Annotated in this window: 44 protein-coding genes, 1 tRNA gene and 3 pseudogenes (2 of these 48 cut by a window edge); 17 read left to right on the top strand and 31 right to left on the bottom strand. The window is 70.2% G+C overall.

The annotated features are described in order from the left end of the window. From ACFYXM_RS20740 to clpS, 3 genes are all read right to left on the bottom strand, one after another. Positions 1-151, bottom strand: partial view of an amino acid permease gene (locus ACFYXM_RS20740; RefSeq protein WP_389291205.1) — the beginning only. 1,289 nt of this gene lie to the left of the window's left edge; 151 of the gene's 1,440 nt are visible here — the first part of the coding sequence; it begins with the start codon at positions 149-151; its stop codon lies beyond the left edge, outside the window. 500 nt (positions 152-651) lie between these two features. Then, the gene (locus ACFYXM_RS20735; RefSeq protein ID WP_389291203.1) at positions 652-1,236 is read right to left on the bottom strand and encodes a DUF2017 domain-containing protein; all 585 of its coding nucleotides are present in this window, start codon (positions 1,234-1,236) and stop codon (positions 652-654) included. 195 nt (positions 1,237-1,431) lie between these two features. Then, positions 1,432-1,746 carry an ATP-dependent Clp protease adapter ClpS gene (gene clpS / locus ACFYXM_RS20730; protein WP_389291201.1) on the bottom strand — a complete coding sequence of 105 codons (315 nt, stop codon included), beginning with the start codon at positions 1,744-1,746 and terminating at the stop codon, positions 1,432-1,434. Between the two features lie 79 nt (positions 1,747-1,825). Between clpS and ACFYXM_RS20725 the strand changes: the two genes are divergently transcribed. Together ACFYXM_RS20725 and ACFYXM_RS20720 are read left to right on the top strand one after the other, a co-directional pair. Further along, positions 1,826-3,154, top strand: a complete 1,329-nt coding sequence (locus tag ACFYXM_RS20725) for a nicotinate phosphoribosyltransferase (RefSeq protein ID WP_389291199.1) — start codon at positions 1,826-1,828, stop codon at positions 3,152-3,154. A gap of 312 nt (positions 3,155-3,466) precedes the next feature. Then, positions 3,467-4,066, top strand: a complete 600-nt coding sequence (locus tag ACFYXM_RS20720; RefSeq protein WP_389291197.1) for a nicotinamidase — start codon at positions 3,467-3,469, stop codon at positions 4,064-4,066. A 255-nt stretch (positions 4,067-4,321) separates the two neighbouring features. Here ACFYXM_RS20720 and ACFYXM_RS20715 read toward each other — a convergent pair. Both ACFYXM_RS20715 and ACFYXM_RS20710 read right to left on the bottom strand, forming a co-directional pair. Beyond that, positions 4,322-4,642: pseudogene (locus tag ACFYXM_RS20715) on the bottom strand (hypothetical protein); the annotation flags it as partial. 125 nt (positions 4,643-4,767) lie between these two features. Then, positions 4,768-7,167 carry an immune inhibitor A domain-containing protein gene (locus tag ACFYXM_RS20710; protein ID WP_389291195.1) on the bottom strand — a complete coding sequence of 800 codons (2,400 nt, stop codon included), beginning with the start codon at positions 7,165-7,167 and terminating at the stop codon, positions 4,768-4,770. 371 nt (positions 7,168-7,538) lie between these two features. Here ACFYXM_RS20710 and ACFYXM_RS20705 point away from each other — a divergent pair, with 371 nt between their 5' ends. Continuing rightward, positions 7,539-7,925, top strand: a complete 387-nt coding sequence (locus ACFYXM_RS20705) for a hypothetical protein (protein WP_389291193.1) — start codon at positions 7,539-7,541, stop codon at positions 7,923-7,925. Between the two features lie 6 nt (positions 7,926-7,931). On the opposite strand, the gene ACFYXM_RS20700 is transcribed toward ACFYXM_RS20705, so the two are convergent. Next, positions 7,932-8,690, bottom strand: coding sequence for an RDD family protein (locus ACFYXM_RS20700; protein ID WP_389291192.1), 759 nt, complete (start codon positions 8,688-8,690; stop codon positions 7,932-7,934). A 167-nt stretch (positions 8,691-8,857) separates the two neighbouring features. Further along, a complete protein-coding gene (locus ACFYXM_RS20695) occupies positions 8,858-10,738 on the bottom strand; it encodes an RDD family protein (protein WP_389291190.1) in 1,881 nt (626 codons plus the stop codon). 211 nt (positions 10,739-10,949) lie between these two features. On the opposite strand from ACFYXM_RS20695, the gene ACFYXM_RS20690 reads away from it, so the two are divergent. Then, positions 10,950-11,426, top strand: a complete 477-nt coding sequence (locus ACFYXM_RS20690) for an SsgA family sporulation/cell division regulator (protein WP_389291188.1) — start codon at positions 10,950-10,952, stop codon at positions 11,424-11,426. A 116-nt stretch (positions 11,427-11,542) separates the two neighbouring features. On the opposite strand, the gene ACFYXM_RS20685 is transcribed toward ACFYXM_RS20690, so the two are convergent. Both ACFYXM_RS20685 and hppD read right to left on the bottom strand, forming a co-directional pair. Beyond that, positions 11,543-12,910, bottom strand: coding sequence for an FAD-binding oxidoreductase (locus ACFYXM_RS20685; RefSeq protein ID WP_389291187.1), 1,368 nt, complete (start codon positions 12,908-12,910; stop codon positions 11,543-11,545). A 695-nt stretch (positions 12,911-13,605) separates the two neighbouring features. Continuing rightward, positions 13,606-14,751, bottom strand: coding sequence for a 4-hydroxyphenylpyruvate dioxygenase (hppD, locus tag ACFYXM_RS20680; RefSeq protein ID WP_389291185.1), 1,146 nt, complete (start codon positions 14,749-14,751; stop codon positions 13,606-13,608). A gap of 134 nt (positions 14,752-14,885) precedes the next feature. Between hppD and ACFYXM_RS20675 the strand changes: the two genes are divergently transcribed. The 8 genes from ACFYXM_RS20675 to ACFYXM_RS20640 all read left to right on the top strand — a co-directional run bounded on the left by ACFYXM_RS20675 (position 14,886) and on the right by ACFYXM_RS20640 (position 21,851). Further along, complete coding sequence (locus ACFYXM_RS20675; protein ID WP_073783402.1) at positions 14,886-15,359, top strand: Lrp/AsnC family transcriptional regulator; 474 nt, start codon at positions 14,886-14,888, stop codon at positions 15,357-15,359. Between the two features lie 28 nt (positions 15,360-15,387). Then, a complete protein-coding gene (locus ACFYXM_RS20670; RefSeq protein ID WP_389291183.1) occupies positions 15,388-16,035 on the top strand; it encodes an ABC transporter permease in 648 nt (215 codons plus the stop codon). Between the two features lie 163 nt (positions 16,036-16,198). Further along, complete coding sequence (locus ACFYXM_RS20665; protein ID WP_389291273.1) at positions 16,199-17,398, top strand: ABC transporter ATP-binding protein; 1,200 nt, start codon at positions 16,199-16,201, stop codon at positions 17,396-17,398. Further along, on the top strand, positions 17,395-18,369 hold the full coding sequence (locus tag ACFYXM_RS20660) for an ABC transporter permease (RefSeq protein ID WP_389291181.1): 975 nt from the start codon (positions 17,395-17,397) through the stop codon (positions 18,367-18,369). Before ACFYXM_RS20665 ends, ACFYXM_RS20660 begins: the two co-directional genes overlap by 4 nt. An 88-nt stretch (positions 18,370-18,457) precedes the next feature. Then, on the top strand, positions 18,458-19,435 hold the full coding sequence (locus ACFYXM_RS20655) for a glycine betaine ABC transporter substrate-binding protein (RefSeq protein ID WP_389291271.1): 978 nt from the start codon (positions 18,458-18,460) through the stop codon (positions 19,433-19,435). Positions 19,436-19,581: 146 nt separating this feature from the next. Continuing rightward, on the top strand, positions 19,582-20,190 hold the full coding sequence (locus tag ACFYXM_RS20650; RefSeq protein WP_389291179.1) for a helix-turn-helix domain-containing protein: 609 nt from the start codon (positions 19,582-19,584) through the stop codon (positions 20,188-20,190). Positions 20,191-20,346: 156 nt separating this feature from the next. Next, positions 20,347-20,553, top strand: coding sequence for a hypothetical protein (locus ACFYXM_RS20645; RefSeq protein ID WP_389291177.1), 207 nt, complete (start codon positions 20,347-20,349; stop codon positions 20,551-20,553). Continuing rightward, positions 20,550-21,851: an MFS transporter gene (locus ACFYXM_RS20640; RefSeq protein ID WP_389291176.1), complete on the top strand. Its 1,302-nt coding sequence runs from the start codon at positions 20,550-20,552 to the stop codon at positions 21,849-21,851. The genes ACFYXM_RS20645 and ACFYXM_RS20640 overlap by 4 nt, the downstream gene beginning before the upstream one ends. 101 nt (positions 21,852-21,952) lie before the next feature. Here ACFYXM_RS20640 and ACFYXM_RS20635 read toward each other — a convergent pair whose 3' ends face one another. From ACFYXM_RS20635 to ACFYXM_RS20620, 4 genes are all read right to left on the bottom strand, one after another. Continuing rightward, on the bottom strand, positions 21,953-22,750 hold the full coding sequence (locus tag ACFYXM_RS20635) for a S16 family serine protease (protein WP_389291174.1): 798 nt from the start codon (positions 22,748-22,750) through the stop codon (positions 21,953-21,955). Between the two features lie 91 nt (positions 22,751-22,841). Further along, the gene (locus ACFYXM_RS20630; protein WP_073783412.1) at positions 22,842-23,483 is read right to left on the bottom strand and encodes an IclR family transcriptional regulator; all 642 of its coding nucleotides are present in this window, start codon (positions 23,481-23,483) and stop codon (positions 22,842-22,844) included. Positions 23,484-23,821: 338 nt separating this feature from the next. Further along, complete coding sequence (locus ACFYXM_RS20625) at positions 23,822-25,792, bottom strand: hypothetical protein (RefSeq protein ID WP_389291172.1); 1,971 nt, start codon at positions 25,790-25,792, stop codon at positions 23,822-23,824. A gap of 304 nt (positions 25,793-26,096) precedes the next feature. Then, complete coding sequence (locus tag ACFYXM_RS20620; RefSeq protein WP_389291170.1) at positions 26,097-27,764, bottom strand: hypothetical protein; 1,668 nt, start codon at positions 27,762-27,764, stop codon at positions 26,097-26,099. A 361-nt stretch (positions 27,765-28,125) separates the two neighbouring features. Between ACFYXM_RS20620 and ACFYXM_RS20615 the strand changes: the two genes are divergently transcribed. Beyond that, on the top strand, positions 28,126-28,695 hold the full coding sequence (locus tag ACFYXM_RS20615; RefSeq protein WP_389291168.1) for a hypothetical protein: 570 nt from the start codon (positions 28,126-28,128) through the stop codon (positions 28,693-28,695). A 350-nt stretch (positions 28,696-29,045) separates the two neighbouring features. Here ACFYXM_RS20615 and ACFYXM_RS20610 read toward each other — a convergent pair whose 3' ends face one another. From ACFYXM_RS20610 to ACFYXM_RS20595, 4 genes are all read right to left on the bottom strand, one after another. Then, positions 29,046-30,827 carry a DEAD/DEAH box helicase gene (locus ACFYXM_RS20610; RefSeq protein ID WP_389291166.1) on the bottom strand — a complete coding sequence of 594 codons (1,782 nt, stop codon included), beginning with the start codon at positions 30,825-30,827 and terminating at the stop codon, positions 29,046-29,048. Positions 30,828-30,977: 150 nt separating this feature from the next. Continuing rightward, positions 30,978-31,367, bottom strand: coding sequence for a type II toxin-antitoxin system death-on-curing family toxin (locus tag ACFYXM_RS20605; RefSeq protein WP_389291164.1), 390 nt, complete (start codon positions 31,365-31,367; stop codon positions 30,978-30,980). Then, positions 31,364-31,564 (bottom strand): ribbon-helix-helix protein, CopG family, encoded by a 201-nt coding sequence (locus ACFYXM_RS20600; RefSeq protein ID WP_389291163.1) that lies wholly within the window; start codon positions 31,562-31,564, stop codon positions 31,364-31,366. The genes ACFYXM_RS20605 and ACFYXM_RS20600 overlap by 4 nt, the downstream gene beginning before the upstream one ends. 40 nt (positions 31,565-31,604) lie before the next feature. Continuing rightward, positions 31,605-33,092 (bottom strand): MFS transporter, encoded by a 1,488-nt coding sequence (locus ACFYXM_RS20595; RefSeq protein WP_389291162.1) that lies wholly within the window; start codon positions 33,090-33,092, stop codon positions 31,605-31,607. A gap of 206 nt (positions 33,093-33,298) precedes the next feature. Between ACFYXM_RS20595 and ACFYXM_RS20590 the strand changes: the two genes are divergently transcribed. Beyond that, a tRNA-Cys gene (locus tag ACFYXM_RS20590) sits at positions 33,299-33,370 on the top strand. A gap of 94 nt (positions 33,371-33,464) precedes the next feature. Here ACFYXM_RS20590 and ACFYXM_RS20585 read toward each other — a convergent pair. The 8 genes and pseudogenes from ACFYXM_RS20585 to ACFYXM_RS20550 form a co-directional block, all read right to left on the bottom strand. Continuing rightward, positions 33,465-33,980 carry a DUF1269 domain-containing protein gene (locus ACFYXM_RS20585; RefSeq protein ID WP_389291160.1) on the bottom strand — a complete coding sequence of 172 codons (516 nt, stop codon included), beginning with the start codon at positions 33,978-33,980 and terminating at the stop codon, positions 33,465-33,467. 96 nt (positions 33,981-34,076) lie between these two features. Then, positions 34,077-34,223: pseudogene (locus ACFYXM_RS20580) on the bottom strand (adenylyl-sulfate kinase); the annotation flags it as partial. Between the two features lie 471 nt (positions 34,224-34,694). Further along, a complete protein-coding gene (locus ACFYXM_RS20575; protein WP_389291158.1) occupies positions 34,695-35,282 on the bottom strand; it encodes a hypothetical protein in 588 nt (195 codons plus the stop codon). Between the two features lie 11 nt (positions 35,283-35,293). Beyond that, on the bottom strand, positions 35,294-37,384 hold the full coding sequence (locus ACFYXM_RS20570) for a hypothetical protein (RefSeq protein ID WP_389291156.1): 2,091 nt from the start codon (positions 37,382-37,384) through the stop codon (positions 35,294-35,296). A gap of 16 nt (positions 37,385-37,400) precedes the next feature. After that, positions 37,401-37,823, bottom strand: coding sequence for a hypothetical protein (locus ACFYXM_RS20565; RefSeq protein WP_389291154.1), 423 nt, complete (start codon positions 37,821-37,823; stop codon positions 37,401-37,403). 143 nt (positions 37,824-37,966) lie between these two features. Continuing rightward, complete coding sequence (locus ACFYXM_RS20560) at positions 37,967-38,554, bottom strand: AAA family ATPase (RefSeq protein ID WP_389291152.1); 588 nt, start codon at positions 38,552-38,554, stop codon at positions 37,967-37,969. Positions 38,555-38,604: 50 nt separating this feature from the next. Beyond that, a complete protein-coding gene (mycP, locus tag ACFYXM_RS20555; protein WP_389291150.1) occupies positions 38,605-39,999 on the bottom strand; it encodes a type VII secretion-associated serine protease mycosin in 1,395 nt (464 codons plus the stop codon). A gap of 1,569 nt (positions 40,000-41,568) precedes the next feature. Continuing rightward, positions 41,569-42,087, bottom strand: coding sequence for a hypothetical protein (locus tag ACFYXM_RS20550; protein WP_389291148.1), 519 nt, complete (start codon positions 42,085-42,087; stop codon positions 41,569-41,571). Between the two features lie 590 nt (positions 42,088-42,677). Between ACFYXM_RS20550 and ACFYXM_RS20545 the strand changes: the two genes are divergently transcribed. From ACFYXM_RS20545 to ACFYXM_RS20535, 3 genes and pseudogenes are all read left to right on the top strand, one after another. Further along, a complete protein-coding gene (locus ACFYXM_RS20545) occupies positions 42,678-43,586 on the top strand; it encodes a serine/threonine protein kinase (protein WP_389291147.1) in 909 nt (302 codons plus the stop codon). Continuing rightward, positions 43,583-45,802: a PQQ-binding-like beta-propeller repeat protein gene (locus tag ACFYXM_RS20540; RefSeq protein ID WP_389291146.1), complete on the top strand. Its 2,220-nt coding sequence runs from the start codon at positions 43,583-43,585 to the stop codon at positions 45,800-45,802. Before ACFYXM_RS20545 ends, ACFYXM_RS20540 begins: the two co-directional genes overlap by 4 nt. A gap of 79 nt (positions 45,803-45,881) precedes the next feature. After that, a pseudogene (locus ACFYXM_RS20535) lies at positions 45,882-46,868 on the top strand (serine/threonine-protein kinase); the annotation flags it as partial. 4 nt (positions 46,869-46,872) lie between these two features. Here ACFYXM_RS20535 and ACFYXM_RS20530 read toward each other — a convergent pair. The 6 genes from ACFYXM_RS20530 to ACFYXM_RS20505 form a co-directional block, all read right to left on the bottom strand. Beyond that, entirely contained in the window at positions 46,873-48,123 is a 1,251-nt protein-coding gene (locus ACFYXM_RS20530) for a S8 family serine peptidase (RefSeq protein ID WP_389291144.1), read from the bottom strand. Between the two features lie 281 nt (positions 48,124-48,404). Next, entirely contained in the window at positions 48,405-49,808 is a 1,404-nt protein-coding gene (gene mycP, locus ACFYXM_RS20525; RefSeq protein WP_389291142.1) for a type VII secretion-associated serine protease mycosin, read from the bottom strand. A gap of 1,553 nt (positions 49,809-51,361) precedes the next feature. After that, positions 51,362-51,856, bottom strand: a complete 495-nt coding sequence (locus ACFYXM_RS20520) for a hypothetical protein (protein ID WP_389291140.1) — start codon at positions 51,854-51,856, stop codon at positions 51,362-51,364. 172 nt (positions 51,857-52,028) lie between these two features. Beyond that, a complete protein-coding gene (locus ACFYXM_RS20515) occupies positions 52,029-54,362 on the bottom strand; it encodes a xanthine dehydrogenase family protein molybdopterin-binding subunit (RefSeq protein ID WP_389291138.1) in 2,334 nt (777 codons plus the stop codon). Next, on the bottom strand, positions 54,359-57,112 hold the full coding sequence (locus ACFYXM_RS20510; protein ID WP_389291136.1) for a 2Fe-2S iron-sulfur cluster-binding protein: 2,754 nt from the start codon (positions 57,110-57,112) through the stop codon (positions 54,359-54,361). Before ACFYXM_RS20510 ends, ACFYXM_RS20515 begins: the two co-directional genes overlap by 4 nt. After that, a protein-coding gene (locus ACFYXM_RS20505) for an FAD binding domain-containing protein (RefSeq protein ID WP_389291134.1) crosses the window boundary here: on the bottom strand, positions 57,109-57,671 show its 3' portion. 334 nt of this gene lie beyond the right edge of the window; 563 of the gene's 897 nt are visible here — the last part of the coding sequence; the start codon falls outside the window, past its right edge — the gene reads right to left on this strand; the stop codon is at positions 57,109-57,111. Before ACFYXM_RS20505 ends, ACFYXM_RS20510 begins: the two co-directional genes overlap by 4 nt.

Here is a 57,671-nt window from a genome sequence, read left to right as displayed (position 1 = left end):
AGAGCCCGGTGCCGATGGCCCCGCCGATGGCGATCATCTGGATCTGGCGCGCTCCGAGCGTCCGCCGGTATCCCTCGCCCGTCGGGCCCGCGTCCGTGACCGCCGCGCCCGGTCGGCCGCCCTGCCCTTCGTCCACCCGCGCCGATGTCATGTACCGCGCCTTTCTCCCCACCGGTCCATGCCGGACGCACAACGTCTTCCGGAACAGCGTGGCGCCGTGCGGACGGTCGTGAACGCCCGTCACGGGCGGGCGGACGGTGGTCCGGGCGGCTGTCCGGCTTGCGCCACGGGGAGAAACGGGCGGTCACGCCCGGTGTCGCGGAGGCGGCCGTTCAGGTGACGAGAGGCGCGGCGAGCGGTTGACGAGGCCGCGCGGGGCCGACCGCCGGGAGCACACGGCGGTCGGCCGACGGGCACGGGAGGGAGGGCGTGTCGGGCGCCCATTCTGTGAGCTCCTCCAAGAGGTCGCGCGCATAGGTGGGGCGAAGGAAGGAGCGGGGCGAGGGGCAAGCCGGGCAAGGCGGAGGAGGGAGGTGACGCGAAGGGGCCCCTCCCATGCCTTTCGGGCCATGGGGGAGTCGTCGACCGACGACAACGCCGCCGGGCGCCGCCCATCGCCACGCGACGCCGACCCACCTATCCGCGCGACCTCTAAGGCGTCATCGTCTCCACGAGGGTCTCCTGGAGGGCGCCGAGCCAGAGGTAGGCCATGACCATCGGCTTGCGCGGATCGCTGTCGGGGAGCCGGTAGAGCGAATCGGCACCGCCGTCGTCCTCGTCGGAGACGTCCAGTCGGGTGCCGATGGTGAGCCGGAGGTCGTTGAGGGCGCCGAGCCAGTTGCGGCACTCGTCGCCGGAGAGCGTGAGCACGGCGCCGCCGTCGCCGCCGACGGTCAGGGCGTCGAGGGTGCGTACGACGGCGAGCGCGTCGTCCCGCTTGCGGGCGCGCAGGTCGTTCTCGGTGAAGCGGCGGAACTCGGCGGAGGCGGCGCGCAGTTCGCTGTCGTCGTCGCCGTACGCGTCGGGGAAGAGGCGGGCCAGGGCGGGGTCGGCGGGCCGTTCGCTGGGGCCCTCGGCGAAGAGGGCGGCAAGCGGGTCCGCGCCCTCGGCCGGTTCTTCGCCGGGACCGACGAGTTCCAGCAGCTGGACGGCGAGGGAGCGCAGGATCGCGATCTCCACCTCGTCGAGTGCGACGGCCGCGCCGCCGTCGGGGGTGGCCTCGAAGTGGCCGGCCATGTGTTTACTCCGATGGTGGTTCGGGCGGGGCGGGGCTCGGGCTTGCCGGACGGGCGCTACGGAAGGGCATGGTCCGCGCGGGCGGCACCGGCCGCGGGAGGGGCACTCCCCGCACGGAAGGCGCCGCCCGCACGCGATGCGCCGTCCGCGCGGGAGACGGCTCTCGCGCGGAAGGTGCTGTACGCGGGGAGGGCACTATCCGCGGTCCTGGGTGAGGGTGGCCCACAGCCCGTAGCCGTGCATGGCCTGGACATCGCGTTCCATCTCCTCGCGGCTGCCGCTGGAGACGACGGCACGGCCCTTGTGGTGGACGTCCAGCATCAGCTTGTGGGCCTTGTCCTTGGGGTAACCGAAGTACGCCTGGAAGACATAGGTCACATAGCTCATGAGATTGACCGGGTCGTTGTGGACCAGCGTCACCCAGGGGACATCGGGCTCGGGGACGACAATGCTCTCCTCGGCCGATTCGGGACGCTCGATCTCTGTGGGGGCGACGCTCACCCCTCCCATGCTGCCACCCGGGAGGGGGCATCGCACAAACGACCCCGACATCTCGTCACTCTGACGAAATAGGGGTAGCATCCGGAGCATGAACTCTGCGGACCTTGGCCGACGGGTCGGTGTGCCGTCGACCGCGCTCTTCACCGACCAGTACGAGCTCACCATGGTGCAGGCCGCGCTGAAGGCCGGCACGGCGGACCGGCACTCGGTCTTCGAGGCGTTCACCCGCCGGTTGCCCGAGGGGCGGCGCTACGGCGTCGTCGCGGGCGTCGGGCGGATGCTGGACGCGGTGGAGAACTTCCACTTCGACGACGAGATGCTCACCTTCCTGCGCGAGCGGAACGTGGTGGACGGGCCCACGCTCGCCTGGCTCGCCGACTACCGCTTCAGCGGTGACATCTGGGGCTACCCGGAGGGCGAGGTGTACTTCCCCGGCTCGCCGGTCCTGCGGGTCGAGGGTTCGTTCGCCGAGTGCGTGCTGCTGGAGACGGTGATCCTGTCGATCCTCAACCACGACTCGGCGATCGCCGCGGCGGCCTCCCGGATGTCCGTGGCGGCGGGCGGGCGGGCGCTGATCGAGATGGGTGCGCGGCGCACCCATGAACTGTCCGCGGTGGCCTCCGCGCGCGCCGCGTACGTCGGCGGCTTCGACACCACCTCCGATCTGGCGGCGGGCTTCCGCTACAACATCCCGACCGTCGGGACGAGCGCCCACGCCTTCACGCTGCTGCACGACACCGAGCGCGACGCCTTCCAGGCCCAGGTGGACTCGCTGGGCCGCGACACGACCCTGCTGGTCGACACGTACGACGTGGCCGAGGCGGTCCGCGCGGCGGTGGAGGTCGCGGGGACGGGACTGGGCGCGGTACGGATCGACTCCGGGGACCTGCTGCTGGTCGCGCACCGAGTGCGGCAGCAGCTGGACGAGCTGGGCGCCACGAGGACGAAGATCGTGGTGACGTCGGACCTCGACGAGTACGCGATCGCCTCGCTGGCCGCGGCACCGGTCGACGCGTACGGGGTGGGCACGCAGCTGGTGACCGGCAGCGGGCACCCCACGTGCTCGATGGTGTACAAGCTGGTCGCCCGGGCCGACTCGGCCGACCCCGCGGAGCCGCTGCTCCCGGTCGCCAAGAAGTCGCTCGGTTCGAAGTCGTCGACGGGCGGTCGCAAGTGGGCCGCGCGCCGGCTGGACGAGAACGGGGTGGCCGAGGCGGAGGTGGTCTCCGCCGGCCCCGTACCGGCGGACCTCGCCGACCGGCAGCTGCTGGTCGAGCTGGTCAGGGGCGGCGAGGTGGTCGCCCGCGAACCACTGGACGCGGCGCGCGAGCGGCACATCACGGCACGGGCGGGGCTGCCGCTGTCGGCGACGCAGCTGTCCCGCGGCGAGCCGGTGATCCCGACCGAATTCATGTGACGGAGCGGGGCAGCGCCCGTGGCCGGGACGGCGCCGCGTCGGCCACGGGCGCCGCACGGGTTGCCCCGCCCCCCGGCCGCTCCCGAGTCCCTGAGGGCTGTCCCGTAATCCGTGGTGGACCAGCGCGCGGCGTCGGATGCGGTGCATCGCAAGGCGGAGGGGCATCCGCATACTGGACGTATGCGGATGTTCCGACAACGCGGCGTGGTGCCGCAGCTGTTGTCGCGCGCCCGCCGGGGATTACGGGACAGCCCTTAGGCTCGAACGCGCACCCCCGACCGCCGACCGCACTCCCACCGAAGGACACCCGCCATGCACCGCGCCTTGATCGTCGTGGACGTCCAGAACGACTTCTGCGAGGGCGGCAGCCTCGCCGTGACGGGAGGCGCCGATGTGGCCGCCGCCATCACCGACCTCATAGGCGACGCCCAGCCGTGCTACCGCCATGTGGTGGCCACCCGCGACAACCACATCGACCCGGGCGACCACTTCGCCGAGCGGCCGGACTTCGAGCACTCCTGGCCCGCGCACTGTGTCGCCGGTACGGAGGGCGTGGGCTTCCACCCGAACTTCGCGCCCGTGGTCGCCTCCGGCGCGATCGAGGCGGTCTTCGACAAGGGCGCCCACTCGGCGGCGTACAGCGGTTTCGAGGGCGTCGACGAGAACGGCACCGGGCTGGCCGACTGGCTGCGCGCCCACCACGTCACCGATGTGGACGTGGTCGGCATCGCGACCGACCACTGCGTACGGGCGACGGCGCTGGACGCGGTCCGGGAGGGCTTCACGACGCATGTGCTGCTCGACCTCACCGCCGGAGTGGCCGAGGAGACCACGGACCGGGCGCTGGAGGAGCTCCGCCGGGCGGGCGTGAAGCTGTCCGGCGAGCCGGTCGTGCGCAAGCCGGCGGTGTAGCGGGGCGGTCGGCGGCCGACCGGCACGGCCCGCCCCTCACGCCCCTCACGCCCCTCTCGCGCCGTCCGCGCGTCGCAGACCGTCGGGGCCCCACGTCACAGGCCCCGCCCGCGCGTCACGATCCGCGGGCTCCCCCGCCCGCGTTCAGGCCGGGCGGCGGACCGGCGCGGCGGGCAGGCACGGACGGCGCCCCGTCGCGGGCGCCGGGGCTGCCGTGGCCACGCGGTGGGCCGGCGCGCCCGACGAGGTGGACGCGGCGGACGTCGCGGGCCGGAGCAGGGCCCGGATGGGGTGCCAGAGCTCCTGGGCACGCTCCGGTCTCGCCCTCCAGAGCATCCCGTCCGGATGGTGCAGCACGGCCGTGATCTCGTCCGGAGTGGGCGGCTCGGCGTTGCCCCGCAGATAGACGGCCCGGAGCCCCAGATTGCGCAGCCGGGTCAGCGCGCGGGCCCGGTTGCCCGCGTGCACCAGGACCCGGACCAGGCTGCCCGGTCCCGCTCCGTCCGTGGGCCGGGGCAGGGTGATGGCCACCACCACGCTGCCGTTCGGCAACTTGCTGAACCCTCCGCATGCCATGTTCCGCGCTCCCCCCGTGAGACTTCATGTCAATAAGGATGTGGTCAAGACGCACCTAAACACGATCGGCCGCCGCCCGCTAGAGGGCGACGGCCGATCAAGCTCTGACCTGCGGCGATGTAAAACTACTTCCCCGAAGGCCCAACCTTGACGGTGATCGTCGAGCCGTCGCGCGGCTGGCTCACGATCGAGATCCGGGTGTTGGTGTCAGTGACCTGGACGCTTCCGGTCTTGTTCTCGGCGTACCAGTAGGTTCCCTTGTGGTCGTCGAAGGCCGGGATGCCGGGCCGCGACGGGATCCGCACCGGCACGTCGGCGTTGTGCAGCGTGAAGGCGTCCGTCCGGTAGCGGCTGAAGGGCGCGTCGAAGGGCTGGATCTTGTTGCGGATGACCGTGCCGTCCGCCCACTTCAGCGGCTTGGCGTGCGCGTCGACCGGAAGGATCAGGCCCTTGCCCGGGTGGGTGGAGACGTTGTTGTCCTTCTGGGAGGTGTCCCACTGCCAGACGAGCAGACCGGTCTGGTACGGGTAGTGCTCGACCCAGTCCGGGCGGGTCCGGGAGAAGCCGAAGTTGTACGGGCCGACCTTGAGGGTCTGGTCGTAGCTGACGTACTGGCGGTTCTCCGCGATGTAGAACTGCGCGTAGTCCTTGGTGAAGGACTCGCCGACGCGGGAGAAGCCCTTGGCGGTCCAGCCGTTGTCGTCGCCCTCGGCGTTGTCCGTGAACAGCGCGGTGCCGTCGGCGTTGACGGAGATGGTGTCGGCCGCGAAGCCGATGCCGCCCGCGCCGCCGTCGGTGGTGTAGCGGAAGCGGATGTCGATCTTCTTGCCCGCGTAGGCGTCCAGCGGGTAGGAGAGCTTCTTGTACGCGTCGGAGACGCCGGTCAGGGCCGGCTTGTCGCTGGCGTCGCGCGGGAGGGCCTTGCCGTCGGCCGTGCCGTCGAGCGCGGTCCAGTTGGCACCGCCGTTCTCGGACACCTCGGCGTAGAGGAAGTCGTAGTCCTGCTCGATGTCCCACCAGCCCGCGAGGTCCAGGGACGCGGTGGTCCTGCCGGTCAGGTCGACGGAGCGGGACAGGGTGTTGTTGAGGTTGTCGCCCATGTCGCTCCACCACTGCTTGGAGCCCTCGGCGGGCTTCGTGACAGAGGTGCTGACGGCCTTGTCCGGCAGCTTGACCAGGAGGGCCTGCTTGTCCTTGGTGTTGTACTCGGACACGCCCAGCTTGTGGACGGACTTCGTCGCGGCCTTCGCCTCGGCGTAGTCGAGCCAGCCGAGCTGGAGCTTGTCCCAGGCGGTCATGTCGCCGGGCAGGTCACCGATCTCGTTCTTGCCGGTGCCGAGCCAGGAGCCCGCCGACATCAGGGACCAGAAACCGACCGAGTTCTCGGCGGTGTTGGTGGTGTCGTACAGGTCGGGCAGGCCCAGGTCGTGGCCGTACTCGTGGGCGAAGACGCCCAGGCCGCCGTTCTCGGGCTGCGCGGTGTAGTCACCGACCCAGATGCCGGTGTCGCCGATCTGGGTGCCGCCGGCCTTGTTGAAGGACGGGCCGGTCGCACCGACGTCGGTGCCGTAGGCGTACCAGCGGTGCGCCCAGACGGCGCCCTTGCCCTGCACGCCGCCGCCCGCGGACTCGTCCTCGCCGGCGTGGACGATCTGGAAGTGGTCGATGTAGCCGTCCGGCTCGTTGAAGTCGCCGTCGCCGTCGAAGTCGTAGCGGTCCCACTGGTCGTACTGCGCCAGATCGGCCTTGATCTGGTCCGCGGTACGGCCCTTGGCCTTCTGGTCGGCGGCCCAGGCGTTCACGCCGTCGCGGACCATGTCCCAGACGTTGGCGCAGTTGGACGCGCCGCAGTAGTTGGAACCGTAACGCGCCTCGTTGTACGGGACCTTGACCCAGTCGGAGACCTGGCCGTCGACGGAGTAGCGCCCCGAGGAGGTCTTCTCGTAGTACGTCTTCAGCGAGTTCTTGCCGGCGCCGGTGCCGAAGTACAGGTCCTGGAAGTGCTGCTGGTTGTAATCGGCCTGCCAGGCCGTGCTGTTGTCCTTCTTCCGGTCCGGCTGCGCGATGGAGTTGTGGAGCGGGCCGGGGTCGCCGCCGTACTTCTTGACGGGGGGCTTGGGGCCCTCGCCGTCCGGGTCGTACATGGTCGTGTCGTCGACCTGGTCGCCGAACTCGACGAGGACCGTGAAGATCTTGTCGGTCTTCTCGCGGCCGATCTCGACGTACTTCTTCTTGTCGAGCTTGACGACCTTGGAGCCGTCCCGCTTCGATATCTTCTTCTCGCCCGACAGGACCTGCTCCAGAGCGGCCTGACGCTGAGCGTCCTGCTGCTCGCTGAACGGCCCCTGGAGGTCGTGTGCGTTGCCCTTCCCCGTTCCCGGGTCGCGGCGGTCGACCACGGTGTTCCGGGCCCCTGACGTCTGGTCGTCGGCCTGGGCGGTGGTGAAGGCCGACGCGGTGGCGGCCGTGGCAGCCATGGCCACGACAACCGCTGCGCCGCGCAGCGCCCGTCTCTTCGTACTCACGTGATGCAGTCCTCCCCGGCGTCCGCGGCTGCGGCCTGGGAGTCGGATGAGGGCCGCGCGCGGATACGCGTCACAAGTGACGACATTCGACCGGAGGTGCAAGGAAAAAGACAGATCTTGACTTGGACAGGCCAAGGGCACTATGCAGGAGCCGCTTTCCGTTATCCGGACGTTCACCCTGTCCGGAAACGAAGCGTCAGATATGCCCGCCGGGGTACGGAATGACTCCGTGCGCCCCCAGTGCACCGGCGTCGCACTTCGGGCCGTGCTTAGTAACGGCCCCTCTCGGGCATCCGTCGTCGTAGAGTCGCCAGGGGTTGTCCGACCGCGTCGAGGACGACCCATCCGATGCCCCGAGGACGGATACCGCCATGCCGCGTATCACTGCCGCGCAGTTCTCCTACGGTTCGGTCACCGTCGTCTTCTCGACCCTCGCCATGCTGCTGCTCTCGCGTACGGAATCGGGGATCGGCGTCGCCGTCATCGGCACCGCGGCGCTCGCGCTCGGTCTGCTGGTGGCCGTGACGGTACCCCGTCCCGCCCCGGCGACGGCAGGGAAGTCCGCGCGGGCCGGGGCCGCGGCTCGTCCGCACCGGGACGCGGTCCGTGTCGCCGTCGAGACCGAGGGGCTCGCCCTCGACGAGCTCCGGACCCCGGCTCCGGACCCGTCCTCGGCGCCCCACGGGAAAGGACGGCCCGTCACGGCGCGCACGGAACCCGTGGAGGACCACCGGGACGAGCGCTCCCTGCGGCACTGACGCACCTCAGGTCGTCTGGACGACCACCGTCTTCGCCGCCTTGTCGTGGAGGCTCTGCCGGTACGGCTTGTCCGTGAACATGAACACGATGAGAATCAGCCACCACAGGCACGGGCAGCACAGCAGCGCCGGCAACCACAGCACCACCGCGCGCAGGAACGACGTCCCGGTGTCCGGCACCCGGCCGTCGTTGAGCATCGCCACGCGCAGCTTCATCAGCCGCTTGCCGACGGTGCGGCCGTCCTTGCGCGTGAAGTACGTGTCGTAGGCGACGTAGGCCACCAGCCCGATCAGCGACCAGATCATCTGGTGACCGCTGTACGTCTGGCTGAAGAGGTCGCCGACATCGGCGTTGCCGTTGGTGGTGTTGCCTCTGTTCGTCACCCCGACGACTCCGCCCCACGGCAGGGAGATCAGATAGAGCGGGATCGAGATGATGAGGAAGTCGACCAGTCGGGCCAGGATCCGCTTGCCCGGTTCGGCGAGCGGCGGCATGCCGGCCAGCGGGTCCACGCCCCCGTACGGCCCTCCGCCGCCGTAGGGGCCGGGGCCGTACGGCGGCGGAGGGGGAGGCGGCGGCATGCTCCCGTAGGGCGAACCCGACGACGGACCGGGGCCGGGCGGCGGCCCCTGGGGCTCCTGCGGCCCAGGGGGCTCCTGCGGGCCCTGGGACTGCCACGGTTCGGACGGCCGCGGCTCCTGCGGCTTCTTCCGGAACGGGTCGTCCTCGGGCGGCTCTCCGGACGTCGGCTGATCGTTGCTCATGGGGGCAGTGCATCCCGGCCCTGGACCGCCCGCAACGGCTCAGGTGCGTTCGGGGGAACGCCTCGGCCCCCGGCGGCCCACCCGATGGGCCGCCGCCCGGAGGAGTGACCTCCGCGGGGCGACGGCGCGCGGGACCCCGCCCTCCGCTCCGCCCCCGTGAGGCCGTCTCAGCCCGCGACGAAGGTGTGTGCCGCCTTGTCGTGCCAGCACTGGCGCCACGGACGGTCGAACAGGCACCACAGCACGTTGACCACGCCGATCACCAGGAGTCCCAGTACCCCGTACACCAGCCAGCGGCGCAACGCGGCGCCGAAGGACGGGGACTCGTGCGACTCGATGTCCCGTACTTCGAGTCCGCAGAGCTTCTTGCCGAGCGTACGGCCCCACTTCGCGGTCGGCAGCGCCTCCAGCAGGACACCGAGGACGAGGAACGCTCCGAGCACCGCGCCGAACAGACCGGCCGTGGTGGGGTCCACCAGCCAGACGGTGACCGTCCGGCCGGACATCCTCGCCGCGTCGATCTTCGCGTCGATGTGGTCCAGCGCCCGTGAGACGAGCGGGAACCCGATCGCGCCGACGAGGGCGCCCAGCACCACCGTGTCGACGAGCCGGGCGACGAACCGCTTCCCGGGGCCGGCGGGCCGGGCCGACGCCTGGGCCCGCGCCAGCTGCTGGAAGGGGTCGTCGACCGGCGGCTTCCAGGGGGTGACGGGCTGGTCCGGCTGCTGCCCACCCGCCGCGCCGAGTTGCGGATCGGGATGGGGCTGCTGGGCCTGGTGCGGGAGGCGGGGCTGCTGGAGGTGCGACGGAGGCTGAACCGGCGACTGGGGCTGTTGATGATGCTGTGGCTGCTGCGCTTGGGGTTGCTGAGGCTGGGGCTGCCGCGCTTGGGGTTGCTGAGGCTGCGGTTGCTGAGGCTGGGGCTGCTGGGGTGCCGCCGGGGCCGGCTGGGCGTTTCCGTGGGCCTGGGCCCAGGGAGTGCCCGCCCCGCCGGGGCCCGGGTTCGCGGGCGCGACGGGGCTCGGGGCCGGGGTGGCGGCCGACGCCGGGCCCGGAACCGCCGGGCTCCGGACCGGGTTCGGATTCGGGTTCGCGGGTGCGGCGGGGACGGACACCGGGCCCTGGGCCGGGACGGGTCCGGGGCCCGTGCTCGGGGTCCGGGGCGCCGGTCCCGTCGCCCCGGGACCGGGAGAGGGCGGGCGGATCGCCATCGTCCCGTTCTCGGGCGGCTGCCCGGGAGTCCGGGAGGCGGGCGGTCGGTTGCCCCGGTCCACCGCGCGGAGGGTGACGGTGTTCTCGGGCACCTGATCGTCCCCGCCGCGCATGCCAGGCAGCGCGCCGTCGGCCGGGGCCGGCGAGGCGGGCCGCCGCGGGTCGACGGGAACGGGATCGACGGGAACGGGATCGACGGGCACCCGGTCGTCCGGCATCCGCTCGGCCGACGGACCGTCAGCGGGCGTGCGGTCGGCCGGTACCGGCCCCGGACCCGCTGCGGAGGTCCCGGAAACCGCGGAAGTCCCGGAATCCCCGGAACCGGGCAGGGGCATGGGCCCCGACGGCAGCCCCGAATCGGTCCGGCCGTCCGGCTCGCCCTGGCCGGTCGGCAGCGGGGCGGCGCCGGGCTGCGGCTGGGCGCCCCAGGAGACCCGTCGGTCGTGTTCGCCGCCGAAGCCGGCCTGGCGGGCGGCGTCGGCCTGCCAGGCGGTGGCCGGTTCCGGTCGGTTGCCCGCCTGCGGCTCCTCGTCGAAGAAGATCGGACCGGTCTCCTCCATCGGCGTCTCCGCCGACGCGGCGGCCGGAACGGACGGGTCCGAGGGGACCGACGGGACGGACGAGGCGGACGGGACCGGTGAGTCCGGCTGCTGCGGCCGCTGCTGCCGGCCGGCGGGCGACGCGGGCATCGGCTCGCCCTGCTGCAGGGCCGGGCGGCTCGTCCCGGGCACCCACGAAGCGCCGTTCCAGTACCGGACGTATCCGGGAATGGAGGGATCGGGGTAGTAGCCCTCACGGGGGCTTTCGTCACCGGGTGCCGGAGTTGGGGCGCTCATCACCGTGGTCCCGTATCTCTTCGAGGCCTCAAATCAACGGGTCCACATCTATCAGACACCCGCCCGCCCCCGGGCCGGTCCAGGGGTTTGGGCCACTTTCCGGCCTCCCTGAAATTTTTTCCCGAAGTCGCGTAATAGTTGGTGTGGAGTGCGCTCTCTCCAGTGCGGGCCGGTCATGGGACCGGTTCACGGACACCGGGAGGACGCCCTCATGAACACCGTCGTGGAACGCGAGCTGGAGCTCAAGCTGGTTCTGTCGCCCGAGCGCAGCATCCCCGTCCCCGCCCGGTTGACGTACCGCGCGAAGGACCCGTACGCCGTGCACATCGACTTCCACATCGGCTCCGAGTTCCCCGTCCACTGGACCTTCGCCCGCGACCTGTTGGTCGAGGGCGTCTTCCGGCCGTGCGGGCACGGGGACGTGCGGATCTGGCCGAGCAAGATCGAACAGCGCAACGTCGTCTTCGTGGCGCTGTCCTCCCCCGACGGCAACGCGCTTCTGGAGATGCCGTCGGCCGCCGTGGCCGCCTGGATGGAGCGGACCCTGCGCATGGTTCCGCCGGGCACGGAGACCGAGCGGCTGGGGATCGACGAGGCGCTCGCCGAGTTGCTCGCCCCGCTGCCCGCCGACGACGTGTGGCTGAGCGACCCCTGGCTCTCGGACGAGTCGCAGGACGGCGAGGCATGATCGCGCGGATACGGGGCACGCGGAACCCGGAGCACGACGGGTCCGAACCCACGGCGCCCGAGCCCGCGCGACCCGAGCGTGCTGCGGCTGAACGCGCCCGGAGCGGGCGGCCGACGTCAGAACACCTTGCCCGGGTTGAGCAGCCCCAGCGGGTCGAACGCCTGCTTGATCCCCCGGTGCAGCTCGACGCCCACGTCGCCGAGCTCCCGCGCCAGCCACTCCTTCTTCAGGACGCCGACGCCGTGTTCACCGGTGATCGTGCCGCCGAGCTCCAGGCCGAGCGCCATGATCTCGTCGAAGGACTCGCGTGCCCGTCGGGTCTCGTCGGCGTCGGTGTGGTCGAAGCAGACGACGGGATGGGTGTTGCCGTCCCCCGCGTGCGCGCAGACGCCGATGGTGAGGGCGTACTTCTCGGCGATGGCGGCCGTTCCTTCGAGCATCGCGCCGAGTTTCGAACGGGGTACGCACACGTCGTCGATCATCGTGGCCGACGCGACGGTCTCCAGCGCCGTGAGCGACATCCTCCGCGCCCGCAGCAGCAGTTCGGACTCGGCGGCGTCCTCGGCGGGGACCACCTCCGTGGCACCCGCGGCGGTGCACAGCTCGCCGACGGCGGCCAGGTCGGCCGACGGGTCCGGGGTGTCGAAGGCGGCGAGCAGGAGCGCCTCGGTGCTGTCGGGCAGGCCCATGGCGGCCATCCGGTTGACGGCCCGGATCGTCGTACGGTCCATCAGTTCGAGGAGTGATGGGGTGTGACCACGCTCCATGATCCGGCAGATCGCATCGCAGGCGGTCGCCGCGCTCGGGAACTCGGCGGCCAGCACCAGTTGTCGCGGCGGTCGCGGCTTGAGCGCCAGCACGGCCCTGACGACGATGCCGAGGCTGCCCTCCGAGCCGACGAACAGGCGGGTGAGGTCGTAGCCGGCGACGCCCTTCGCGGTGCGACGGCCGGTGGTGAGCAGGCGTCCGTCGGCGAGGACGACGTCCAGACCGAGTACGTACTCCGCCGTGACCCCGTACTTCACGCAGCACAGGCCGCCGGACGCGGTGCCGATGTTGCCGCCGATGGTGCACATCTCCCAACTGGAGGGATCCGGCGGGTAGAAGAGGCCGGCTTCGTCGACCGCCCGGGACAGTACCGCGTTGACGACGCCCGGTTCGACGACGGCGATCCGGTCGACCGGATCGATCTCCAGAATCCGGTCCATCTTCACCAGGGACAGCACGATGCAGCCGTCGGAGGCGTTGGCCGCGCCCGACAGGCCGGTGCGGGCTCCCTGCGGGACGACCGGGACGCGCAGCGCCGTCGCGGTGCGCATCACGTGCTGGACCTGCTCGACCGTACGCGGAAGCACGACGACGGTGGGTGTGCCCGCGTCGCAGAAGCTCGCCATGTCCCGGGCGTACGACGCGGTGACGTCCGGATCGGTGATCAGGGCCTCGGCAGGAAGTCCCGTACGCAGTTGTTCGAGAAGTCCATTCATGATCCAAGACTGGCACCCGGGCCCATTGGTGTGAACCCGTCGGCGGTGACCTCCGGACAGCGCAGCGTGATGATCTTACCGACGCAGAGTGATCGACATGGATGCCACGCCGCAGCAGCCTCCGAAGCCGCAGCCATCCCCGAAACCTCAACCGCCCCCGCAATTCCAATGGTCCCTGAAGCCCCGATGGCCTCTGAAACTCCAGTTGCCCCAGCGATCCGAGAAGTCGGAGTCGCAGAAGACTCGAAAGCCTCCTGATCCGGCCGCGCCGCTTCGGTGGGCCGCCACGGGCCTGGTGGCGGGTGCGGCGCTGATGGCGGGTGTGATGGCGGTCGCGCCGGACGGCGGGGAGGAGTCCGCGCCGCCCCGCCCCGGGGCCGGTCGCGCGCGCTCTGAGGGCCGCGGACCTGGGGTATCCGGCCTCGCTTGCGGATCTGGAGGCGCTGATCGAGGACCACCGGCAGCGGGCGGAGCGGCATCCCTCCGACGCGCGGTCGTGGGCGGTCCTCGGCACCGCGCGCCGCGAACGGCGACTGACGCCCGGCGTCCCGAGGCCGGCGGCCGGCCCGAGGGAGCGGTCGCCGTACGCGAGGGGCGGGGCCCCGGATCGCCCGGAGGCCCCGCCCCTCGTCCGTACCGTCGGCTGCGCGCCCGCGGCCCGTACGGCTTCCGGCGCAGCGGTCATGCCCTCCGGCTCAGAGGTTGCCGCGCCTCTCCTGCTCGCGCTCGATCGCCTCGAACAGGGCCTTGAAGTTGCCCTTGCCGAAGCCCATCGAGCCGTGGCGCTCGATCATCTCGAAGAAGACGGTCGGCCGGTCCTGGACCGGCTTGGTGAAGATCTGGAGCAGGTAGCCGTCCTCGTCGCGGTCCACGAGGATCTTCAGCTCGCGCAGGATCTCGACCGGCACCCGGGTCTCGCCCGCCCACTCGCCGAGGGTGTCGTAGTAGGTGTCGGGGGTGTCCAGGAACTCGACCCCGGCGGCCCGCATCGCGCGCACCGAGGCGACGATGTCGTTGGTGGCCAGCGCGATGTGCTGGACGCCCGCGCCGCCGTAGAACTCCAGGTACTCGTCGATCTGGGACTTCTTCTTGGCGATGGCCGGCTCGTTGATCGGGAACTTGACCTTGAGCGTGCCGTCGGCGACGACCTTGGACATGAGTGCGGAGTACTCGGTGGCGATGTCGTCGCCCACGAACTCCTTCATGTTGGTGAAGCCCATGACCTTGTTGTAGAAGCCGACCCACTCGTTCATCCGGCCGAGTTCCACGTTGCCGACGCAGTGGTCGATGGCCTGGAAGGTGCGCTTGGCGGGCGGCTCGACGATCGGGGAGGCGGCGACGTATCCGGGCAGGTACGGACCGCCGTAGCCGGACCGCTCGACGAGGGTGTGGCGGGTCTTGCCGTACGTGGCGATCGCGGCGAGCACGACCGTGCCGTGCTCGTCCTTGACCTCGTAGGGCTCGTCGATGCCTCGGGCGCCGTGCTCGACGGCGTACGCATAGGCCGCGCGGGCGTCCGGGACCTCGATGGCCAGGTCGACGACGCCGTCGCCGTGCTCCGTCACGTGGTCGGCGAGGAAGCGACCGCGGTCGGTGGACGCCTTGATGACGGAGGTGAACACGAAGCGGGCGGAGCCGTTGGTCAGCACGTAACTCGCGGTCTCCCGGCTGCCGTTCTCCGGTCCGGAGTAGGCGACCAGCTTCATGCCGAAGGCCGTCGAGTAGTAGTGCGCGGCCTGCTTGGCGTTGCCGACGGCGAAGACGACCGCGTCCATTCCCCTGACCGGGAAGGGGTCGGCCTGCCGGGCAGTGTCGGGGGTGGTGTGCAGAGTCTCAGTCATGTGCGAAGGCTCTCGCCGCTTCGCAAGGTGCGCAACAGTTCGCGGGATCGCTGGGCAATCTGTACGGCGGATCGCGATGATGGCCGGGCTATCTGTACATGATGACCATCACAGTGACTCTCCGGAGGCGAACCATGGCGATCGATCATCTGGACGGCCGGCTCATCGTACTTCTGGCCCGCGAGCCCCGCATCGGCGTGCTGGAGGCGTCGCGGCGGCTGGGCGTGGCACGCGGGACGGTGCAGGCGCGTCTGGACCGGCTTCAGTCGAACGGAGTCATCCGCGGCTTCGGTCCGACCGTCGATCCGGCGGCGCTCGGCTACCCCGTCACCGCGTTCGCGACGCTGGAGATCAAACAGGGTCAAGGGGCCGACGTACGGGCCCACTTGGCCGGTGTCCCGGAGGTGCTGGAGCTGCACACCACCACCGGGCACGGGGACATGCTCTGCCGGCTCGTCGCGCGTTCCAACGCCGATCTCCAACGGGTGATCGACCGGGTTGTCGGTTTTGATGGCATCGTCCGGGCCTCCACGGCCATCGTCATGGAGAACCCGGTGCCGTTGCGTGTCATCCCGCTCGTCGAGCAGGCCGCGGGGGACGCCGACTGACGACCGAGCCGAGGCCGAGGAGTGACGTGTGAGCTTCTGGGAATATCTGGGCAACCGCCACCAACAGCTGCTCACGGACGCGTTCCAGCACGTCAGCGCCGTGTTCCAGTGCATGGTCATCGCCACCGTGCTCGGGGTCCTGATCGGTGTCGTCACGTATCGCAGCGGCTGGGCGGGGTCGCTGGCCATCACGTCGACGGCGACGGTGCTCACCATTCCCTCCCTCGCCGCGATCGGCCTGCTCATCCCGCTGGTCGGGCTCGGGGTGGCGCCCACGGTGATCACGCTGACGCTGTACGGGCTGCTGCCCATCGTCCGTAACTCCGTCGTGGGGCTGCGCGGCGTCGATCCGGCACTCGTCGACGCGGCGAAGGGCATCGGGATGTCACGGCCGGCCCGGCTGCTGCGGGTGGAACTGCCGCTGGCCTGGCCGCCGATCCTCACCGGAATCCGGGTGTCCACACAGATGCTGATGGGCATCGCCGCCATCGCCGCGTACGCGTCCGGCCCCGGCCTGGGCAACGAGATCTTCCGCGGCATCGCCTCCCTGGGCAGCGCCAACGCGATCAACCAGGTGCTTGCCGGAACGATCGGCATCGTCGTCCTCGCCCTGCTCTTCGACGCCGCGTACGTCCTGCTCGGGCGGCTCACCATTCCCAGGGGGATCCGTGCCTGAGACCGCCGACGCCCATTCCACCGGTTCCGGTGGCAACGCCGGTTCCGGTGGCTCCACCGGTCCCACTGGTGACGCTTCCGCGACCACGGCCTCCGGCAGTACGGCCGCCGACAGCGTCGAATCCCCGAAGCGGGCGGGGGCGGGGGCCGCGTCGGGCGCCACCATCCACCTGGACAACCTGACCAAGCGGTACCCGGGCAATCCGAACCCGGCCGTGGACAACGTCACGCTGGACATCAGGGCCGGCGAGACGGTGATCTTCGTCGGCCCCTCCGGCTGCGGCAAGTCCACCACCCTGAAGATGATCAACCGGCTGATCGAGCCGACGTCCGGGCGGATCCTGATCGGCGGCGAGGACGTCACCGACATCGATCCGGTACGGCTGCGCCGCAAGATCGGGTACGCGATCCAGTCGTCCGGCCTCTTCCCGCACATGACGGTCGCGGAGAACATCGCCCTCGTACCGAGGATGGTCGGCTGGTCGAAGGCGCGGGTGAGGGACCGGGTCGAGGAGATGCTCGACCTCGTGGGGCTCGACCCCAGGGAGTTCCACGGCCGCTATCCCCGCGCGCTCTCCGGTGGGCAGCAGCAACGAGTGGGCGTGGCACGGGCGTTGGCGGCCGATCCGCCGGTGCTGCTGATGGACGAGCCGTTCGGCGCGGTCGACCCGATCACCCGGGACCACCTCCAGGACGAGCTGATCCGGCTCCAGCACGAACTGCACAAGACCATCGTGTTCGTCACCCACGACTTCGACGAGGCGATCAAGCTGGGCGACCGGATCGCCGTCCTGCGGGAGCGCTCCCACATCGCCCAGTTCGACACCCCGGAGGCGATCCTCACCAACCCGACGGACGACTTCGTCTCCGGGTTCGTCGGCGCCGGGGCGGCGCTGAAGCGGCTCAACCTGACCCGCGTACGCGATGTGGAGATGGCCCAGTTCCCGACGGTGACGGTCGACGACCCGCTCCAGTCGATCTTCAACAAGCTGCGCATCGGCCCGCACAACGAGATCCTGATGCTGGACCGCAGGAACCGACCGTACAAGTGGCTGCGGCGCGGCGACCTAATGCGGGCGCGCGGTTCGCTGGCCCGGGCCGGGCAGTTGGTGCACGACACGGTGACTCGGGACGCGACACTGCACGACGCGCTGGAGGCGGTGCTGACCGACAGCGGCGGGCGGGTCGCGGTGACCGGACGGCGCGGCGAGTTCATCGGGGTCGTCGACATGCACACCCTGATGAACTCCGTGCACGAACTGCTGGAGGCCGACCGGCTGGCCGCCATCGAGCACCAGCACGATCTGGAGGTGCTCCGCGCCCACCAGACCGAACAGGAGCTGGAGGGCGGTGCCGGCACATGACTCCCGATTCCCCGTCGAACCCCGGACCGTCGCGGGCGAACCACGGACCGGCGCAGTCGAACCACGGACCCGTACGGAACCGGCGTTCCGGCCGCCTCGCGCGCTCCGCCCGGCCCGGGCGTTCCGAACGGCCCGGACCTTCCTCCGACAAGGACCGCCCGCCCGGCGAACACGACGTCAAGGGCCATGCCTTCCGCGACGAGGAGGAGCCCCCGCCCCCGCCGTCGAAACCGCGCCCCAGGATCACCTGGCGCAAGCTGGTGGTGCTGCCGGCCATTCTGATGGTGGTCCTGGCCGTCACCTACCTGTGGATCACGAGCGTCCACCTCGACTCGATCGCGCGGAACGCGCTCACCGGTGGCAATGTGCGGCTGCGCTGGTGGCAGCACGTGGAGCTGACCGCCATCTCGACGTTCTGGGTGCTGATCATCGCGATCCCGCTGGGCATCGCGCTGACCCGGCGCGGACTGCGCAGGGGCGCGCCGCTGGTCACCGCGATCGCCAACATCGGGCAGGCGACCCCGGCGATCGGTCTGCTGGCGCTGCTGGTGATCTGGCTGGGCATCGGTCCGTCGACGGCGGTCATCGGCATGGTGATCTACGCCGTGCTGCCGGTGTTCTCCAACACGGTGGCCGGGCTCCGGGCGATCGATCCGAACCTGGTCGAGGCGTCGCGCGGCATCGGCATGTCGCCGATGGGGACGCTCACCAAGGTCGAGCTCCCGCTCGCCGTACCGCTGATCCTGGCCGGGGTACGAACGGCTCTGGTGCTCAACGTGGGTACGGCGACGCTGGCGACGTTCGTCGGCGGCGGCGGGCTGGGCGACCTGATCACCTCGGGCATCCAGACCCAGCGGATGCCGGTGCTGGTGCTGGGGTCGGTGCTGACGGTGGTGCTGGCGCTGCTGGTGGACTGGCTGGCCTCACTGGCCGAGGTGGCGCTGACACCGCGCGGACTGGAGGTGGGGTGAGATGGGTCCGCGTGACAGACGCCGAGGACGCGGGGTGCGAGGGGTGCGAGGGGTGCACAAGGCGCGCCAGGTGCGCCAGGTGCGCCGGGTGCGCGGTCGGCTCCTGGGGGCGTTCGCGACCGTGGTGGCCCTGACATCGGCGCTCTCCGGGTGCGGGCTGAAGAGCGGGTCGCCGTTGGCGGACCAGGTACGGCCGGGTTCGGTCGGCCGGGGCCGCCCGCTGGAGGGCGCCTCGCTGACCGTCACCTCGAAGAACTTCAGCGAGAACATCATCCTGGGCCAGATGATCGGCCTGGTGCTCAAGGCCGCCGGTGCGGAGGTGCTGGACCGGACGAACCTGCCCGGTTCGATCAGCGCGCGCGAGGCGATCGTCAAGGGCGACGCGGACACCATGTACGAGTACACGGGCACTGGCTGGATCACCTACCTCGGCCACGCCAGACCGATCGCCGACCCTGAGAAGCAGTGGCGGGCGGTGCGGGACGAGGACCGGAAGAACGGTGTGACGTGGCTGCCGCAGTCCACGCTCGACAACACCTACGCGCTCGCCGTCAGCAGGAAGAACAACGCCAAGTACCACTTGAGGACGCTCTCCGACGTCGCCGCGCTGGCGAAGCGGAACCCGTCGGCGGTGACGATCTGCGTGGAGAACGAATTCGCCTCGCGCGACGACGGGCTGCCGGGCATGCAGAAGGCGTACGGGATGTCCCTCCCGGCCGGCAACATCAAGAAGATGGACGCCGGGATCATCTACACCCAGGTCTCGAAGTCCAACTCCTGCCTGCTCGGCGAGGTGTACACCACGGACGGCCGGGTCAAGGCCATGAACCTGGAAGTGCTGGTCGACGACAAGCACTTCTTCCCCAACTACAACGCCGCGCCCGTCGTCCACACCGAGACGTTCCGGCGGTACCCGCAGATCGCGGAGCTCCTCGACCCGGTCACCAGGAAGCTGACGACCGAGGTCGCCCAGGAACTCAACGCCAAGGTGGACGTGGACGGGCAGGACCCGCACCAGGTGGCGAAGGACTGGCTGATCCGCGAGGGGTTCATCAGGAACGGCTGACGCGGAACGGCTGGTGGGCAACGGCTGGTGGGGGGAGCACCGGCGCGGAACGCAGCAGAACGACCGGACGACCGACGGGGGAGTTGCAAAGAAGTCGATGCAAAGAAAAGCTTGCAAAGCTTTCTTTGTAAGCCTACGGTTGTGGCATGCCCGCGAAAAAGGACGGCGACGACCGCCCCGCCGACGAACTGAACATCCACATGGTCGACACCCGCACCCTGCGCGCGCTCGCCCACCCACTGCGCCTGCGCCTGCTGAACGCACTTCGGGAGTTCGGCCCCGCCACCGCCTCCGGCCTGGCGGACCGGCTCGGCGAATCCAGCGGCGCCACCAGCTACCACCTGCGCCAACTGGCCTCGTACGGCTTCGTCGAGGACGACCCGGACCGCGGCAAGGGCCGCGAACGCTGGTGGCGCGCCGTCCACGCGGGCACCGCGTTCAACACGGGCCTCTTCGTGAACCACCCGGATCCCGACGTGCGCGGCGCCGTCGGCGTCGTGCTCCACGAGATCGCCGACAACCACGCCCAGGAGCTGAGCACCTGGCTCGGCACGATGCACGAGTGGCCCGAGGAGTGGCATCTTGCCTGGGAGGCCAGCGACTTCAAGCTGCGCCTGACCCCCGACCTCTCCGCCGAGCTGATCACGAAGATGCACGAGCTCATCGAGAGCTACCGGGACCGGGTTCCGGAGGGCACCGAGGGCGCGGTCACCGTCCGCAGCCACGTGCACCTCTTCCCCCGCCCCGCCGACTGACGCCCCCACCGGACGACGGCCGCCCGGCCCCGGGGAACGCCGTACCGCCGGCGGGCCGCCGAACACCGTGCGCCGAACACCGTGCGCCGGACGCCGGACGCCGGACGCCGGACGCCGAGCAGCAAGCAGCAACCCCACCGACCGGAAGGACACGCCATGCACCCCGAGGCCCACCTGTTGCTGCACCACCAGCGGTCCACCGAACTCCGGCAGCAGGCAACGGAGTTCACCCTCACCCCGGCCGAACCGGGCACCGGGCTGCGCACCCGGCTGGGCTGGTTCCTCGTCGAGTCCGGGCTGCGCATCCTGCCCCGTCACTCCGGGCACCCGGGCCGCGCATCCGCCCTGCCCGGCACGGCATGAGCGGCCGGACGCCCCGGAGTCGTATCCCGCTCGCCGCCGTACTGTCCGCCAACTCCATATCCACAGCCGGGACTTCACTGACCCTGATCGCGGTCCCCTGGTTCGTGCTGGAGACGACGGGCAGTGCGGGACGGGCCGGCGTCGTCGCCTTCTGCGCGACCCTGCCGATCATCGTCTCCGCGCTGATCGGTGGCCCCGTCATCGACCGCCTCGGGCGCCGCCGGGTGTCCGTCGCCTCCGACCTGGTGTGCGGCCTCGCCGTCGCGGCCGTACCGCTGCTCCACCGGACCGGCCTGCTCACGTTCTGGATGCTGTGCGCGTTGATGGCGGTCAACGGTCTGCTGCACACGCCGGGCAACACGGCACGTTACGTTCTGGTGCCGGACCTGGCCGAGCACGCGGGCACCACCCTCGCCCGTGCCGCCAGTCTCTTCGACGCCGTCTCGCGCGGCGCCCGGATGGTCGGGGCGGCACTGGCCGGCGTACTGATCGCCCTGACCGGCGCGGAGACCGTACTGCTGCTGGACGCCGCCACGTTCCTGATGTCCGCGCTGCTGATCGCCCTCGGGGTACGAGGGGTGCGCGCGGCCGAGCCGCGCCGGACCGCGACCCCCGTCTCGCTGCGGGCGTACGGCGGTGAACTGCGCGAGGGCTACGCCTACTTGACGGGCAATCGGCTGTTGCTCGCGATCGTGCTGACGGTCCTCTTCATGAACGGCACCGATCAGGGCTGGAGCGCCGTCCTGCTGCCGGTGCACGCGTCCGCGGAGCTGGGCGGAGCCCGGGACATCGGACTGCTCACCGCGCTGTTCGGCGCGGGCGGGCTGACCGGGGCGCTGTTGTACGGGGCGTTCGGACACCGTTTCTCACGGTGGGCCGTCTTCACCGTGTGCGTGGTGCTGTGCGGCGCGCCCCGGTACGCGGTCGCCGCGCTGACCGGGACGACGGCCCCGCTCGCGGTGACCATGGCGCTGAGCGGCATCGCGGGCGGGGTGCTGAACCCGGTCCTGACGACGGTGATCTACGGAAGCGTGCCCGACGCGCTGCGCAGCCGGGTCTCGGGGGTGCTCACGGCGGGCGGCGAACTCGCCATGCCGGTGGGCGGCCTCGCCGCGGGCCTGCTGGTGGAGGGCGCGGGCGCACGGGGCGCGCTGCTCGCCATGGGCGGTGTGTACCTGCTGGCGACGCTGAGCCCACTGGTGTTCCCGGTGTGGCGCACGTTGGACGGGGCGGCGGACGCCGTCCGGCCCGGGACGGAACCGGAGCCGGAGCTGACGACGGCGAAGACGAAGGAATGAAGGAATGGGGGAAACAGAGGAAGAGGGGGAAGGAGGCCGCAGAAAGGAAGACCGCGGGGAGGGAGGGGCGGGAAGGGCGGAGACCGGGGCGAACCGCGAGGTCAGCAGCTCGGAACCTTGTGTCCCCGTTCCAGCGCCCGGAGCGAGGACACCGCGTCGTTCAGGGTCGTGACCGGGATCAGTCGGAGACCCTCGGGGAGTTCGGCGCGCGCCTCCGTGCATTCGGCCTTCGGGACGAGGAAGACGCTGGCGCCGTCGCGGCGCGCCGCCTGAGTCTTCAGCGACACCCCGCCGACCGGCCCGACCTTGCCGTTCGGCTGGATCGTGCCCGTGCCCGCGATCGTGCGACCGCCGGTGAGATCGCCTCCGGAGCCGTCGCCGTCGAGCTTGTCGACGATGCCGAGCGCGAAGAACAGCCCCGCGCTGGGGCCGCCCACATCGGCGAGGTGCAGGGTGACATCGACCGAGCCCTTGGGCTTGCCGAGGTGGTTCAGGGCCGCGTCGACGGCGGAGTTCTGCGACTTCCTCATGTCTTCGAGGTTGTGCTTCTCGATCTCCTTCTCGGAGCCGCCGGTCGGGTAGACCGAGTCGCGGGGCAGGACCGCGCGGTCCGTCCGGAACCAGCTGTCGATCACGTCACCGATGCCGATGTCGGCGGTGGGCGCGGTCGCGACGATCGTCGTCATCCTCAGCTCGCCGCTGGTGGTACGGGTGGGCGCGCCCTTGATGCTGATCACGGGGGTGCCGTGGTCGTCCCCGAGCACGTTCGCGGTCGTACCGGGCTGCGCCAGCGTGAACGGCAGCGGTGTGAACGCGGCCGCGCCGAAGAGGGCGAGGACGGGTACGGCGCACAGGGCGAGGGCACGGGGGCGCGAGAGACGAGTGAGGCGAGTGAGCACCCGCCCAATCTAACCGCCCGCGCGGGGCGCGGGTCGGCCCGGCAGTGCGGGCGGGTGCTCCCGGGGTTCTCTCCGGTTCCTCCTCCGGGTGCTATCTCAGCGCTTCCGCGACCTCCCGGGCCGCGTCCACGACCCGGGGGCCGACCCGTTCGGGTATGGAGTCCGAGAGCATCACCACACCCACGCTGCCCTCGACACCCGTCACCCCCACCAGCGCGGCCGCCGCACCGCTCGCCCCGGCCTCCAGTTCGCCGTGGGTGAGGGTGAAGGCCGCCCCGCCCGTCGGCTTCTGCCGGGCGGCGAGGATGGCCCGGCCGGCGGCGCCCCGGTCCAGCGGGTGACGGAAGCCGGCCCGGTAGGCCACGTGGTAGTCGGTCCAGGTCGGTTCGACGACCGCCACCGCCAGCGCGTCGTTGCCGTCGACCAGCGTGAGGTGGGCGGTGGCCCCGATGTCCTCGGCCAGGGACCGCAGCGCGGGCAGCGCCGCCTCCCGTACGAGCGGATGCACCTGACGGCCCAGGCGCAGCACGCCCAGGCCGACCCGGGCTCGGCCGCCCAGATCACGGCGCACCAGGGCGTGTTGTTCCAGGGTGGCAAGCAGACGGTAGACCACTGTTCGGTTGACGCCGAGTTTGTTGGACAACTCGGTGACGGTCAGGCCGTGGTCGGTGTCGGCGAGCAGCTTGAGGACTCTCAGTCCCCGGTCGAGCGTCTGGGAGGTCTCAGCGGTCACGACGCCCTCTCCTCTGGTGGTGAGCGGCGGCGGCTGGTTCCCACGGGCTGTGCGACCACCGGTCCCGTCGGCGGCGCACGGAGAGGCCGCCTGCCTGGCCAAGACACCGGCTGCGCTCCGCGGCGGCGCTGCCACGGTGCGTTCGTTCCGGGGGACAGTAGCGAGCGAGTCCGCTCAGCGGAAGACCTCGTCCAGAATCCGGGCGTGCGCGGGGAGCGAATCCCGGCGCGGGAGCATATGCGCCGGTCAGCGCGGCGGCGGCCGGATCCTGGATGTCTACGCGCGTCCAGGTCGGCCGACGCCTCAAGAACACTCCGCGTACACGATGCGAACGAACGTCAACTCACCGTGAATGAACGCTGGACAACTTTTCCGTTCACAAGGACCTCGCAGGCCCGGATGGACTTGGTCGCCGGGTCACGGACGGTGAAGTTGAGGGCGAAGGTTCCGTCGAGTCCGACGACCCGGGTGACGTAGGAGTCGGAGGTCTGCTTCCCGTCCGCGGTGCGCCCGGTCACCGAGACCGTGGCGACGGGTGCGAAGCCCCGGCCGGTCACCTGGACCACCGTGCCGACGGGCCCCTCGGGCGGGGAGAGCGCGAACTCCGGCCCGGCGGGGACGGACCCGTCCTGGACGGTGAACGCCGCGGTCTCGGTCCGGGGATCGACGAGGACCTCCCTGACCCGGATCGCGACGGTGCCGGCGTCCTTGACGGTGAAGGTCTGCGAGAACGCCCCGTCCAGCCCGACCACCTTGGTCCGAGCCGCGTCGGACGTCTGCGACCCGTCGGCCCGCAGCCCGACGACGGACACGGTGGCGACGGGCGCGAAACCCTGCCCGAGGACGGTGACGGCGGTTCCCCTCGGGCCCGCGGACGGGGTGAGGACGACGAAGGCCGGGGCCACGGTCAGCGGGGTGAGGGCCTGTGCGCCGCCCGCGGTGACCTGGAGCGCGTACGTGGCGCGCGGGGTGGAACCGGCCACGGTGACCGTACCGGTGAGCTTCCCCTCCCCGTCGATCCGCAGGGTCGAACCGCTGATCCGGGCGCTGTCGCAGGCGCTGCCGTCGGCGGCGCACAGCGCGGCGGCGGGCGTGGTCCCGGACGGCCAGTCGCCGCCCGACACGGCGATCGTCCCGCCCGGCTTGACCTTCGCCGCGCCCGCAGAGAGCGTCGCGGCGGCGTCGGTCACCGTGAACGGCGTGGTCAGTGCGGTCGCCGGATCGTTGCCCTCGTCGACCTGGATCGCGGCGATGCCCGGGTCGGAGACGGTGAAGTCGGCGGTGAACGTGCCGTCGGGGGTGCTCCTGGTGTAGACGGCGGTGTCGTCGAGCGTCGCCCCGTTCGCGTCCAGGCCGACGGTGTTGATCCACCGGTCCTGGTGGTAGTTGTCGCCGGTGACCCGGATGACGCTGCCGAGCGGCGCACCGGCGCGGGAGAGCGTGATGGCCCTCGGCCCGCCCGGCACGTACGCCTTGACCGTCAGGGGCGCGGTCGCCTCCTTCGTGCCGTCGCCGACCTTCACCAGGTACGAGCCGTCGGGCACCGCGCCCGCGTCGGCGAGCACCGCGCTCCCGGTCAGCTCCCCCGAACCGCTGATCACGAGCGTGCCGGAGACGAACTTGCCGGTGTCGCACCCGCCGCCGTCCGCCGCGCACAGCGACGGCACCGGGGTGGCCCCGGCGGTCCAGAGGCTGCCGGACAGCGCGACCGCGGTGGACGGCCGCACAGCGGTGGCGGGGGCGGTCAGGGTGGCGGGCAGTCCCGCGGTGCCCTCGGCGTCCACGGTGCCGACGGACCCGCCGCCGCTCACCACGGCGCAGGGGGTCTCGTAGGTGGAGCCGAGCACCTTCGTACGCGTCAGGTTGCGTATCGGGGTGAAGGAGATCGGCCCCTTGGCGTCGGCGGGGATGAGGAAGTCGCCTTCGTAGGGCGGTATCTCGATCGGCTTTCCGGCCGGGATGTCGAGGCTGACCTGGGGTCCGGTGACGGTGACCGTGCCGGTCGCGCCGCCCGACATGGCGAGGTCGATGCTGGGGGTGGTGGGCACGTCGTTCAGGCTGAGCCCGCTGGTGGCGGGGGACGGTCCCAGGGTGACCTTCGCGTGGACCCTGCCGCCGGGGTCGACGACGGCGGGCGAGAGGTCGACGCTCATCTGCTGCGGCCCGGTCGCCTCGCCCTGCCCCGCGGGCAGCGTGCAGTGGACGGTCGGGGTGACCGTACCGGCGTGGGCGGGGGGCGCGAGCGCGACGGTCCCGCCGGTCCAGACGAGGACGGTGCCGACGGCGAGGGCGACGGCGCGGCGCAGCACCGTGTCCGGCCTCCTCGGCCCTCTCGGTCCTCCCGCTCTCTGCCGGACGGACGCTCTCTGCCTGACGGACGCTCTCCGTCGGACGGACGCTCTCTGTCGGAAGGACATACGACTCCTCCGTGGTCGGGGCGTGGCTGGGGGTTCTCTTCGCACGTGACCGGGCTCCGTGGACACGCGACCGGGTGTTCTCCGCGCATACGAAGGGGCGGCGCCCGCCCGCTCCCTCGCGAAGAGCAGGCGGGCGCCTCCGGGACCTTCCCCTGACGGATCTCCGGGATCCCGGAATCCCGGAGAAGGACGGATCTCAGAGAAGGGTGAGGGTCAGGGTGGCGCTGTAGTCCCCGGGCCTGGTGAATCCGGGGACCGTCAGCGTGAGATCGGCGTCGGCGTCGAACCGGCCGCCGGTGAACGGGCGGGACCCGTCCGGGTTCATCCGGCACAGGCTCGCCGCCCGGCTCCCGAGCGTGGCCGGCGACCCCGCCACCGGCGTCCCCACGCTGCCGGCCCGGGCCGTGCACCTGGGGGTCCACCGGACGGCGTCCGCGGGGATGGTGCCGCCGTCGGCGCTGGTGAAGCCGGTGAGGGTGGCGGTCAGGGACCAGCCGCTGTCGACACCGCGGGCGTCCTCCACCTCGACCCGGTTGAGCCGGGAGCGCTGCACACCGCCGCCGGTGCCCAGGACCGTCGTCCCGAAGTCCACGACGTCCCCGTCCTGGACCATGGACAGGGTCCCGGCCCGGACCGAGGCGGTCAGCCTCTGGTCGGCGCTGCCGCCACCCCCTCCCCCGCCGTCCGTGGAGACGGTGAACGGGACGGTCCGTACGGTCGCCGGGTCGTTGCCCTCGTCGGCCCGGACCGCGGTGATCGCTTCGGAGACCACGGTGAACTCGACGGCGAAGGTGCCGTCCGGGGCGCTCTTGACGTAGACCGCGCTGTCGTCGATCCCGGTGCCCGTCGCGTCGAGGCCGATGACGTTGATCCAGCGGTCCGGGTTGTAGTTCCTGCCGCTGACCGTGATCATCGTGCCGACCGGCCCGCTGTCCCGCGAGAGCGAGATCTCCCGGTCGCCGGCCGCGACGGCCTCGACGGTGAGGGGGGCGGTGGCCTCCTTCGTACCGTCGTTGACCTTCACCTCGTACCTGCCGTCCGGCACCGACCCGGCCGGGGCGAGGGTGGCCGTGCCGTGCAACGTTCCGTAGGCGTCGATGCCGAGGTCGTCGCCGCTGAACTTCAGCGGATCGCAGCCGCCACCGCCGACCGCGCAGAGCGACGGCACCGGCGTGCCGCCCGGGGTCCATCCCGAACCACCCAGCGTCACGGGGGTGTTGGGGCGTACCGGGTCGGTGGGGGCGGTCAGGGTGGCGGGCTCGGAACCGGCGCCCTCCACCGTGACGGTGCCGACGGAACCGCCCCCGTCGACCACGTCGCACGGCGTCTCGAAGACCGAGCCGAGCACCTTGGTCTGCGTCAGCGTACGGACCGGGGCGAAGGAGACCGCGCCGGACGCGTTCGCCGGGACGAGGAAGTCCCCTTCGTACGGCGGGAGTTCGATGGGTTTACCGGCCGGGACGTCCATCGTGAACTCGGCGCCCCGCACGGTGACGGTGCCGGTGGCCCCGCCGGACATCGCCAGGTCGAGGCTGGGAATGGTGGGCACGTCCTCCAGGGCCAGTTGGCTGGTCGCGGGGGACGGCCCCAATGTGACCTTCGCGTGCACCCTGCCGCCGGGCGCGACGACGGCGGGCGACAGTTCGACGGTCATCTCCTGCGGCCCGGTCGCCTCGCCCTGGCCGGCGGGCAGGACGCAGTGGACGGTCGGGGTGACCGTACCGGCGCCCCGCCCTGTGGCCGACGGGCCGTCCGGCCCGGCCTCCCCGGCCCCGGCGGCGGCCGCGGCCCCGACACCGCTCAGCAGCACTACGAAACAGGCGGCGAGCAGCCCGGTCGCACCGGGTCTTCGTCGTCGGATCACCAGACACCCCTCCATGGCCCGTTGATTGCGCACATTGAGGAGGGCACGTGCGGAGAAGTCAAGAGAGAAACGAATGATCCTTGTTCGAAATGCCCGAAAGGCATTTCACGAGGATTTTTCATGCACTGGTCGACATCTCTTGACATCTTTGAAGATCATGGTTTCACTCACCCCGACTCGTGAATCCATGAGGCCACGATTCCGCGAATTCGCTTCTTCATGATTCCGGAATCCCACCGTTCCGCGGCTCTGCGGATCTTCGGGCCCGCAGATCTTCGGGGCTGCGGATTGCGGATCAGCGGACTGCGGATCAGGCGGATCCACGGGGCCTCGAATCCAGCCGAAAGGGGTTCATCCCGTCATGTCGATCATTCCCGTACCGTCGCCCACGTCAGGAAAGCCGAGCCGAAGACACGTCCGCGTCCCGCTGGTGCTGGCCGCGGCCTGTTCCGCGGCCGCCGCGCTGGCCCTGGCGCCGACGGCCCACGCCGTGACCCCGCTCACGGCGACGGCCACGTACGACTGCGGCGCCTGGGGCAGCGGCCTCGCCACCCTGACCGCCGCCGACTCGGGCACGTCCAAGACCATCAAGATCACGTCCACCGCGATCACGATGCCGCCGGGCACCAGCGCGAACCCGAACAGCATCACGACGACGCTCAAACTGACCAGGACCTCGGGCGGTACGACCAGTCAGGTGCAGTTCTCGGGCAAGACCAACCCGGGCATGAGCGGCGGCAGCCCGATCACGCTGGGCCCGCTCAAGCTCACCTCCGGCACGCTGGCGGCCGGCGACCGCACCGATTCCGTGGTGCTGTCCACTCCCCCGAGCGCCACCAACTGGTCCCTGCAGATCGTGGCCTCGTCCCCGACCTCGGCCACCGTTCCGTGCGTGGCCACATCGGCCCAGTCCACGGCATTCACCTGGTGAACGACGGCCGGGCGCCCACCGCCCCGGCGCCCACCGGTCCGATCCTCCGCCCCACCGACCCGACGTCCGCTGGCGCGCGGCCCGCACCCGCTCCGTACCGCGCCGACCCCTGACGCACGCCCCCATCCGCACCGACGACAACGGCCCGGGGCGAGGACCACCGTCCCCTCCCCGGGCCGTTGCACCAGCGATCCCGGCCGACACGCCGGGCCGTCCCCGGCACCCCGTCGCTCCGATCGCGTCACCCCGATCGCGTGCTGCGGTCGCACAAGGCGGTCACGCACTGCGGTCACGTACTGCGGTCACGTCACCTCGGACAACCCCTTCGACGGCCGTCACCCCGGTGGCCGTCACCTCATGCGGGTGGCCCACTCCTGGACCTTCTTGATCCGCTGCTGGATCTGCCCGGCCGTGGCCTCCGCGCTCGGCGGTCCGCCGCACACCCGACGCAGCTCGGTGTGGATCACCCCGTGCGGCTTGCCGCTCTGGTGCGTGTACGCCGACACCATCGTGTTGAGCTGCTTGCGCAGCCCCAGCAACTGCTTGTGCGTGACCACCGGCCGCGCCTCGGCCGGCTTCTCCAGCAGATCCGCCTCGTCGGCCGGCTTCTGCCGGCTGTGCGCGATCTGCCGGGACTGCCGCTTCTGGAGCAGCAGCTGCACCTGGTCCGGTTCGAGCAGCCCCGGGATCCCCAGGTAGTCCTGCTCCTCCTGGCTCCCGGGGTGCGCCTGCATGCCGAACTCGGCGCCGTCGTACAGCACCCGGTCGAAGACCGCGTCCGACTCCAGGGCCTCGAACGGCAGCTGGTCCTCGGTCTCCTCGTCCTCCGCCCGCTCCGCGTCGGCGAGGAGCTTGTCCTCCTCCGCGAACGGGTTCTCCTCGTCGCTGCCCTTCTTGGGCTTGTCGAGGACGTGGTCGCGTTCGACCTCCATCTCGTTCGCGAAGTCCAGCAGCATCGGAATCGTCGGCACGAAGACCGAGGCGGTCTCGCCGCGCCTGCGCGAACGCACGAACCGTCCGACGGCCTGCGCGAAGAACAGCGGCGTGGAGATGGTGGTGGCGTACACGCCGACCGCCAGACGCGGCACGTCGACACCCTCCGACACCATGCGGACCGCGACCATCCACCGCGAGTCGTCCGCGCTGAACTGGTCGATCTTCTTCGACGCCGCCTTCTCGTCGGAGAGGACCACGGTCGGCTTCTCGCCGGTGACCTGCTTCAGGATCTTGGCGTACGCGCGGGCCGACTCCTGGTCGGTGGCGATGACCAGCGCGCCCGCGTCCGGGATGCCCTTGCGCACCTCGGTCAGCCGCTTGTCTGCGGCGGTCAGCACATTGGGGATCCACTCCCCGGTGGGCGACAGGGCGGTCCGCCATGCCTGCCCGATGGCGTCCTTGGTCATCGGCTCGCCCAGCCGGGCGGCGATCTCGTCGCCCGCCTTGGTGCGCCAGCGCATGTTGCCGCTGTAGCTGAGGAAGATCACCGGCCGGACGACCCCGTCGGCGAGCGCGTTGCCGTAGCCGTACGTGTAGTCGGCCGAGGAGCGCCGGATGCCGTCGTTGCCCTCCTCGTACTCGACGAAGGGGATCGGGTTGGTGTCGGACCGGAACGGCGTACCGGTGAGCGCGAGCCGCCGCGTCGCCGGGTCGAACGCCTCCAGGCACGCCTCGCCCCAGGACTTCGAGTCACCCGCGTGGTGGATCTCGTCGAGGATCACGAGGGTCTTGCGCTGCTCGCAGCGGTTGCGGTGCAGCATGGGGCGGACGCCGACACCCGCGTAGGTGACCGCGACCCCGTCGTACTCCTTGCTCAGCGGGCCCGCGCTGTAGTCCGGGTCGAGCTTGATGCCCACCCGGCCCGCTGCCTCGGCCCACTGCTTCTTCAGGTGCTCGGTCGGCGCGACGACGGTGACCTGCTGCACGACGTGGTGGTGCAGCAGCCATGACGCGAGGGTCAGCGCGAAGGTGGTCTTCCCCGCGCCGGGGGTGGCGACCGCGAGGAAGTCGCGCGGCTGTTCCTGGATGTACTTCTCCATGGCGCCCTGCTGCCAGGCTCGCAGCTTCCCGGCCGTGCCCCAGGGGGCACGGCCGGGAAAGGCGGGTGAGAGGTGGTGGGAGGCGGTAGTAGTCACGGTCTCCGGTTCGGGTCTCTCGGGTACGTGGGTGCTGTCCGTACGGGCCGGGACGGACCCGCAGGCGATACGACAACCGGGCCACCCTACCGGTGTACGAAGCGAGAACCGCCTCGGACTACGCCGCCCGTTCAGGAATTGCGACGGCGCTCACAAGGCGTCGGCGGCCAGCTCCCGCAGCCCTTGAGCAATGGCTTTCACCTCGTCCTTTTCCCCTGTGGCCACGGCGATGACCAGGCGTTCCGCAGCATCGATGTCCGGACGCAGGTCGATCCCGTTCATCGCCAGGAAGGTCACGCACGACAGCCAGGCCGTGCGCTTGTTGCCGTCGAAGAGCGGGCGGTTGATCGCCAAGGACTGCAGGAGCGCGGCGGCCTTGTCGATCAGGTCCGGGTACGCCTCCTCACCGAACATGGCCGCGGAGGGGCGGTGTGCCGCCGATTCGAGGAGCCCGGCGTCGCGCACGACGACGCGCATGTCCGCACACGCGTGTTCGGCGATGATGAGGATGTCTTCGGACGTCAGGTAGGCGCAGGTCACTTGAGCCGCTCCATGAGCTCGCTCCACTTGGCCGCCTGTTCCTTCGCCGTCTGACGGACGATGGCCTGCTGAGCGGTTCTGGCCAGGTAGTCGTCCACGGCCCGGAGCAGTATGGCGTGCATGCTGGTCCCCTCCTGCTCCGCACGCTGCTTGAGTGCTTCGGTCTGATCGTCACGGAGACGCAGGTTCATGGCCATACCAAAACGGTACCACCGAATGGGGTCAGAGTGGTACCAGCTACCGCGCCCGCACCCGGGACGCCACCCAGGCCCCCACCAGCGCCACCCCCGCCATCGGCAGGAAGACCGCCGCGAACGCCCCCGGATGCGAGCCCGACCCGCCTGCCTGCACCGCCTCATGCACGGCACCCACCGTCCCTCCGCCGAGCGCCGCGAAGGCGGCCCCGCCCGCGGCCAGCAGCAGGACGTTGGACAGCCCGTCGGAGATCTGCAGGGCGGCGGAGTTCGCCCCCGCCTCCTCCGGCGTGGACAGCTTCAGCAGCAGCACGCTCGTCGACGCGATCACCATGCCCATGCCGAAGCAGCCGAAGGCCCAGGCCACGGCCACGGTCCAGACCGGCACGGCGTCGATCAGCACGGACGGCGCGGCGGCGATCGCGGCGGCGACCAGCACCATGCCGCCCACCATCAGCCGCTCCCGGTACGGCTCCAGGCGCGGCCGGGACTGCACGAACGAACCGAGCGCCCAGGTACCGCCCCCGGCCGCGAGCGAGAGCCCGGCCAGCGTCGGGCTCAGCCCGCGCTCGGTCACCAGCATCAGCGGTACGAAGGACTCGGCGGCGATGAACGAACCGGCCGCCACCCCGCGCAGCAGCACCACCGACGGCAGCCCGCGCGCCGCGCGGCCGGTCCCCGGCGGCAGCAGCCCGCGCACGGCGGGCACGAGCAGGGCGAAGCCCGCGGCGGCCGGCAGCAGCGCGAACCAGTTCAGCTCCTGCCCCGCGTACTGGAGCAGCCCCGCCCCCACCGAGATCCCGAGCGCGAGCAGGATGCGGCGCCGGTCGTACGGCTCGACGGGTGCCGCCGGATCGGCCGGCCCCGACGCCCGGCGCCGGATCGCGGGCAGCGCGAGCGCCAGCGGGAACACCACCAGCACGGGGATGCCGATGAAGACCCACCGCCACCCCAGGTGCTCGGTCACCGCGCCGGAGGCGAGCGGCCCGACGACGGACGGGATCACCCAGCTCGCCGCGAACGCCGCCATGATCGACGGCCGCAGCCGCTCCGGATAGGCCCGACTGATCACCACGTACAACGCCACGATCACCAGCCCGCCGCCGATCCCCTGCACGGCCCGCCCCGCGACGAACAGCCACATGGTCCCGGCGGTCCCGGAGAGCAGCAGTCCCGCCGCGAACGCGCTGATCCCGGCGGCGAGCGGCCCCAGCGGCCCCCGCCGGTCCGCCCACTGCCCGGACAGCACCATGGCGAACAGGCTGGTCGTGAAGTACGCGGAGAAGGCGAACGCATACAGCGCGATGCCGTGCAGCTCGCGCGCGGCCACCGGCATCGCGGTCCCCACGGCGGTCGCCTCGAAGGCGATCAGGAACACGACGGAGACGATGCCGATGCTGAGCGCCCGGTACGACCGCCCGAGCACCCCGCCGGTCTCGGCGGGCTCGGCAGAGGGCAGGGCCGAAGCGGGTATGGAAGGTTCGTCGGCGGCGGTGCCGGTATCGGCGTCTCGGGGTTCCAGGGCACTCATGGCCCCAGAGTAAGGGGCATACGCGCAGGTGGGCCCCGTCGGAAGGAGGCCCTTCGCCAGGCCGTTGGTCGTAGGACCGGACAGCCTTCCATGAACGCAGCATGACAGCCGCGTTGCGCCCCACGACAGTCGTATTGCACCCCGGCCCGCACTCTTGAGCGCCCCGGACTCCGCCGCCTACGGTCGGACCACGACGAGGAACACCCGGCCGCGTGCCCGAGTGGTTCAGGGGCTCGACTGCAACTCGAGTTACACCGGTTCGAATCCGGTCACGGCCTCGCGGACGAAGCCGCCCGCCCCGGATTGTCCGGGGCGGGCGGCTTTCCGTGGTCCGGGGCGCGGGCAGTCGCCCGCTCTCGCACGGCCCCGAGATCAGGAGGCGCCAGGCGTCTGTTCCTTGAGGGCGTCCTTCACCATCTCCCGCAGGCGCACCTCGTCCTCCTTGCTGAGCGAGGTCTGCACGAGCTGACCGCCGAACTTGACGATCTCGGGGACGACCTTGTCGCGAGCGGACGTCTTGACGAGCACGAAGACGGCAGCGGCGCCGGGCCGGAGATTGGTGCTGAGCTCCCTCATGAAGTCGTCGTTGACGCCGGTGTCAACGGCGGACCCTCCGGCGGCACCGGCCGCGGCGCCCACCGCGGCGCCGAGGAACGGCACGAGGAAGAGCAGCCCGATGACGCTCCCCCACAGCGCACCGCCCGCAGCACCTGCGCCCACGTGATTGACGGCCTGATGCAGCTTGATCTTGCCGTCCTTCTCACGCCGCTCGACGACGACGACATCCTCAAGCTCGATGAGGTGCTGACGGTTCAGGGACAGCAGCTTGTCCCGGACCTGGTCCGCAGTGGCGAGATCGTCGTAGGCGATGACGAACAAATTGCTCATACGGCTAACTCCTCCTCAAGGTGCCCTACCGCACCAACCATAGAGGAAGGATCACTAAATAAGACATAAGGATTGCATGTGTCAGCCCTGCGATCGGCGCGCATGCACCGCCCTCGACAGCCGCTCGGCAAGAGTCTGAGCGACGGTGGACTTGCCGGAAGCCATCACGCCGGTGACGAGGATGACGGCGGGGCCGGGTTCCTCGCTTCCGGCGCCCCATTCACCAGGCGCAGGATTCGCCATGCCGATTTCGCGATCCACGCGGCCTCTCCTCAGGCTTGCCGGATCGCCCACCCGGGCCGACGCATCCGGAGCATACGGAGGGGACGCACGAAAGGGACGCACGAAGGGTACGCACGAAGGGCACGTACGAAGGGCACGCACGGAAAGAACCTACGGAAACGAACGCGCGTCTTTCGACGTCCGGCAGGACGCCGCTCCCGTACGACGGACCACGACGAGGAGCACACGGCGGTGTGCCCGAGTGGTTCAGGGGCTCGACTGCAGCTCGACTGCAGCTCGAGTTGCACCGGTTCAAATCCGGTCACGTCCGGTCACGTCCGGTCAGGCTCTCCACGCGATCGACTACGCCCGCCGGCACGCGCATGCGTCGCGCCGGGCGGGCTTCGCCGTTCTGCCGGAACATCCAGGAGGACTGGCACAGCCCTCGGTCACGCCTCAGGACCGGTACCGGCTCCGAGGAGGTTCCGCGCCTCAGGCACACCCCTGCTTCTTGAGTGCGGCGGGCACGTATCCGTCGAGGAATTCCTTCAGCGCCTCGCGACGGTCGGCGACGCTCTCCGGCACCGGATCGGTCTCGGCGAGTTCGACGAGCACGGCGTACTTCCGCGTGGATTGGTCCCCCGTGCACTGCGTCACCGAAAGCGCGAAGCGGTCCAGGACGCGCTCGCCCCGATGACGTGCCCCGTCCTTGCCCCCCGCGTCCTTCCCCAGCCTGAGATACCAGTCCGCTTTCGCGAAGGGGTCGGCGTCGGCGTCCAGCGCGTCCCCCAGGACGGACAGCGCGGGGCGCCCGTCGACGGTGAGCGCACAGCGGGCACTGCCGGGCACCGAACCGGAATCCCGCTCCGCGAGCTTCTCACCGGCAGGCAGCAACGGCGCCAGTGTGTCCTTGGCGACGTCCACCCCGCACAGCTGCTCCGGCACCGCATAGTCGCGCCCTTCGCCGTCGTCACCACCGCCACAGGCCGACACGGCCAGCAGCGTGGTGCACAGGCCGGCGACGAAGCCCGTGCGCCGGGTGAGAAGCCGGGTCCGATGCCGGCCGGCCGGGCTGTCCACTGGTCCTCCAGTCACTGGTCCCCCACCAGGCCCTTGGCCCGGTGGTTGCCGTCGAAGGCCGCGCCGTTGATCTCGTTGGCCGCGGTGAAGTCGCTGAGCCCGTTGTCCGGGTTGACGGCCACCCACTGCCGGGCGAGCTCGGCCAGTTGCTGCTCCCGCTGCCCGAACACCTTCGAGTTGGTCTCCTGTATCTCACTGTCGATCCGGGCTTGTTCGTCCAACTGCCAGCGGTACGCGACAGCGTCCACACCGCGCTGGACGGCGTCGCCGACCACCGGAATGAAGTTCGCCACGCCACCGGCGCCGTGGTACAGCCACTTCGCGTCCCAGGAGGGGTCCTCCTTGTCGGTCTTCAGCGCCTGGTAGCGGGCCTCCTCCAGGAACCCGGTGGTGTGACCGGCCCGCAGCAGCGTCTCCCTGGGGTCCTTGGGATGGTCCTCGTGGATGTCCCGGACCATCTCCCGGTTCAGCGCCTCGTTGAGGATGCCGTACGCGTTCTGATCGCGGGAGACCTGCTTGGCGACCTCGAGCAGGTGGTGGCGATCGAGGAGCTTCGGGTCCTTCGGATCGTCCGCCTGGGCGCTGGCCGTGTAGTGCACCTCGTCGGAATGGTTGCCCAGCACCGTCGCCATGTCGTCACGCATCTCGGACGGGAAGTCGTCGCCCGCCTCGGCGATGTACTTCAAGGAGCGCTCCAGCACCTCCCGGTGCTGCGGGGTGTGCGCCGCCATCGGAGCCTTGGGGTCGTTCGCGTCCATTCCGCTGGTTGCGGCGAGGAGCGCCTTTCCGGTCGCCTCGTTCGCATGGTTGGTGTCTTTATGGTCCAGCGGCGTGTCGTCGAACACATCACGCTTGCCGGACAGCAGGTACTTCGCGTTGTCGTTCGGCTCCGTCGTGTTGAAGAACTGCGTCGCCGCATCCGGATTCCTGGACAGTGCCGTCATGAACCCGGTCACCGGATCACGGCCGAACTCCTCGCCCATGAAGTTGAGTTTTCCTGGCCCGCCGCCCACTGCATCGTTCCAGTAGCGGGACGGCAACCGCATCTTCTTCTCGGTGGATACCAGCGAATTTCCGTAGTCGTTGAGGAACTTGCTGTCGTAGTCCCCGACCCGCATGAGGTTACTCATGATCTGGAAACCGTAGACACGCTGGCCCCTGGTCTGGATCTGCTCGTCACCGAGCTTCACCATTTCGCGTTCCCAATTCTGCATCGCGGGACTGTCGGAATGCGTCGCCCCCGCCAGAACCAGGCTCAAGTTCTTCTGCATCTCCGCCATGTCGTCACGACGGGCCCGCATCAGATTCATACCGTCGCTGACATCGGTCAGATCGGCCCAGAAGTCGAGTGTTCCACGCGCGCCGAGCGTGGTGGCGAACTTCTCCTGGAAGAGCTGGCTGTCCTTGTACCGCGCCAGCGTCTGATTGAGCTTGTCGAACTCCTCGGGAGACATGTCGTCGCCCTTGCTCTTGACAAGCCGCCCCATGTCCTCGGCGGCCTTGAGCGTCTCTGTGGCGTCCTTCTGCTCCTCGCTCAGACTCTCGTACTCCGGCGCGTTGAAGTCGGGGCGCTCCGTCACATTCGCTTCGAGCGCCCGCTTGAACGATTCGTCAGTTGCATTGCACTTCTTGACGATGTCATCGATCTTCTTCTGCCAGGCATCGACCGCCTCCTGCTGCTGGCGCAGGGCGTCCGGGTATCCCGGATCGTGCCGAGCCACGAAGTCGTCCTCCAGCGGCTCCCGCGCCGTCACCTTCCCCTTGGTGTCCACATGGACGCCGGCGGCAGGCCCCTCGTCGTCGCGGATGCGCACCAGGTCGTCGCGGGCCTGCTGGATGGCCGTATGCGCGTCCTCAAGAAGTTGCTTGACGCCCTTGGCCTCCGCGGCGGCATCGGCGAACTCTTTCGCGGACTTGCCGATGAACGCCTTGGTCACACCCGCGTTGACGCCTTCCCATTCGGCTTTGTCGGCCTTGGCCTTCATGCCGTCGCGGGCGTCCTCCGCCAGGAGGTCCAACTGGGTGACCATCTTCGACCACGCCTCCGCGGCCGTCTTGAGCTTGGCCACCGGCGCGTCGACGATGTCCTCGAACTTCAACATGAACATTCCTCGTGAATTACTTGAGATACTCGTTCAGTTTGGACACCGCGATCAGATCGCCACCGATTTGGACGTCGTCCTTCGCATGAGCGGACTTCGTGTAATTGAGGTGGTTCGAGATCTGCGCGCAGGCGTCGAGCAGTGTGCGCAACTGCTTGTTCCACCGGTCGTGGACCTTCAGCAGTGCCGAACCGCTGTCGAAGTTCCCGTTGGTGAGCGCGATCGCCGCATCGAAGGTCGAGGGACGGGCCTGATCACCGTCCTTGGAGAGCCGGGTCCGCAACTCATAGGCGTCATGCCCGATTGCACCGAGGTTGTCCTGATTGACCAACAAATCGGCGTCGGAGCCGCCTTGACTGCTACCAGCAGTATTGAGCCGCATATTCACCTGTTGTGCGGATTCCGCTCGAAGCGTCGCCCATTCAGCGTCGAACGTCACGCGATCCCCCGTATCACCACGCCAAGCACCACCGAACCCTGCGGTTCGCGTTCATTGACCGTCAACGCTATACGCCCGCATTCACCTGGGCGAGTCGCGGCATCTTTCCGGCATTTCGAACACGGCACGCGCGGGCTCGCTGCTCAGCCCGCCACCTGCCCCCGCTCCAGGCCGGCGAGCACAGCGTCAACCGTCTGCTCCACGGTCCACCCGGTGGTGTCCAACCAGAGTCCGATCCGCGGCGTCTCCTCACGCAGCACCCGGTCCAGCGCCTCGACCGTCCACCCGGCCCCGTACCCGCTCTTGGCCCGTCCCGCCTCCCGCCGGGCAACGGCTTCCGGTTCGGGCGCCAGCACCACTACATACAGCGGTCGTGTGCGTACGAGTTCGAGGTACGCGTTCAACTCCTCGCCCAGCACCACGTCCTGGACGACGGCGGTCCACCCCTGATCCGCGTACGCGTCGGCGGTCATCGCGGACAGCCGGTACCGGACCCGGAGTTGGGCAACGGCCTCCTCGTACGCCCCCGGCACCATCTCGGCCCGCCCCGACACCACCATCCGCCGAAAGACATCGCCCCGCACATGCACGGACCGCGGCAGCCGCTCGGCGAGTGCCTGGGCGACGGTGGACTTCCCGGAAGCCATCACACCGGTGATGAGGATGACGGCGGGGCCGGGCCCTTCGTGTTGCGCGTTCCGTTGGCTGCGTGCGGACTTCGCGGTGCCCATGTCGTGCTCCACTCGGATGCTTCTCCCGACGTTCGAGGACCGCCACGGAATCACGCGTTGGGGTCACCCTGGTTGGGAGTGCCGCCGTACGTCGAGTTGGGCCCCGCGCTGCCCGGCGGCGGAGCGTAAGGCCCGTATGGCGGCTGTTGGTATGCCTGCGGCGGCTGCTGGTAGGCAGGAGTCGGCTGGTACGAGGGGGGAGGCGGGGCCGCGGCCGCGGCCCGACGACGAGAGCGGATGACAACAAAGGCCACCACGCCGCCGACGAGAGCGGCCAAAAGGATGCCAGCGCCGACCCAGAGTGTCGTGTTGTCGCTCTGATCGTCGGCAGTCGGAGACGCAGCGGCGGGCTTGTCGCCGCCCTTGGCGCCGTCGTCGGCCTTCGACGGCTGGGCAGAAGGAGACGGGGAAGCCGCTGCGGCTAGGTCGGGGAGCGGGTACTTGTCTGCGGGACCCGGGTCGCCGGGGTTCATCAATGCGCGCCGGGGCCGGACGGCTCCGTAGCCGATGTGATCGTTACGCAGGGCTCCACTGGTCGGAGCGCCGACCGTGTTGAGCAGGACCCGCAGGACCTGGTTGTTGGTCCACTCCGGGTGCTTGGACCAGATCAGCGCGGCGGAAGCGGAAACGATGGCCGTGGCGTCGCTGGTACCGCTGGTTCTGCACAATTTGGTGCCCCCACTGCAGCCGTGCACCATGTCCACGCCAGGGGCCGAGAGGTCGACCTCGGGGCCGTATCGAGAAAAGTCCGCCCTTTTCAAGTCCTTCCCGATCGCTCCCACGCCGATAACCCCCGGGGTTGCGGCAGGGTAAGAAGCCGGGTTTCCTTCATCAGCACCGTTGCCTACAGCTGCGAAAACAAGAGCACCTTTGTCCAGGGCGTACTTCACGGAATCCGTGAGCTGTTGCGACCCTCCAATGGTGTCCCCGACCGACGCATTGATGATCTGTGCGCCGTGATCGACAGCGAAGCGAATCGCAGTGGCCATGTCTTCATTGAAGTACTTGCTTGCCGTCGCCCCGTTCACTTTGTTAACAGTGTCCCTCAGACGAATCGGCAGGATCTTCACCCCCGGGGCAATGCCATAAGAACCGCCGCCACCACTTTCATTACCAGTTCCGGCGATAATGCCAGCCATGCCGGTCCCGTGGTTGTCGTAGTCCGTGTACTCGTCTCCCGGAGAATCCTTTGCCAGATCGAGCCCCTTGAGAACACGCCCTTTGAGATCTGGGATGGATGCGTCAACGCCCGAATCGACAACAGCCACGGTGACGTTCTCACCAGTGCTCATTTCCCAGATCTGCTCGGCCTTCATCGCATCCAGGTACCACTGGTCCGAACGGACGGAGTCCGAGTACGCAGGGCTGGCGCCCACCAGCAGCAACGTCAACGCGGACGAGACGGCGATTCCACGACGCACGGCCGCTGCACTGCTGGTACACATCTCTTTCCCTTTTCTGGTTTCTTCCGCTCAGTCGATCACCGGCGGGACAACCCGCCGGTCACCCTGCTGCCAGGTTTCCTCATCCTCGACGAGATAGTCCGGCCGTTCCCGCTCATCGGGGCGTGATTCTCCGGGACGGACACTACTGGCGGCCCCACGACCCATCTGCCCAGGGACCCGACTGCCGTCTCCCGGTGCCGAGCCCCGCACCAGACCGGTGCCACCGGGTGTGAAGGGACGAGTGCCCGTACTCCTGGGCTGCTGCGGACGGCCCACCATGCCACCTGTCTCGCCTGCCAGGCGGCGGCCACCGGCGACTCCGCTCTGGCTGCTGCCCCCGACCCCTCCCATTCCGGGGCCGTATCCCGTCATTCCGCGACCGGCGTGCGTGCCCTCGCCACCGACCACGGTCCCGCGAGGAAGCCCCGCCGCAGGACGCCCGGAAGGCTGCGCAACCGGACGGCCACCCACGATCCCGCTGTCCTGGGGCAACCGCCCCACAGGCCCTGTCACCGGGGTTCCCATGACGGGAGGCCTCCCCGGGGGTCCCGCCACCGGGTTCCCGGTGACCGAAGGCATCGGCGGACGGGGCACACCCGCCTTCCCGCCGCCCGTGGTAGTCGACGGAGGCCGCACCGCAGGTCCACCACCGAGGCTGGGAGGCAGGACACCAGGTGTGACAGGCTGACCTCCATCGGGCCTCCCCGGACCCGGCACACCAGGTTGAACCACCGGGGGATTCGGTGAGGTTGTCGGCAGCGTGGCGACGCTGTCGATCTCCATGTCCACCGGACGCGACACCGTACCCCCGACCGGAGCGGAGACGACGCTCCCGTGCGCAGCCGGATACCCGACTGAATGCGCCGCCGCCCCACCAGGCGATTCATAGCCAACTCCGGGCATCGACGCACTCTGCGACACCGCACCAGCGGCGCCTCCTGCCGAACCCCAACCGCGAGCATAGCCATCAGCCGTTTGGTCGTATCCCCGCGACGCTTCGTGCGGCGCGATCACCTGTGGCGGCGGAGGAAACTCCGGCTTCTCCAGGGTGCCGATTCTCTCTGCGGACTGGTTGTACGCCTGAGAGAGTTTCGTCATCTCCCGGGCCATGGCGTCTTTCTCCGTGCCTAGCTCTTTCGCCAGGGCCAACGCGGCCGGGTCGTTCGGCGTCGAGAGCGCCGCCTTCAGGGACGCACCCGCGCCCGCCTTGGGTCGGGGCGCCGCTGCTTTGGCCGAGGCGATCGCTTCAGCGGCCTCACCGAGGCGCTTCGACGCCTCCTTGCTGAAAGCGCCCAGCCGCAGGGTGGCGTTGGCCAGATCGGCGCTCCAGGTACGGAAGGAGTTCGCCCCCTCGCCCTTCCACTCCACCATCTGCGGACGGACCTTCAGCTCCTCGCCGATCTTGTCGATCTCGGTCGCCGCGCTCGAAAGACGGTCGGCCGCGGTCCGGACCGCCTCGCTGTTCGCCTTGTCCAGCCACCCGCTCATCTGCTCGTGCGACATGTCATCGAAAGGTGTCGTACCCATCTCACTCCCCCGTCCCGCCCGGTATCGAGCAAATGACCTTCATCAAGAGATGCCCTCGGTACCCGCCGTGTCGCCATCCGGCTTCGTGGGAGCCGGTCGCTTGTCGGCGTGCTTCCCCTCATCGGGGACCGGGTTGTACTCCCCCTTGTAGTGCGCCTGCGTGTCCTGCTTGATCGCGAGCATGCGTTCGCGGATGTCCTCGTCAAGGTTCTCGTAGCCCTTGTGCGCCGCCAGAACCGCGATGCTCAGGCCCTCGATGGAGTCCGACAGCAGCTTCGAGAGGGTCTCCAGCTCCGAGACGACCTTCTTGTACGCGGCGTGCACACCGGAGGCCTCTGCCCAGGCGGGGTCGCCGAACTGAGTAAGGCCGATGGAGACTTCACCCAGCTTCTTCGCGTCTGCCGGAGACTCCTTGAGGCTGCGCAGCAGCTCCTCGATCCGTTCACGGAACTTGGTGAACGACGAGAGTTCGGTGACCAGTTCACCCACCGCGGCCTGGGCGGCGCCGATCGGACTGATGGCGCCCATGGCCCCGAGACCGCCCACGATGGCCGATGACATCGGCGAAGACTCGACTCCCGGTTCGCTCTGCCCCACAGTGCCCCTCCCCCGTTCGACAACAGCCGATCACTGCTCAGGGGTTCACCTTAGTACTCCAGTCTGGTTTCGTGATCTGGCTGCGAACCCGGCTGGGAACGGGTGCGGCCACCGCGTGATCACGGGGGTTGCGTGGACTCCTGAAGATCGTGCGATGGCCGCTGGCCATAGCGTAGGCCCTGCCCACTGGCGGGTGATGTTCGACCAGGCCATGGCCCGGATCGCGGGCCGCTTCGCCCCCGCAAGCCTGCTCCGTCGGCCCCTCGCCAAGGCACGCCCCGGCCTTGCGAGCGCGGCTTCGCCCGGCCCCACGGCACGCTGACCGGGCACCGCGGGCCCGGCCACCGTTACGAACACCGCCCACGCTGTTGCCCGGCGTCCCTGTTCCCGCAGCCACACCACACTGCCACGAGCGGTTCGTCCGGCTCACCACCGCACCGCCCGGCACCGTACTTACCATGCCCTCAACAGCGGTTACGGCCACAGTCGTTGGGAAAACAGTCCACGAGACTGAGTAGGCTTCCCTCGTTCTGTTGTCGTCCGGGGGTCCTCGCATGCAACAGCCACACCACTCCCCCGCCCGGCAGATCGGCCCCTACACCGTCATCACGAGGCTGGACCCGACCGGCCCCGGCGCGATGCCCGTCCCTGAGCGGCGTTTCATCGCGCGCAGCGCGGACGGCGACCGGACCGCGGTGGTGAGCGTCCCACTGAACGACGCCGCTTCCGCTCGATTCCTCGTCGAGGCACAGGCCGCCCGATGCCATCTCGGCCCGTGGTTCACCCCCGTCACCAAGTGCGCAGAACCCGGTCTGCCCGTGTGGTGCGCGCGCCCGTACCTACCCGCGGTCCCACTGCCGATGGCCCTGGCCGTCCACGGGGGTCCGTTCCCCGACGACGCGCTACGGGCCTTGGGCGCCCGCCTGGCGGAGACGATAGCCATCGCCCATACCTCCGGACTGACGTACGCCGGGGTGTCCCCCGCCGCCGTACTGCTGGCGGGGGACGGCCCGCGACTCACCTGCTTCGGCGCGGTCCGGACCGCCGCCGAGGACGGGCAACCGCGCTCTGGGCTGCCCGGCCTCGAGCCGGGCAGCCTGCCACCCGAACAGGCCACGGGCGGACGCCCCCGGCCGCCGGGCGACGTCTACGCGCTGGGCGCCGTGCTCGCGTACGCGGCGACCGGCCACACCGTCCCCGAACGGGATGAACTTCCCGTCATGCTGCGTTCGCTCGTGCCGGCCTGCCTAGCCCGTGATCCCGCGGCCCGCCCGCGGGCGATCGACGTACTCCAGGCCCTCTCGCCCACCTCGCCGTCCGCGTCACCGGTCGCCACCGTCCTGGACCCGGAACCGGAAGCGCACCATATGCGACTGCCCGGCCGGGTGATAGCGGCGATCGCCCAGCAGTCCGCGGCGGTCCTCGCGGCAGACGTCCACCGCCACCCGGAAGCCGACGGATGATCACGCCCCTGCTCCACGAAGACCCGCAGCACATCGGTGCGTACCGGCTGGTCGCCCGGCTCGGCAGCGGCGGCATGGGAACGGTCTATCTGGCGCGCTCCGCCGGCGGTCGTACCGTCGCCGTTAAAACCGTGCACGCGGACATCGCCGCCGACGCCGCCTTCCGCACCCGCTTCCGTCTCGAAACCGACGCCGCACGCGTCATCGGAGGCCGGTACGGGGCGCAGGTCTTCGACGCCGACCCGCTCGCCGAGACGCCCTGGCTGGCGACGGAGTACGTGCTCGGTCCGCCCCTGGACGAGGCGGTCTCCCTGTGCGGGCCACTGCCCGAGCCCAGTGTGCGGGCCCTGGGCGCCGCACTGTGCGGAGCACTCGGACAGCTGCACGGATCGGATGTGGTGCACCGCGACCTGAAGCCGTCCAACATCATGATCACGGCATACGGGCCGAAGGTCATCGACTTCGGCATCGCCCGCGCGATCGGCGACGACCGCCTCACCCGCGTGGGGGCGGCGGCCGGTACGCCCGCCTTCATGTCCCCGGAACAGGCGAGCGACCAGGAGCACACGCCGGCCGGTGACGTGTTCGCCCTGGCCGGTGTCCTCGTCTTCGCCGCCTCGGGTCACGGCCCGTTCGGCGGCGGGCAGCCGGCCGACCTGCTCTACCGGGTCCGGTATGCCGATCCGGACCTGACCGGCATACCGACCGCACTGGCCCCGCTCCTGGCCCAGTGCCTCACGAAGGACCCGTCCCCGCGCCCGACCACGCGGGAGCTGGCCGCCGCACTCCACGACGGACACGGGCAGTTCGCGGACCACCTGCCCCACGCCCTCCTCACGGAGATCGCCCGTCGTGCGACGGAAGTCTGGGAGCCCAGCCCCGAACGCCTTCCGGCGGAGTCGCCGGAACAGCCCGTCTCCAGGTCCGAACCATCGGCGTACGGGCGCGCACCAGGCATGTCACGGCGCAAGGTCCTGTCCCTCGCCGGCCTGGCGACGGCCGGGGTCGCCGGAGCCGGACTGTGGTTCCGGCCGGGCCTGTCCAAGGCGAAGGACGCGAAGACACCGTCCGCCGCGGGGCCCGGCCCCACCGCCTCGCCGACGGCCCGGGACGTGGCAGGGGCATGGCGCGTTTTGTGGACCACCGATCCATCCATGGCCGACAGCACGCCGCCGCTCTTCGTGGGCAAGTCCCTCATGGTGGTCTCCGGGGGCCAACTGCTCGGTCTGGACCCGGCCGACGGCACACACCTCTGGACGTACTCCACGGCGTCTTCCGGTTCCTGGGCCGTAGCGGACGGCTCCCGGCTCTATGGGCTCGTCGATTCGACGGAGCAGGAGCATGCGCTCGTATCGGTCGATCCGGCCACCGGCTTGAAAGACCGCACCCTTGCCGACCAGTCCGATTTCACACTGCCGTCCTCGGGCGGCTCGGCGAACCTCTTGCACGCGTCGGGCGGAAGCATCTACCTGGCGGCCGGAAGCAACACGTCGGATACGTACGACTGGCACCTGCACGCCGTCAACGGCTCGACGGGGAAGGCCCGTTGGCGCGTGCCCCTTGAGGAGGTCGAGAAGGGAGAGGGCTACAGCAAGGGCTTCGCCAAGGCCATCGGAAACCGGCTCATCCTGGGAGAAGGCCCGTACGACCTCGCGCTCACCGCGTTCGACACCCGTTCGGGGAAGAGGCTGTGGCGGAGAACCCTGCCGGAATGGGCTTCCGGGATCGCCACGCTGATGATGACCGGCGAGCAGCTCGCCAACGATGGTTCCCATGTGTATCTCGGGTCGCGCACACTCCAGGCGATCAGCCTGGCCACCGGCGTGGTGATCTGGGAGTTCGGCCGCGACCGCTTCTTCGAGCACTACGAGAACAGCCACAACCGTTACGGGCTCCCTGTCGTACGGGACGGCGTGGTCTACGCCACCGAGAAGAACCGGGGAATCGTCGCGGTGGACGCGAAGCGCGGCGAACTCCTCTGGGACGTGCCGGTCCCGAACGGCAATGTGTCGACCATTGCCGCGCCGCCCGTCCTCGGCAAAACGCGTCTCTATTACGGGGAAGCCTCCGGGCTGGGGTTGATCGATCTGAACACCCACAAGCACGTACGGTCGCTGAAGACGCCGATGCGCAGTTTCGCCCTCGCCACCGACAAGCGCACGCTCGTCGGCAGCGGCCAAGACGGCACGGTGGAGGCCCTGCGTCTGGACGAATGACACTCCACCACCACGTGCACGGCATGAAGCCACGCCCGTCCATCCGGCCCGCCCATCCCGGCTCGCGACAGGGAGACCCATGAAACCACTCGGTCCAGGAGACCCGCTCCGGCTCGGCCCCTACCGTCTCCACGGCGTGCTCGGCGAAGGCGGGATGGGCAAGGTCTACCTGGGGCAGGACCGCGCCGGCCGCCGCGCCGCGGTGAAATCGCTGCGGCCCGAACTGTCGTACGACCAGCAGCTCGTACAACGCTTCGTACGTGAGGCGCAGACCGCGCGAACGGTCACCAGCCGGAGTGTGTCTCGGGTGCTGGACGCGCAGGTCGAGGGCGGGCACCCGTGGATCGCCAGCGAGTTCCTGCCCGGCCCCGACCTGGAGAAGGCAGTCGCCTCCCACGGCCCGCTCGACGGCCCGACCGTGTGCGCCCTGGCCTCGGCCCTGGCCCGTGCCCTGCACGACATCCATGCCGCCGGTCTCGTGCACCGCGACCTCAAACCGGCGAACATCGTGCTGACTTCGCGCGGACCGCGCGTCATCGACTTCGGCATCGCCCGTCCGGAACACGGTCTCACCCTGACGACCACGGGGCAGATTCCCGTCACGCCCGGCTACGGTGCGCCCGAGCAGGTACTTGGTCATCGGGTGGGACCGGCCGCGGATGTCTTCTCCCTGGGTGCTGTGCTGGCGTACGCCGCGGGCGGGCAACGCGCCTTCACGGGCAGTCATGTCGCCGCCGTACAGTACGAAGTCGTGCACGGAGAGCCCCGGTTGTCGCACCTCCCCGAGCCGCTGCGCGCCCTCATCGCTCCCTGCCTCGCCAAGGAACCCGGACTGCGTCCAGGACCGGAACAGATCGCCCAGGCGTTCGCGCCCTCACGACGAGCGGAGAAGGTCTGGCGACGAAGCAGCCTGATGCCCCTGATCGACCAGTACGAGACCGAAGCAAGGCGGCTGCTCCCCGTGACCGTATCGCCTGCGCCGATGAGTCACTCGCGGCGCAGGTTCCTGACAGCGCTCACCGCCGGAGGGGCCGCACTCGCCATGGGCGGCGGGACCGCCGCGTGGCGGCTCAAGGACGACTGAGCCGCGTACGACGCCGGTCGGCCACCAGCAACGGGCCTGCGACGACGACACAGAGCACCCCGGCCGCGCACACCGCGAGTGCGGCCCAGAAGGAACCGCTGTGCCCGCCGTCCGTCACGGACGAGACGGAGGCGCCTGACGCGGGCGCGGCGCCCGCCTTGTCGGCATGCTCCTTCGGCGACGGGGAGGACGCGGGCTGGGGCGGGGTCGGCGAAGCGGTGCGGTAGTCGGGGATCGGATCCTTGTCGGCCGCTCCGGGGTCACCCGGCTTCTTCAACGCAACACGAGGACGGACAATGCCGTAACCAATGTAGTCATTGCGCACGGCCCCGCTGGTGGGACCGCCGACCGTGTTCACCATCACGCGCAGAACCTGGTTCGCCGTCCACGTGGGATGTTCGGCCCAGATCAGCGCGGCGGAAGCGGAGACGAGAGCGGTTGCCACCCCGGTACCCCGGCTCCTGCACAGCCCGGTCGCGCCTGCGCACGCGCTGATCACGTCCTCACCAGGGGCACTGAGATCCACGGTGATCCCCACACCGGCCTTCTTGATCGCCTTCAGGTCCTTGCCGATGCCCGTGACGCCGATGACTCCGGGCGTCGCAGCCGGGTACCCCACCTGCGGATCGTCGACGCCGAAGTCACCGACGGCCGCGAAGATCAGCTTCCCCTTGCTCCGCGCGTACTCCACGGCATCCCGGACCGGTTGGTCGTCCGCGTACGTGCCGAACGACACGCTGATGATCTTGGCCTCGGAGTCGGCCGCATAACGAATGGCCGGAGCCAGCCCCCCGTTGATCTCCTCGCTCTGCGCGGCAGCGTTGCCGGCGCCCCGGCCATCGGGGATCACCAGAGGAAGGATCTTGGCCCCCGGAGCGAGCCCGTACGCACTCTCCCGGCCACCGGGCCCCTTGCCGGTACCGGCGATCACGGAAGCCGCCGTGGTGCCGTACTCGTTCAGCTTCGCGGCGGCCACCCCCGCGAAGCTCTTGGCCGGGAGCAGCCGCCCCGCCAACTCGGGAACTTCACGCACGCGGGTATCGATGAGAGCGACCGTGACGCCCTTTCCGGTGCTGGTCCGCCATATCTCCTGGACCTTCATGGCGTTGAGGTGCCATTGATCGGAGAAGACGGTGTCCGCCTGCGCGGGTGCGGCCACGCCACCGGCCAGCAAAAACGCCACCGCGACCGACGTGCACGCTCGTTGACGCGCCTGCTTCCTCTCACTGCTGCGCATACACCCGCCCCCCTGCCCCCGGTTTCGTCCCCAACTCTGTCGCGAGCCCCTCGTGCTGCGCCCCAGTGCCCCCGGCAACGTTCGCCTCGTCGCGTGACGGCACCAGGCCGTCCGAGCGCTGCCCGGCCTGCTGCCCATCGCCGTAGGTGCCTTCTGTTTCCTTCTCGCTGCGGCTCGTGGTGGCAACGACAGGATCTTCGCGCCCGGAAGGACCGCCCGGCATCACTGCCTTAGCCCGGCACTGTCGGGTGGGCCTCCCCCGCGAGCGCGGCGAGCCACACTCACCTCGGCGGATCGCCCTGGTTCGGTGCTCCGCCGTACGGCGCGTCGGCGCCTCGGCCACCCTGCGGCGAAGGATAGGGCGCGTACGACGGCTGTTGGTGGCCCTGTAGTGGCGGCGGGTAGCCGTGCGACGGCTGGTACGAAGGAGGCGGCGGGGCCGCGGACGCGGCCCGACGACGGCGGGAACGGATGGCCAGGAAGGCGGACACCGCGCCGACAATGGCGACCACGCCAACGCCAAGGCCGACCCAAAGACCCGTGTTACTGCTCTCATCGGACACAGGCTCCGCTGTCGGCTTCTTCTCCTCACCCACCGAGCCGTCGGTCTCCTGGGAAGGCTTTGAGGACGGGCTAGCGCTGGGGCTCTCGGCCGCCGCGAGGTCGGGGAGCGGGTACACGTCAGCGGGCCCGGGATCACCCGGATTCTTCAAAGCGATGCGCGGTCGCACCGCGCCATACCCCACGTAGTCGCTGCGCTTGGAACCGCCCGAGGGAGCTCCAGCCGTATTCAGCATGACACGCAGAACCTGATTGTTGGTCCAGCCGGGATGCTTGGACCAAATGAGAGCAGCTGAAGCGGAAACCAGGGCAGTGGCATCACTCGTACCACTCGTCTTACACAGCTGAGTTCCACCCTTACACGGATGAACCATATCGATACCCGGTGCGCTGAAGTCGATCTGTGGCCCGTATTGCGACTCGCCGGTCTTCTTTGCATTCTGGTCGACGGCACCAACGCCGACAACCCCAGGCGTTCCACTCGGATATTCGATCCGGTTGGCCCCGTCACCACTGTTCCCGGCAGCGGCAAAGACCAATGATCCGTGATCGAGAGCATACTTCACGGAATCCGTCAGCGCCTGCGATCCCGCGTATGTACCAAGAGAAACATTGATGACCTTTGCGCCACGCTCAACCGCGTAGCGAATTGCCATGGGTGCAGCCTTGTTGAATTTCTCATTCTCGGCTTCCTGATTGGCCCCCACACCTGATTTAGGCATGCGAACCGGGAGAATCTTGACGCCCGGTGCGAGCCCAAACGCGCCGTTACCTCCGTGGCTCTGACCCGTACCCGCGATCAAGCCCGCCATACTCGTACCATGGCCGTCGTAATCAGTATGCTCGTCGCCCGCGACGTCCGGCTCCAGGTTCTTCCCCTTGAGAACCTGCCCAACGAGGTCGGGATTCGACGGGTCCACGCCACTGTCGATGACAGCAACGATGACGCCCTTACCCGTACTCGACTTCCACATCTCCTCGGCCTTCATGGCATCGAGGTGCCACTGCATGGAGCGTGTGGAGTCGGCGTACGCGGGTACGGTCGCGCCACCTACCAGCAGTAGGCCCAGCACGGCTGACACCATGCATCGCCGCCGCAAGGCTGCGCTGGTCGCGTTACGCATGCGAGTCCCTTGTAAGTTCTTGTGAATCAATCGACGACCGGCGGGACGACCCGTCGATCGCCCGATTGCCATGTCGCTTCTTCCTCAACCAGGTAGTTAGGCCGCTCACCGCCTTCACGCCGCCCTGTCTCATTCGTCCGCGGACGATGAGAAGCGATTCCGGTGCCCCGACCGGCCAGCCCTGCGCTGCGGTCCGCCTCTCCCGAGGCCGTTCCCCTCACCAGTCCTGATCCTCCGGGCGTAAATGGTCGTGATCCTGCACGCCCCTGCTGCTGGCGTCCCCCGACTACGCCACCGGCCTCTCCAGCCAGACGGCGACCGCCCGGGTTGACGGCATGCGCTGCGACGCCTGGGCTGCCCCCACCGGTCACCCCCGGTACGCGCCCCATGGGCGTTGTCCCACGAACGTTCTCATTGCCGACGACCGTTCCACGCGGAATGCCGGTCGAAGACCGTCCTGAGACAGAAGACACGGCGCGACCACCGGTGATCCCATCGGGGCCGGAAGGACGGCCCACCGGCCCTCTATCAAACGGACCCTGCCCCGGGGCTGACACGCTCGGACGAGGTATCCCCGTCGTTCCACCCCTGACGTTCGTGCTTCGCACCGGATACGGGCCGCTATGAGGAACAGGCGGAACGCTTCCCACCGTCGGGGGGAGAGCAGTGTCGGTCCGCGGCAGAGTCTGCGACACCGGTGGATTACCGACCGGGGAGGGCGCGGCATCCGGCAGCGTGGTCACTCCATCGATCCCCATGTTCACCGGCGGCCTCGTCTCCGAGGGCGAAACAATGTGCCCCGAGTGACCTGTTTCCCCTGTTGGAGAAACCGCACCGGGCACTGTTCCCGAGTGGTTCCCCGGCGCTACGGCGTACCCTGCAGGGGCCCCATGGGTGACACCAGCTCCAACATGTTGGTTCTGTGCTCCGCCTCGTCCGTCGGCCACAGGCGGCGCGATCACCTCCGGAACTCCTGGAAAGACCGGCTTTTCCAGCATCTCCATCTGGGTCGACGAGAAACTGTACGCCTGAGACAGCCGCCGCATCTCCGCAGCGGCCTCTTCCTTGTTCTTCTCCCTGGAATTGATCAGAGTTTCCGCGGCCTTCCGGGCCACCTCCGACGCGTCCGGATCGTTCCGTGCGGCGTGAGCTGCCTCGAGGTTCGCCTGCGCGCCCGCCTCTGTCCGAGGAATCGAAGCCTGCGCTGTCGCGATCGCGTTCGAGGCCTCGCCCAGCCACTTCGAAGCGCCCTCGCTGTAGTCCCCTAGGCGCAACGTCGCATTGGCCAGATCCGCACTCCAGGTGCAAAAAGCGTGGGCCCCTTCACCCTTCCACTCCACCAGTTGCGGGCGCACCTTCAGTTCCGCGGCGATCTTCCGAATGTCGACAGCAGCGCTCTGCAGGCGGTCCGCAGCAGCCTGGATCTCACCGCTGTTGGCATGGTCCAGCCACCACAGCATTTCCTCGTGGCTCTTGTTGTCGAAGTTGGTACCCATGAGCCGTCTCTCTCCCCCGTCCCCGTCATCCACACACAGAGCACATGGCCGTCGACATCAGAAGGCGGTGTGCTCAGGCACGGGCACCGTCTTGGTCGACGAACCCTGCTGCTTCGCCGCCTGTTCCATCACGTAGTGGGCGTTCGTACTGGACTGGATCGCCAGCATGCGCTCGCGGATGTCCAAGTCGACGTGCTCGTACCCCTTGTGGGACGCGAGGACCGCGATGCTCAGGCCCTCGATGGAGTCCGCCAGCAGCTTGGACAACTTCTCCAGTTCCTCGATGACGGTGGAGTACGACTTGTAAAGGCCGCCCGCCTCCGCCCACTGACCTTTGTCACCGCCGAAATGTGAGCGCGCGACAGGGTCCTGACCGACTTTCTCGGGACTTGCTGAAGAACCCTTGAGGTCGCGCAGCAGCTCCTCGATCCGTTCACGGAACTTGGTGAACGACGAGAGTTCGGTGACCAGTTCACCCACCGCGGCCTGGGCGGCGCCGATCGGGCTGATGGCGCCCATGGCCCCGAGACCGCCCACGATGGCCGATGACATCGGCGAAGACTCGACTCCTGGTTCGCTCTGCCCCACAGTGCCCCTCCCCCGTTTGGCAACAGCCGATCACTGCTCAGGGGTTCACCTTAGTCAACCCCCATGACAGCGTGCACCTCCGGGGTTGCACCTGCAACCCGGATCTCGCCAACGGTACGGGGTCAGGAGTTGAGGGTCAGTTGGAGGTCACCACCGCCGACTGGGGCCTGATCGGAAGGCGGTTGACCGGGCGGCCGGTGGCCGCCCTCACCGCTGCGGAGACGGCGGCGGGAGAGGTCACGACGGGGACCGCGGAGGCCGGCTTGGCGCCGAAGGGGGCGACCACGTCGCGTTCTTCGAGGAGTTTGACGATGCGAATGTCGGGCGCGTCCAAGGCGGTCGGGAGCGAGTAGCCGGTGAAGTCGGGGTGGCGGACCAGGCCGCGAGTGGTGCGGAGGTTCTCGGTGAGGGCCGCGCCGATGCCCTGGGTGACGCCCGCCTCGATGCGAGCGGCCAGCTGGGACGGGTTGAGGATCCGGCCGACGTCCTGGGCGACCGCCATCTCCACCACGCGTACGGCGCCCAGTTCGATGTCGACGTCCACCACCGCGCGGATCGCGCAGAAGGCGAGGCCGACGAAGGCGTCGCCCTGGCCCGACTCGTCCAGGGGCTCGGTCGGGTGGGGGCGGCACTGGGCGGTGGCCCAGAGTTCCTTGCCGTCCATGGCCTCGGTGACCGTCGTGGACAGCACACCGTCGTACGACGTGATCTTGCCGTCGTTGATCTGCAGCAGTTCCGTGGACATGCCGAACTGGTGGGCCAGCGGCTGGAGAAGCTGCGTACGGACCATCTTGGCGGCGCGCTCCACCGCCCCGGCGGAGACCCAGGTGTGGCGGCCGTGCGTGGCCGGGCCGGCCGGGGGCTGGTCGGTGTCGACGGGCGCGATATGCACCTCCTCGACGCCCAGGGTCTCCTGGACCACCTGGCGGGCGAGGGTGGAGAAGCCCTGGCCCGTCTCGACCGCCGCGCAGATGACCGTGGCGACGCCGCCGTGGACCCTGACCGTGGCCGTGGAGACCTCGTCGGCACCCTCCGCGCCGAGCATGTGGACCATGCCGAGCGCGTAGCCGACGCCCCGTCGCACCGCGCCGGGTTCGCCCGCGCCCTCCGGGCCGCCGGGGAGCAGCCAGTCGGCTTCCGGGGTGTCCTTGGGGAGAGCGGGAAGAGGGAAGTCACGGACGGCCTGGAGGAGTTCGGCCACCGGGGCAGGGCAGGTCACCGTCTGGCCGGTGGGCAGGATGTCGCCGGTGGCCAGGGCGTTGCGCAGGCGCAGTTCGGCCGGATCCATGCCGAGCTTGGCGGCCAGCTTGTCCATCTGGCCCTCGTACGCCGCGCACACCTGCATCGCGCCCTCGCCGCGCACATGGCCGGACGGCGGGTTGTTCGTACGGACGGCCCAGCCCTCGATGAACGCGTGCGGCACGACGTACGGGCCGCAGGCGAAGGCGACCGCCGCGGCCAGCGATTCGGACGACGAGTCGGCGTACGCCCCCGCGTCGAGCAGGATCTGGGCCTCGACCTTCACCAGTCGGCCCTCGGTGTCCGCGTGGTGGCGGTAGCGCAGGAGGGTGGGGTGGCGGTGGGCGTGGCCGAGGAAGGACTCCTCGCGGGTGGCGGTCAGCTTGACCGGGCAGCCGGTGCGCAACGCGAGGAGTCCCAGGGGCAGTTGGAACCCGGGCTCCTCGCGGTCGCCGGTCGCGCCGGGCACGCCGGTGACGACGACCTTCACCCGGTCCGGTTCGAGGCCGAAGCAGGCGGCGGCGAGATCGCGGTCGGTGTGCGGGTCGGTGGAGGCGGTGTAGATCTCCACACCGCCGTCGGGGCGGGGCACGGCCAGTCCGGCCTCGGCGCCGATCGGGGCCGGGTCCTGGCGGCCGATGCGGTACAGGCCCTCGACGATGACGTCCCCGGTGGCCTCCGGGTCGCCGTAGCGCAGCGGGATGTGGCGAATCAGGTTGCCGTCGGGGTGCAGCGGTTCGGCGGCGAACGCCTTCTCCGGGTCGGTGACCGGGTCGAGGACCTCGTACTCGACGGCGATGGCCGCGGCGGCGAGGCGGGCCGTGTCGGGGTGGTCGGCGGCGACCGCGGCGATCGGTTCGCCGTGGTGGCGCACCACGTCGGAGGCGAAGACCGGACGGTCGACGACCTTGCGCCCGTACGTGCCCTCCCCCGGTACGTCCGCGTGGGTCACGACGGCCCGTACCCCCGGCATCCGGGCGGCGCCCGAGGTGTCGATGGAGACGATACGGGCGTGCGGATGCGGGGAACGGAGGACGGCCGCCCACAGCAGGCCCTCGGCCCAGAGGTCGGCGGCGTACGGGAAGGTGCCCTCGGTCTTCGCGCACGCGTCGGCGGGCATGAGGGAGACGCCGAGGCCGAGCGCGGCCGGCTCGGTGTCGGTTCCCTCGGCCTGCGGGGTGGCGATCCGTGTGCTGGTCGCGGTGGCCGCGGTGGCCGCGTCCTTGCTCACGCCATGCCTCCGTCCTGCGGGAGCGGCTGGGCACCGGCGGCGCCGGGGGCCGCCTGGTGCGGGATGTGGGACTCGTCGGACTCCGGGGACGTGGAGTCCGACGAAACGGGGGCGGTGTGCGCTTCGCGGCCCGCGATGACCTCGTTCACGGCGTCGAGTACGCCGCGGTAGCCGGAGCAGCGGCAGAGATTGCCGCAGAGCGCCTGGCGCGTCTCCAGTTCGCTGGGGGCGTGGTTGCCCTCCAGCAGGTCGTGGACAGTCATCGCGATGCCCGGGATGCAGAAACCGCACTGGACCGCACCGCACTTGGCGAGGGCGCGCTGGACGTCGGACGGTTCGCCGTTCACGGCCAGGCCCTCGACCGTGCGGACCTCGCTGCCGGCCGTGGTGGCCGCGGGGACCAGGCAGGACGCGACCAGACGCCCGTCCACCTGGACGTTGCAGGCACCGCACTCGCCCTGCGAGCAGCCGTCCTTGGCGCCCGCGAGGCCGAGACGCTCGCGGAGTACGTAGAGCAGCGACTCGCCGATCCAGGCGTCGGTGACGGGGCGGTCGGTGCCGTTCACATGCAGGACGTAGGAGACGGCGGGATGCTCGTCGGGAACGCCCGATGGCTGCGGGTCGGTCTGCTCGGAGGCGTCGGACTCCGGGCCGGTGGGCGTCGGGTCGACCGGCTGCGGGTCTGCCTGCTGCGGATCGACCTGCTCGGAGTCGGAGGACCGGGGGGCTGTGGGCTGCGGTTCGGCCGGGTGTGATCCGGTCGGCTCCGGGTCGGTCGGCTCCGAGGCGGCGCGCTCGGGGGCGGTGGGGTGGAGATCCGTGGGGTGGAGATCTGCGGGGTGGAGATCCGTGGGGTGGAGATCTGCGGGCCGGGGGGCGGCCTGCGGGTGCGGCTCGGTCGCCTCCGCCCCGGTCGCCTCCGCCTCGGCGAGGCGGGCATCCGCGGGCCGCGCGTCCGGCGACGGGGTCCCCGACGGAGAGTCGTCCGGCGGGGTTTCCGGTGACTCCGTGTCCGGTGACTCCGTGCCCGGTGACGCGGTGTCCGGTGACTTCGTTTCCGGTGACGCCGTGTCGGTGGGCGCGCCCGAAGCCTCGTCCGGCAGCGGAAGGGCCGCCTCCGCCACGCGCTCGGCACCAGGACCGGCACCAGGACCGGGCTCGGTCTCGGTCTCGGCGTTGACGTCGGGGGCCGGGGGCTGCACGGGGTGTGCCCCGGGAACGGGCGCGTCCGCGGAAGGGGGAACGGAAGCGTCCGCGGAAGCGGGATCGGTGACGAGCACAGCTCCGGTGGCGGGACCGGAGTCGGAGCCGTCCTCGGCGGACGCCTCCGGAGCCGCCCCGGCGGTCCGAGGGGTGTCCTCGTACGCCACGGGCGCCGCATCGGAGTGCACGGCGGTGCTCGCCCCGGGGGAGGTTGCCGAGGGGGCGGTGGTCGGCTCCGTCGCGGGTGCGGCGGCGCTCTCCGGTGTCCGTTCCGGCTCGACAGCGGCGCCGGGAACGGACGCTGCGGGCACGAACGCGCCCGGCACGGACGCGGGGAGCGGCTCGGCCTCGGACACGTGGGCGGGCTCTGTCACGGGCCTGGCCGCGGGCTCGCGCCCGGCGTGGGGATCGGGCTGGACGTCGGTACGGGGCTCGGGCCGGTGCGGGGCGCGGGTATCGGCCTCGGACGCGGGCGCGGGTCCCTGCCCGGGCTCCGCCACCGGGTGCTGAGTCGCCCACGGCGCGGGCGCGCCGCCCGGCAGCGTGGCCGGCGGGGTCCGGTCCGGGTACCACTGGGAGGCCAGCGTCGAGGCCACGAACTCGCCCGACTCTTCCGGCAGATCGCCCTCGGCGACCGGAATGGTCCACTGGCCGGTGTGCCCGGAGCCACCGACATGACCGGTCTGGCCGGTGTGGTCCGTGCGGTCCGTGTGGTCAGTGCGGTCCGTGTGGTCGCTGAGGCCCGGCTGAACACCGGAGTCGGTCTGACCGATGTGACCGGGGTGCTCGACGCGTTCGGTGTGATGGGAGGTGTGGTCGGTGTAGCCAGTGTGATCGTTGTGATCCGCGTGAGTTGCCGGGTCGCCGTGGCCCGCCGAAGCCGCTTGCGCACCTTGACCGGTGGCCCCGCCGTATGCGTCGTAACCGGTGTAGCCGTCGTAACCGGAAAGGTCCGTGTGCCCGGTGTGACCAGCATGGTCGACATGACCAGCGTGATCGACGTGGCCAGTGAGGTCGACATGACCGGTGTGATCGACATGTTCGGCGTACCCGCCGGACTCGGCGTCAGTCGCCTCGTGGAAGTTCCACTGACCCGTCGCGGCCGGGTCCTCGTACTGCGGCGTCTGCGGGTATCCGTATCCGTAGGACGCCTGCTGCTGGTTCGGGTCCGGCCAGTGCACCGCGTCCGGCGCCGTCGGGGCGGGCTGCTCCGCTGACGGGTCCTGCTCCTGACGGCTCTGCGGCTGCGCGACCCAGTTCTGCGTGGTCGCGGGGTCGAACCCGGCGGCGGGGGTCAACGGCACGATCATCGGCGGTACGTAGCCGTGGCCGGGCGCGGCCAGCGGGATGTTCGCCAGGTCCTCCGGCGACAGGTGGACGAAGGCGGTCGCCTCGGTGTCGAACTCGCCGCCCTGCGGCGTCGGCTGCCAGCCGCCGTGCTGCGAAGTCGGCCGGGGCTGCTCGCCCTGCCGGTACTGCTCCCCCTGCTGGTACTGCTCCCCCTGACCGTACTGCTCGTGCTGCTTGTTGCGGTCCTCGTTGCTCACGACAGTGCCCTCCCCAGCGCGCGCCGGGCCAGTGCGGCGACGGTACGCCGCAGATGCAGTACGGCGGGGGGCAGCGGTGGTGCTTCTCCCCCCTCGACGGGCGGTACCTGGTCCGGGACGCAGGCGGCGGCGACGTACTCGCCGAAGGCGGCCAGCGCCTCGGGGGCCAGGCCCCGGGCACCGTCCCAGTCGATCAGTGAGGCGATCCAGCGCTCGGCCTCCAGCGGGCGCAGCGGCATCGGCGCGATGGCGCCGACCGCGCAACGCACCCCGCGTCGGGCCGGGTCGAGGACTATCGCGACGGAAGCGGTGGCACGGCCGGGGCCCGTGCGGCCGGTGGCCTTGAGGAAGACCTGGGGGGCGTGCAGCAGCGGTACGCGGACGAAGCCGATCAGCTCGGCCGGTTCGAGCATGTCGCGGCCGGCCAGCAGGTGCGAGACCGGGATCTCCCGGCGGGTGCCGTTCGGGCCCGCGATGACGAGGTCGGCCTCCAGGGCGGCGAGGACCGGGAGCGAGTCGCCGGTCGGCGCGGCGGTGGCGATGTTGCCGCCGAGCGTTC

Origin of the sequence: Streptomyces sp. NPDC002476 (assembly GCF_042889785.1) — a bacterium.
Lineage (GTDB): Bacteria > Actinomycetota > Actinomycetes > Streptomycetales > Streptomycetaceae > Streptomyces.
Note: the sequence above shows the minus strand (reverse complement) of the source record. Positions and strands in the feature narration are given on the sequence as shown.

Excerpts from the sequence above, each read along its gene's own strand:
- ACFYXM_RS20735 (WP_389291203.1), bottom strand. The coding sequence starts at position 1,236 with ATGGCCGGCCACTTCGAGGCCACCCCCGACGGCGGCGCGGCCGTCGCA.
- clpS (WP_389291201.1), bottom strand. The coding sequence starts at position 1,746 with ATGGGAGGGGTGAGCGTCGCCCCCACAGAGATCGAGCGTCCCGAATCG.
- ACFYXM_RS20725 (WP_389291199.1), top strand. The coding sequence starts at position 1,826 with ATGAACTCTGCGGACCTTGGCCGACGGGTCGGTGTGCCGTCGACCGCG.
- ACFYXM_RS20720 (WP_389291197.1), top strand. The coding sequence starts at position 3,467 with ATGCACCGCGCCTTGATCGTCGTGGACGTCCAGAACGACTTCTGCGAG.
- ACFYXM_RS20705 (WP_389291193.1), top strand. The coding sequence starts at position 7,539 with ATGCCGCGTATCACTGCCGCGCAGTTCTCCTACGGTTCGGTCACCGTC.
- ACFYXM_RS20700 (WP_389291192.1), bottom strand. The coding sequence starts at position 8,690 with ATGAGCAACGATCAGCCGACGTCCGGAGAGCCGCCCGAGGACGACCCG.
- ACFYXM_RS20695 (WP_389291190.1), bottom strand. The coding sequence starts at position 10,738 with ATGAGCGCCCCAACTCCGGCACCCGGTGACGAAAGCCCCCGTGAGGGC.
- ACFYXM_RS20690 (WP_389291188.1), top strand. The coding sequence starts at position 10,950 with ATGAACACCGTCGTGGAACGCGAGCTGGAGCTCAAGCTGGTTCTGTCG.
- ACFYXM_RS20685 (WP_389291187.1), bottom strand. The coding sequence starts at position 12,910 with ATGAATGGACTTCTCGAACAACTGCGTACGGGACTTCCTGCCGAGGCC.
- hppD (WP_389291185.1), bottom strand. The coding sequence starts at position 14,751 with ATGACTGAGACTCTGCACACCACCCCCGACACTGCCCGGCAGGCCGAC.
- ACFYXM_RS20675 (WP_073783402.1), top strand. The coding sequence starts at position 14,886 with ATGGCGATCGATCATCTGGACGGCCGGCTCATCGTACTTCTGGCCCGC.
- ACFYXM_RS20660 (WP_389291181.1), top strand. The coding sequence starts at position 17,395 with ATGACTCCCGATTCCCCGTCGAACCCCGGACCGTCGCGGGCGAACCAC.
- ACFYXM_RS20650 (WP_389291179.1), top strand. The coding sequence starts at position 19,582 with ATGCCCGCGAAAAAGGACGGCGACGACCGCCCCGCCGACGAACTGAAC.
- ACFYXM_RS20645 (WP_389291177.1), top strand. The coding sequence starts at position 20,347 with ATGCACCCCGAGGCCCACCTGTTGCTGCACCACCAGCGGTCCACCGAA.
- ACFYXM_RS20640 (WP_389291176.1), top strand. The coding sequence starts at position 20,550 with ATGAGCGGCCGGACGCCCCGGAGTCGTATCCCGCTCGCCGCCGTACTG.
- ACFYXM_RS20615 (WP_389291168.1), top strand. The coding sequence starts at position 28,126 with ATGTCGATCATTCCCGTACCGTCGCCCACGTCAGGAAAGCCGAGCCGA.
- ACFYXM_RS20600 (WP_389291163.1), bottom strand. The coding sequence starts at position 31,564 with ATGGCCATGAACCTGCGTCTCCGTGACGATCAGACCGAAGCACTCAAG.
- ACFYXM_RS20595 (WP_389291162.1), bottom strand. The coding sequence starts at position 33,092 with ATGAGTGCCCTGGAACCCCGAGACGCCGATACCGGCACCGCCGCCGAC.
- ACFYXM_RS20585 (WP_389291160.1), bottom strand. The coding sequence starts at position 33,980 with ATGAGCAATTTGTTCGTCATCGCCTACGACGATCTCGCCACTGCGGAC.
- ACFYXM_RS20570 (WP_389291156.1), bottom strand. The coding sequence starts at position 37,384 with ATGTTGAAGTTCGAGGACATCGTCGACGCGCCGGTGGCCAAGCTCAAG.
- ACFYXM_RS20560 (WP_389291152.1), bottom strand. The coding sequence starts at position 38,554 with ATGGGCACCGCGAAGTCCGCACGCAGCCAACGGAACGCGCAACACGAA.
- mycP (WP_389291150.1), bottom strand. The coding sequence starts at position 39,999 with ATGTGTACCAGCAGTGCAGCGGCCGTGCGTCGTGGAATCGCCGTCTCG.
- ACFYXM_RS20550 (WP_389291148.1), bottom strand. The coding sequence starts at position 42,087 with ATGTCATCGGCCATCGTGGGCGGTCTCGGGGCCATGGGCGCCATCAGT.
- ACFYXM_RS20545 (WP_389291147.1), top strand. The coding sequence starts at position 42,678 with ATGCAACAGCCACACCACTCCCCCGCCCGGCAGATCGGCCCCTACACC.
- ACFYXM_RS20540 (WP_389291146.1), top strand. The coding sequence starts at position 43,583 with ATGATCACGCCCCTGCTCCACGAAGACCCGCAGCACATCGGTGCGTAC.
- ACFYXM_RS20530 (WP_389291144.1), bottom strand. The coding sequence starts at position 48,123 with ATGCGCAGCAGTGAGAGGAAGCAGGCGCGTCAACGAGCGTGCACGTCG.
- mycP (WP_389291142.1), bottom strand. The coding sequence starts at position 49,808 with ATGCGTAACGCGACCAGCGCAGCCTTGCGGCGGCGATGCATGGTGTCA.
- ACFYXM_RS20520 (WP_389291140.1), bottom strand. The coding sequence starts at position 51,856 with ATGTCATCGGCCATCGTGGGCGGTCTCGGGGCCATGGGCGCCATCAGC.